49 protein-coding genes (1 of these 49 cut by a window edge) are annotated in these 50,398 nt (G+C 71.8%); 32 read left to right on the forward strand and 17 right to left on the reverse strand.

Annotated elements, in window-relative coordinates; all coding sequences use genetic code 11:
* From PV342_RS27440 to PV342_RS27545, 22 genes are all read left to right on the forward strand, one after another.
* Positions 1–278: the end of a homoserine dehydrogenase gene (locus PV342_RS27440; RefSeq protein ID WP_500319014.1), read on the forward strand. 1,069 nt of this gene lie to the left of the window's left edge; the window shows 278 of its 1,347 coding nt (coding positions 1,070–1,347); its start codon lies off the left edge, out of view; the stop codon is at positions 276–278.
* Positions 279–285: 7 nt separating this feature from the next.
* Entirely contained in the window at positions 286–1,374 is a 1,089-nt protein-coding gene (gene thrC / locus PV342_RS27445; RefSeq protein ID WP_500319016.1) for a threonine synthase, read from the forward strand.
* A gap of 261 nt (positions 1,375–1,635) precedes the next feature.
* Entirely contained in the window at positions 1,636–2,559 is a 924-nt protein-coding gene (thrB, locus tag PV342_RS27450) for a homoserine kinase (RefSeq protein WP_329185695.1), read from the forward strand.
* Positions 2,560–2,957: 398 nt separating this feature from the next.
* Positions 2,958–4,895 carry a transcription termination factor Rho gene (gene rho / locus PV342_RS27455; RefSeq protein ID WP_386995062.1) on the forward strand — a complete coding sequence of 646 codons (1,938 nt, stop codon included), beginning with the start codon at positions 2,958–2,960 and terminating at the stop codon, positions 4,893–4,895.
* Between the two features lie 258 nt (positions 4,896–5,153).
* Positions 5,154–6,278, forward strand: a complete 1,125-nt coding sequence (locus PV342_RS27460; RefSeq protein WP_500319018.1) for an LCP family protein — start codon at positions 5,154–5,156, stop codon at positions 6,276–6,278.
* 123 nt (positions 6,279–6,401) lie between these two features.
* Positions 6,402–6,626: a 50S ribosomal protein L31 gene (gene rpmE, locus PV342_RS27465; protein ID WP_018563536.1), complete on the forward strand. Its 225-nt coding sequence runs from the start codon at positions 6,402–6,404 to the stop codon at positions 6,624–6,626.
* 114 nt (positions 6,627–6,740) lie between these two features.
* Positions 6,741–7,829 carry a peptide chain release factor 1 gene (gene prfA / locus PV342_RS27470; protein WP_400805683.1) on the forward strand — a complete coding sequence of 363 codons (1,089 nt, stop codon included), beginning with the start codon at positions 6,741–6,743 and terminating at the stop codon, positions 7,827–7,829.
* A gap of 16 nt (positions 7,830–7,845) precedes the next feature.
* Positions 7,846–8,691 carry a peptide chain release factor N(5)-glutamine methyltransferase gene (gene prmC / locus PV342_RS27475; RefSeq protein WP_018563534.1) on the forward strand — a complete coding sequence of 282 codons (846 nt, stop codon included), beginning with the start codon at positions 7,846–7,848 and terminating at the stop codon, positions 8,689–8,691.
* 31 nt (positions 8,692–8,722) lie between these two features.
* Entirely contained in the window at positions 8,723–9,370 is a 648-nt protein-coding gene (locus PV342_RS27480) for an L-threonylcarbamoyladenylate synthase (RefSeq protein WP_329185691.1), read from the forward strand.
* Positions 9,367–9,999 carry an arsenate reductase/protein-tyrosine-phosphatase family protein gene (locus PV342_RS27485; RefSeq protein WP_354797540.1) on the forward strand — a complete coding sequence of 211 codons (633 nt, stop codon included), beginning with the start codon at positions 9,367–9,369 and terminating at the stop codon, positions 9,997–9,999. The genes PV342_RS27480 and PV342_RS27485 overlap by 4 nt, the downstream gene beginning before the upstream one ends.
* A gap of 180 nt (positions 10,000–10,179) precedes the next feature.
* Positions 10,180–11,481 carry a serine hydroxymethyltransferase gene (gene glyA, locus PV342_RS27490; protein ID WP_386995065.1) on the forward strand — a complete coding sequence of 434 codons (1,302 nt, stop codon included), beginning with the start codon at positions 10,180–10,182 and terminating at the stop codon, positions 11,479–11,481.
* Positions 11,482–11,599: 118 nt separating this feature from the next.
* Positions 11,600–12,907: an MraY family glycosyltransferase gene (locus PV342_RS27495; protein ID WP_386995067.1), complete on the forward strand. Its 1,308-nt coding sequence runs from the start codon at positions 11,600–11,602 to the stop codon at positions 12,905–12,907.
* A 255-nt stretch (positions 12,908–13,162) separates the two neighbouring features.
* Positions 13,163–13,576, forward strand: a complete 414-nt coding sequence (locus PV342_RS27500) for a Cg1360 family ATP-synthase-associated protein (RefSeq protein ID WP_326572402.1) — start codon at positions 13,163–13,165, stop codon at positions 13,574–13,576.
* 210 nt (positions 13,577–13,786) lie between these two features.
* Complete coding sequence (gene atpB / locus PV342_RS27505) at positions 13,787–14,617, forward strand: F0F1 ATP synthase subunit A (protein ID WP_026251816.1); 831 nt, start codon at positions 13,787–13,789, stop codon at positions 14,615–14,617.
* 78 nt (positions 14,618–14,695) lie between these two features.
* A complete protein-coding gene (atpE, locus tag PV342_RS27510; RefSeq protein WP_018563527.1) occupies positions 14,696–14,938 on the forward strand; it encodes an ATP synthase F0 subunit C in 243 nt (80 codons plus the stop codon).
* A gap of 44 nt (positions 14,939–14,982) precedes the next feature.
* Positions 14,983–15,528 carry a F0F1 ATP synthase subunit B gene (locus tag PV342_RS27515; RefSeq protein WP_018563526.1) on the forward strand — a complete coding sequence of 182 codons (546 nt, stop codon included), beginning with the start codon at positions 14,983–14,985 and terminating at the stop codon, positions 15,526–15,528.
* Positions 15,525–16,340 carry a F0F1 ATP synthase subunit delta gene (locus PV342_RS27520; RefSeq protein ID WP_018563525.1) on the forward strand — a complete coding sequence of 272 codons (816 nt, stop codon included), beginning with the start codon at positions 15,525–15,527 and terminating at the stop codon, positions 16,338–16,340. Before PV342_RS27515 ends, PV342_RS27520 begins: the two co-directional genes overlap by 4 nt.
* An 89-nt stretch (positions 16,341–16,429) precedes the next feature.
* Entirely contained in the window at positions 16,430–18,001 is a 1,572-nt protein-coding gene (gene atpA, locus PV342_RS27525) for a F0F1 ATP synthase subunit alpha (RefSeq protein WP_018563524.1), read from the forward strand.
* Positions 18,002–18,003: 2 nt separating this feature from the next.
* Positions 18,004–18,921, forward strand: coding sequence for a F0F1 ATP synthase subunit gamma (locus PV342_RS27530; RefSeq protein WP_386995070.1), 918 nt, complete (start codon positions 18,004–18,006; stop codon positions 18,919–18,921).
* A gap of 2 nt (positions 18,922–18,923) precedes the next feature.
* Positions 18,924–20,366, forward strand: a complete 1,443-nt coding sequence (atpD, locus tag PV342_RS27535; RefSeq protein WP_018563522.1) for a F0F1 ATP synthase subunit beta — start codon at positions 18,924–18,926, stop codon at positions 20,364–20,366.
* A gap of 123 nt (positions 20,367–20,489) precedes the next feature.
* Entirely contained in the window at positions 20,490–20,870 is a 381-nt protein-coding gene (locus PV342_RS27540; RefSeq protein WP_026251815.1) for a F0F1 ATP synthase subunit epsilon, read from the forward strand.
* 99 nt (positions 20,871–20,969) lie between these two features.
* A complete protein-coding gene (locus tag PV342_RS27545) occupies positions 20,970–21,416 on the forward strand; it encodes a DUF2550 domain-containing protein (RefSeq protein ID WP_026251814.1) in 447 nt (148 codons plus the stop codon).
* A 177-nt stretch (positions 21,417–21,593) separates the two neighbouring features.
* Here the strand turns inward: PV342_RS27545 and PV342_RS27550 are convergent, their stop codons facing one another.
* The 3 genes from PV342_RS27550 to PV342_RS27560 all read right to left on the reverse strand — a co-directional run bounded on the left by PV342_RS27550 (position 21,594) and on the right by PV342_RS27560 (position 24,712).
* Positions 21,594–22,244, reverse strand: a complete 651-nt coding sequence (locus PV342_RS27550) for a response regulator (RefSeq protein ID WP_400805689.1) — start codon at positions 22,242–22,244, stop codon at positions 21,594–21,596.
* A complete protein-coding gene (locus PV342_RS27555; RefSeq protein WP_500319024.1) occupies positions 22,241–23,443 on the reverse strand; it encodes a sensor histidine kinase in 1,203 nt (400 codons plus the stop codon). The genes PV342_RS27550 and PV342_RS27555 overlap by 4 nt, the downstream gene beginning before the upstream one ends.
* Before the next feature lie 696 nt (positions 23,444–24,139).
* The gene (locus PV342_RS27560) at positions 24,140–24,712 is read right to left on the reverse strand and encodes a cob(I)yrinic acid a,c-diamide adenosyltransferase (RefSeq protein ID WP_386995076.1); all 573 of its coding nucleotides are present in this window, start codon (positions 24,710–24,712) and stop codon (positions 24,140–24,142) included.
* 241 nt (positions 24,713–24,953) lie between these two features.
* On the opposite strand from PV342_RS27560, the gene PV342_RS27565 reads away from it, so the two are divergent.
* From PV342_RS27565 to PV342_RS27575, 3 genes are all read left to right on the forward strand, one after another.
* Positions 24,954–25,802: a 3-hydroxyacyl-CoA dehydrogenase family protein gene (locus PV342_RS27565; RefSeq protein ID WP_500319026.1), complete on the forward strand. Its 849-nt coding sequence runs from the start codon at positions 24,954–24,956 to the stop codon at positions 25,800–25,802.
* A gap of 189 nt (positions 25,803–25,991) precedes the next feature.
* Positions 25,992–26,315: an STAS domain-containing protein gene (locus PV342_RS27570; protein ID WP_018563514.1), complete on the forward strand. Its 324-nt coding sequence runs from the start codon at positions 25,992–25,994 to the stop codon at positions 26,313–26,315.
* Positions 26,316–26,536: 221 nt separating this feature from the next.
* Positions 26,537–29,140 carry an ATP-binding protein gene (locus PV342_RS27575; protein ID WP_500319028.1) on the forward strand — a complete coding sequence of 868 codons (2,604 nt, stop codon included), beginning with the start codon at positions 26,537–26,539 and terminating at the stop codon, positions 29,138–29,140.
* A gap of 95 nt (positions 29,141–29,235) precedes the next feature.
* Here PV342_RS27575 and nucS read toward each other — a convergent pair whose 3' ends face one another.
* Positions 29,236–29,898 carry an endonuclease NucS gene (gene nucS, locus PV342_RS27580; protein ID WP_018563512.1) on the reverse strand — a complete coding sequence of 221 codons (663 nt, stop codon included), beginning with the start codon at positions 29,896–29,898 and terminating at the stop codon, positions 29,236–29,238.
* A 186-nt stretch (positions 29,899–30,084) separates the two neighbouring features.
* Between nucS and PV342_RS27585 the strand changes: the two genes are divergently transcribed.
* Positions 30,085–30,477 carry an SCO5389 family protein gene (locus tag PV342_RS27585; protein ID WP_018563511.1) on the forward strand — a complete coding sequence of 131 codons (393 nt, stop codon included), beginning with the start codon at positions 30,085–30,087 and terminating at the stop codon, positions 30,475–30,477.
* A gap of 53 nt (positions 30,478–30,530) precedes the next feature.
* Here PV342_RS27585 and PV342_RS27590 read toward each other — a convergent pair whose 3' ends face one another.
* Positions 30,531–31,556, reverse strand: coding sequence for an LLM class flavin-dependent oxidoreductase (locus PV342_RS27590; RefSeq protein ID WP_386995079.1), 1,026 nt, complete (start codon positions 31,554–31,556; stop codon positions 30,531–30,533).
* Between the two features lie 212 nt (positions 31,557–31,768).
* On the opposite strand from PV342_RS27590, the gene PV342_RS27595 reads away from it, so the two are divergent.
* Positions 31,769–32,092: an Rv1322 family protein gene (locus PV342_RS27595; protein WP_386995081.1), complete on the forward strand. Its 324-nt coding sequence runs from the start codon at positions 31,769–31,771 to the stop codon at positions 32,090–32,092.
* 28 nt (positions 32,093–32,120) lie between these two features.
* On the opposite strand, the gene PV342_RS27600 is transcribed toward PV342_RS27595, so the two are convergent.
* The 7 genes from PV342_RS27600 to mce all read right to left on the reverse strand — a co-directional run bounded on the left by PV342_RS27600 (position 32,121) and on the right by mce (position 41,707).
* Complete coding sequence (locus PV342_RS27600) at positions 32,121–32,990, reverse strand: ABC transporter permease (protein ID WP_500319032.1); 870 nt, start codon at positions 32,988–32,990, stop codon at positions 32,121–32,123.
* Entirely contained in the window at positions 32,987–34,156 is a 1,170-nt protein-coding gene (locus tag PV342_RS27605; protein WP_500319034.1) for an ABC transporter ATP-binding protein, read from the reverse strand. Before PV342_RS27605 ends, PV342_RS27600 begins: the two co-directional genes overlap by 4 nt.
* A gap of 113 nt (positions 34,157–34,269) precedes the next feature.
* The gene (locus PV342_RS27610; protein WP_018563506.1) at positions 34,270–35,046 is read right to left on the reverse strand and encodes an ABC transporter permease; all 777 of its coding nucleotides are present in this window, start codon (positions 35,044–35,046) and stop codon (positions 34,270–34,272) included.
* 1 nt (position 35,047) lies between these two features.
* Positions 35,048–36,034 carry an ABC transporter ATP-binding protein gene (locus tag PV342_RS27615; RefSeq protein ID WP_500319036.1) on the reverse strand — a complete coding sequence of 329 codons (987 nt, stop codon included), beginning with the start codon at positions 36,032–36,034 and terminating at the stop codon, positions 35,048–35,050.
* A 133-nt stretch (positions 36,035–36,167) separates the two neighbouring features.
* The gene (locus tag PV342_RS27620) at positions 36,168–37,100 is read right to left on the reverse strand and encodes a coiled-coil domain-containing protein (RefSeq protein WP_018563504.1); all 933 of its coding nucleotides are present in this window, start codon (positions 37,098–37,100) and stop codon (positions 36,168–36,170) included.
* A 103-nt stretch (positions 37,101–37,203) separates the two neighbouring features.
* The gene (scy, locus tag PV342_RS27625; protein WP_500319056.1) at positions 37,204–41,100 is read right to left on the reverse strand and encodes a polarized growth protein Scy; all 3,897 of its coding nucleotides are present in this window, start codon (positions 41,098–41,100) and stop codon (positions 37,204–37,206) included.
* Positions 41,101–41,278: 178 nt separating this feature from the next.
* A complete protein-coding gene (gene mce / locus PV342_RS27630; RefSeq protein WP_018563502.1) occupies positions 41,279–41,707 on the reverse strand; it encodes a methylmalonyl-CoA epimerase in 429 nt (142 codons plus the stop codon).
* A 172-nt stretch (positions 41,708–41,879) separates the two neighbouring features.
* On the opposite strand from mce, the gene PV342_RS27635 reads away from it, so the two are divergent.
* Positions 41,880–43,055 (forward strand): acetyl-CoA C-acetyltransferase, encoded by a 1,176-nt coding sequence (locus PV342_RS27635; RefSeq protein WP_386995185.1) that lies wholly within the window; start codon positions 41,880–41,882, stop codon positions 43,053–43,055.
* A 194-nt stretch (positions 43,056–43,249) separates the two neighbouring features.
* Positions 43,250–44,206, forward strand: coding sequence for a methylmalonyl Co-A mutase-associated GTPase MeaB (meaB, locus tag PV342_RS27640; RefSeq protein WP_018563500.1), 957 nt, complete (start codon positions 43,250–43,252; stop codon positions 44,204–44,206).
* A gap of 35 nt (positions 44,207–44,241) precedes the next feature.
* Here meaB and PV342_RS27645 read toward each other — a convergent pair whose 3' ends face one another.
* The 4 genes from PV342_RS27645 to PV342_RS27660 form a co-directional block, all read right to left on the reverse strand.
* Positions 44,242–44,718: a MarR family winged helix-turn-helix transcriptional regulator gene (locus PV342_RS27645; RefSeq protein ID WP_018563499.1), complete on the reverse strand. Its 477-nt coding sequence runs from the start codon at positions 44,716–44,718 to the stop codon at positions 44,242–44,244.
* Between the two features lie 65 nt (positions 44,719–44,783).
* Positions 44,784–45,560, reverse strand: a complete 777-nt coding sequence (locus PV342_RS27650; RefSeq protein WP_018563498.1) for an AIM24 family protein — start codon at positions 45,558–45,560, stop codon at positions 44,784–44,786.
* Positions 45,557–46,207 carry an AIM24 family protein gene (locus PV342_RS27655; RefSeq protein WP_400805708.1) on the reverse strand — a complete coding sequence of 217 codons (651 nt, stop codon included), beginning with the start codon at positions 46,205–46,207 and terminating at the stop codon, positions 45,557–45,559. Before PV342_RS27655 ends, PV342_RS27650 begins: the two co-directional genes overlap by 4 nt.
* Positions 46,207–46,845, reverse strand: a complete 639-nt coding sequence (locus PV342_RS27660; protein WP_400805709.1) for an AIM24 family protein — start codon at positions 46,843–46,845, stop codon at positions 46,207–46,209. Before PV342_RS27660 ends, PV342_RS27655 begins: the two co-directional genes overlap by 1 nt.
* A gap of 317 nt (positions 46,846–47,162) precedes the next feature.
* On the opposite strand from PV342_RS27660, the gene PV342_RS27665 reads away from it, so the two are divergent.
* Together PV342_RS27665 and PV342_RS27670 are read left to right on the forward strand one after the other, a co-directional pair.
* A complete protein-coding gene (locus PV342_RS27665; RefSeq protein WP_386995091.1) occupies positions 47,163–47,516 on the forward strand; it encodes a DUF3817 domain-containing protein in 354 nt (117 codons plus the stop codon).
* Complete coding sequence (locus PV342_RS27670) at positions 47,513–47,806, forward strand: MTH1187 family thiamine-binding protein (RefSeq protein ID WP_329185671.1); 294 nt, start codon at positions 47,513–47,515, stop codon at positions 47,804–47,806. The genes PV342_RS27665 and PV342_RS27670 overlap by 4 nt, the downstream gene beginning before the upstream one ends.
* A gap of 33 nt (positions 47,807–47,839) precedes the next feature.
* Here the strand turns inward: PV342_RS27670 and PV342_RS27675 are convergent, their stop codons facing one another.
* Positions 47,840–48,814, reverse strand: a complete 975-nt coding sequence (locus PV342_RS27675) for an ArsR/SmtB family transcription factor (protein WP_500319040.1) — start codon at positions 48,812–48,814, stop codon at positions 47,840–47,842.
* Positions 48,815–48,907: 93 nt separating this feature from the next.
* Here PV342_RS27675 and PV342_RS27680 point away from each other — a divergent pair, with 93 nt between their 5' ends.
* Complete coding sequence (locus tag PV342_RS27680) at positions 48,908–50,134, forward strand: MFS transporter (protein ID WP_500319042.1); 1,227 nt, start codon at positions 48,908–48,910, stop codon at positions 50,132–50,134.
* The last annotated feature ends 264 nt before the right edge of the window (positions 50,135–50,398 follow it).

The raw sequence follows: 50,398 nt of genomic DNA on the forward strand, positions 1-50,398 counted from the left end.
ACGTGGCGGACAAACCGGGCGTCCTGGCCCAGGTGGCCACGGTCTTCGCCGAGCACCAGGTGTCGATCGACACGGTTCGTCAGCAGGGCAGGAATCCGGTCGGCGACGGAGTCGCCGCCGAACAGGGTGGCGGCGGGCGACGGGAGGGCGGGGAGGCGTCGCTCGTCGTCGTCACCCACCGGGCACCGGACGCGGCGCTCGGGGCGACCGTCGAGGCGCTGCGCAGGCTCGACACCGTCCGGGGCGTCGCGAGCATCATGCGTGTGGAAGGGGAGTAACCCAGCGATGAACGCAGTCTCGGCCGGCCGTGTGCCGGCCACCCACCAGTGGCGCGGCCTCATCGAGGAGTACCGGGACCGGCTCCCGGTCGGCCCGGCGACCCCCGTGGTCACGCTGCTCGAGGGCGGTACCCCGCTGGTCCCCGCCCAGGTGCTGTCCGAGCGCACGGGCTGCGACGTCTTCCTGAAGGTGGAGGGCGCCAACCCCACCGGCTCCTTCAAGGACCGCGGCATGACGATGGCGATCTCCAAGGCCAAGGAGGAGGGCGCGCAGGCGGTCATCTGCGCCTCCACGGGCAACACCTCCGCCTCGGCCGCCGCCTATGCGGTGCGGGCCGGGATGGTCTGCGCCGTCCTGGTGCCGCAGGGCAAGATCGCGCTGGGCAAGATGGGCCAGGCGCTGGTGCACGGCGCGCGCATCCTGCAGGTCGAGGGCAACTTCGACGACTGCCTGGACCTCGCCCGCGGCCTGTCCGACAAGTACCCGGTGGCGCTGGTCAATTCGGTGAACCCGGTACGGATCGAGGGGCAGAAGACCGCCGCCTTCGAGATCGTGGACGCGCTCGGCGACGCGCCGGACGTCCATGTGCTGCCGGTCGGCAACGCCGGGAACATCACGGCGTACTGGAGGGGCTACCGCGAATACTCCGCGGACGGCGTGTCGACGCGCAATCCGCGGATGTGGGGCTTCCAGGCCTCCGGCGCCGCGCCGATCGTGCTGGGCCACCCGGTGCGGCAGCCGCAGACGATCGCCACCGCGATCCGCATCGGCAACCCGGCGTCCTGGCAGTTCGCCGAGGAGGCGCGGGACGAATCCGGCGGCCTGATCGACTCGGTGACCGACCGTCAGATCCTCGCGGCGTACCGGCTGCTCGCCGCGCAGGAGGGCGTCTTCGTCGAGCCGGCCTCGGCCGCGAGCGTCGCCGGACTGCTGCAGGCCGCCGAGCAGGGCAAGGTCGACCCGGGCCAGCGGATCGTCTGCACGGTCACCGGCAACGGCCTGAAGGACCCCGACTGGGCGGTGGCAGGCGCGCCGCAGCCCGTCACCGTTCCGGTGGACGCCGACGCCGCCGCGGAGCGGCTCGGGCTGCTCTGACCCCCGAGGGACAACAGGGGCGCACGGATTCGCACGCGACACGCATCACGCGCTGTCCGTGCGCCCTATGTCGCAGGAGAACCTTCCTTCGATAGGCTGACCCCACACCGGCGCCGCCGCACGCCGTTCTGGCCCATGCCATTGGCATCCTCCTCGCGGGATCCCCTTGGTACGGTCCCCCAAGTCCTCGCCGCCGTACGGCAACGATGCCGCGGCATCGCGAGGCAGAAACGCCCGTGAAACAAGGAGAGTCATCGAACGATGGCCGGACCAGCCTTCCGCGCCGCCGCCGTCCGAGTGCGCGTCCCCGCGACCAGCGCCAATCTCGGACCGGGCTTCGACGCCTTCGGCCTGGCGCTCGGACTCTACGACGACGTCGTGGTCCGGGTGGCCGACTCCGGTCTGCACGTCGACATCGCCGGCGAAGGCGCCGACTCGCTCTCCCGCGACGAGAACCACCTGGTCGTACGGTCCCTGCGGACCGCCTTCGACCTGCTCGGCGGACAGCCGCGCGGCCTCGAGGTGGTGTGCGCCAACCGCATTCCGCACGGCCGCGGCCTGGGCTCCTCCTCCGCCGCCATCTGCGCCGGCATCATGGCCGCCCGCGCGGTGACGATAGGCGGGCAGGACAAGCTCGACGACGCCGCGCTGCTGGAGCTGGCGAACGAGATCGAGGGCCACCCGGACAACGTCGCCGCCTGTCTGCTCGGCGGCTTCACGCTGGCCTGGACCGAGGGCGGCGCCGCCCACGCGGTCCGGATGGACCCCGCCGGGTCGGTCGTTCCGGTGGTCTTCGTGCCGGGCAGGCCGCTGCTGACCGAGACCGCCCGGGGGTTGCTGCCGCGCACCGTCCCGCACGTGGACGCGGCGGTCAACGCGGGACGTGCCGCGCTCCTCGTCGAGGCCCTCACCCGGCGGCCCGACCTGCTGCTGCCCGCCACCGAGGACCGGTTGCACCAGGAGTACCGGGCGCCCGCGATGCCGGAGAGCACGGCACTGGTGAACCGACTGCGCGCCGAAGGCGTCCCCGCTGTCATCTCGGGTGCGGGACCCACGGTGCTCGCGCTGGCGGACGAGGAAACCGCCGACAAGGTCTCCCGGCTGGCGGGCGAGGGGTGGGCGGCGAACCGTCTGGCCCTCGACGCGGCGGGGGCGAGTGTGCTGCCGCTCGCTGTGGGGCAGTGACACGATTGCCGGTCGTAGAGAGGGGGAATGTTTGTTGGATCCGGTAGTGTTAATCTCATTGCTGCACCCGTGGACTCAGGCACCCGCCTGTTGTACCTGTTGTCCCGGTGCCTTGTGTCCCGCATCGGGACCGCCCATTCTTCCGGGAGCCTCCCACACCGCATAGGCAGCCTGCCTGGGCAGTGCCGAGCACGCTCCGGAGACGGCGCGGGTGACATTTCACCCGAGAGTGAACTCTCACCTCGCCGGTAACTGTGTTTTTTTGTTCCACATCATCTCCTCCGCCATCAGGCGGACCACCGCCCCGGGTCCGGCGCAAGTGATAAGGACCGGATCCGGACAGCACGACCGGTCGCCGAGCCAGACAGGCCGACGTCCGCTCCAGGGAAGGACCCTTCGTGAGCGACACCACCGATCTGATGGGCGTACGCGCAGACAGCCCTGTCGCCGCGTCCGATGCTGCCGCGCCTGCCACCGGTGCTGCCACTGCCCCCGCCGCGCGGCGCCGTCGCGCGGGTACCGGTCTTGAGGGCATGGTCCTGGCCGAGCTGCAGCAGCTCGCCTCCGGTCTCGGCATCAAGGGCACCGCTCGGATGCGCAAGAGCCAGCTCATCGAGACCATCAAGGCCGCGCAGTCCGGCGGCGGCGCCAAGGCCTCCGCCGCCGAGGGCGCGCCCGCCGCCGAGAAGCCGAAGCGCCGGGCCACCTCGCGTACCCGTACGGGTGAATCCGCCGAGGCCGGCGGCCAGGCCGCCGAGCAGCAGCAGAAGCAGATCGAGATCCCCGGCCAGCCGGCCGGCGAGAAGGCCGCACCCGCGGCCAAGGGCAAGGCGGAGTCCGCCAGGTCCGAGCAGTCCGCCGAGGGCCGTGCCGAGGCCGCCGTGGACAGCGCCGAGGGCAAGTCCGGTGACGGCAAGGGCGGCGACGACCGCCGCGAGAGCCGCCGCGACCGTCAGCGGGACCGGCAGCGCGACCGCCGCAAGGGCGGCGAGGACGGCGGCCAGCAGCGTCAGCAGCAGGACGGCGGCCAGCAGCGTCAGCAGCAGGGCGGCGGCCCGCAGGGCGGCCAGGGTGGCCAGGACGACTACGACGACGGCGAGGGCGGCGGCCGCCGCCGCAGGGGCCGTTACCGCGACCGCCGCGGCCGGGGCGGCAACCGCCGCGAGGACTTCGCGGGCGAGCCGCAGGTCGCCGACGACGACGTCCTGATCCCGGTCGCTGGCATCCTGGACATCCTCGACAACTACGCGTTCATCCGGACCTCCGGCTACCTGCCCGGTCCGAACGACGTGTACGTCTCGCTCGCCCAGGTCCGCAAGAACGGCCTGCGCAAGGGCGACCACGTCACGGGTGCCGTCCGCCAGCCGAAGGACGGCGAGCGCCGCGAGAAGTTCAACGCGCTGGTGCGCCTGGACTCCGTCAACGGCATGGCGCCGGAGAGCGGCCGCGGCCGCCCGGAGTTCAACAAGCTCACCCCGCTGTACCCGCAGGAGCGGCTGCGGCTGGAGAACGAGCCCGGCCAGCTGATCACCCGGATCATCGACCTGGTCGCCCCGATCGGAAAGGGCCAGCGCGGCCTGATCGTGGCCCCGCCGAAGACCGGTAAGACGATCATCATGCAGGCGATCGCCAACGCGATCACCCGCAACAACCCCGAGTGCCACCTGATGGTCGTCCTCGTCGACGAGCGTCCGGAAGAGGTCACCGACATGCAGCGGTCGGTGAAGGGCGAGGTCATCTCCTCGACCTTCGACCGTCCGGCCGAGGACCACACCACCGTCGCGGAGCTCGCCATCGAGCGCGCCAAGCGGCTGGTGGAGCTGGGCCACGACGTCGTCGTCCTGCTGGACTCCATCACCCGTCTGGGCCGCGCGTACAACCTCGCGGCGCCCGCCTCCGGCCGCATCCTGTCCGGTGGTGTCGACTCGACCGCGCTGTACCCGCCGAAGCGCTTCTTCGGTGCCGCGCGCAACATCGAGGACGGCGGCTCGCTGACCATCCTGGCCACCGCGCTGGTCGAGACCGGCTCGCGCATGGACGAGGTGATCTTCGAGGAGTTCAAGGGCACCGGCAACATGGAGCTCAAGCTCGACCGGAAGCTCGCGGACAAGCGGATCTTCCCGGCGGTGGACGTCGACCCGTCCGGTACCCGCAAGGAGGAGATCCTGCTGGCCCCGGACGAGCTGAACATCACCTGGAAGCTGCGCCGGGTGCTGCACGCGCTCGACTCGCAGCAGGCGATCGAGCTGCTGCTGGACAAGATGAAGCAGACCAAGTCCAACGCCGAGTTCCTGATGCAGATCGCCAAGACCACCCCGGGTGGCAACAACGACTGACGCCCCGGCGTCGGCACGGCCCAGAAGGCCGGTCCGGTCACTTCGGTGACGGGACCGGCCTTCCGTCGTACGCGGCGGCCGTCCGAGCCCGCCGCGGCACCGACCGGATGGCTCTCACCTGCGGCGGTGTCCGGCGCGTCCCGCGGCGGGGCGGCCCCGGACCCGCTGTCATTGCCCTGCGGGCACCCCCTCGCGTGGCTGATCGGGCACGGGAGCGGGTACCCCCATCATGGGGAGCCGATCAGAACAGAGGAGCCGATGCCCGAGCACGCGGACGAGGGACGAGCCGCCCGGCGGCGCCTGCGCGGCCCGCGCCGGCGGGCCCTGCGGATCACCGCCTGGGTCGTGGCGACGTTCCTGCTGCTGACCACCACCGCCGTCGGATGCCTCTACCTCAAGCTCAACGGCAACATCAGGGGCATCGACATCAACGCCCTCCTCGGGCGCGACCGGCCGGCCGACGTCGACAACGGCTCGATGGACATCCTCGTCCTCGGTTCCGACTCCCGTTCGGGCAGCAACCAGAAGGCCGGCGGCGGTACGGACGACGGCACCGCCCGCTCCGACACCGCGATGATCGTCCACGTCTACCAGGGGCACGACCGGGCGAGCGTGGTCAGCATCCCCCGCGACACCCTCGTCGACCGGCCCGCCTGCGCCGAGCCCGGCGGCGGCACCGCCCCGCCCCGCAGCGGCGAGATGTTCAACGAGGCGTACGCGATCGGCGGCCCGGCCTGTGCCGTCAAGACGGCCGAGACGATGACCGGCATCCGCATGGACCACTACATCGAGATCGACTTCTCCGGCTTCCAGCACCTGATCGACGCCCTCGGCGGGGTCACCGTCACCACCAGCCAGGCCATCAGCGACGACCGCAGCCACCTGCACCTGCCCGCCGGCACCCACCACCTCGACGGCAAGCAGGCCCTCGGCCTGGTGCGCACCCGGCACGGGGTGGGGGACGGCAGCGACCTGGGCCGGATAAAGCTGCAGCAGGCCTTCCTGAAGGCCCTGGTGGACCGGGTGAACGGCATCGGGCTGCTGAGCTCGCCGACCCGGCTCTACGAGATCGCCGACACCGCAACCGGCGCCATCACCACCGACTCGGAGCTGGCGTCCGTCAAGAAGCTGGTCGGCCTCGGGGAGAGCCTGAAGGGGCTGGGGTCCAAGGACATCGGCATGGTCACCATGCCGGTGCGCTACGACCCCGCGGACCCCAACCGCGTCCTGCCGATCACCGACCAGGCGGAGCAGGTCTGGTCGGCGCTGCGGGCCGACAAACCGATCCCCAGGTCCGCCACCAAGGGCTCGGCGGGTGACGACGTCGACACGAACGGCGTGGTCAGGGGCTCCTCGCAGCCGTCCGGCGGCGGACCGGAATAGATCACCGCGGCCCCCGGTTTGGGCAGATGCGGCCAGTGCTGGCAGACTGGTACGTCGGCCCCGGTTCACGTGACGCAAGCCCGCGGCACGACCCGGGACCCTCCCGAACACTAGGAGAACCCCTTGAAGCGCGACATCCACCCGGAGTACGTGGAGACCCAGGTCAGCTGCACCTGCGGCGCCTCGTTCACCACCCGCAGCACCGTGAAGGACGGCGTCATCCGTGCCGACGTCTGCTCCGCGTGCCACCCGTTCTACACGGGCAAGCAGAAGATCCTCGACACCGGTGGCCGTGTGGCCCGCTTCGAGGCCCGCTTCGGCAAGGCGGCCGGGTCCGCCAAGAAGTAGCGACCCGAAAGCGCCGGTCCACGGCCGTCCGGATATCCTCCGGCGGCCGGACCGGCGCTTTGTCGTCCCAGGCTGGTCCACCGGCGTCCACCCCTTCCAGAAGCAGGGATCCTGATGTTCGAGGCGGTCGAGGAACTGATCGGCGAGTACGCCGACCTCGAGAAGAAGCTTGCCGACCCGGCGGTCTTCGCCGACCAGGCCAACGCGCGCAAGCTCAACAAGCGCTACGCGGAGCTGACCCCCATCATCGGCACCTACCGCGGCTGGAAGCAGACCGGCGACGACATCGGCACCGCGCGCGAACTGGCCGCGGACGACCCCGACTTCGCCGCCGAGGTGAAGGAGCTGGAGAAGCAGCGCGAGGAGTTCACCGAGCGCCTGCGGCTGCTGCTCGTCCCGCGCGACCCCAGCGACGACAAGGACGTGATCCTGGAGGTCAAGGCGGGTGAGGGCGGCGAGGAGTCCGCGCTGTTCGCCGGCGACCTCCTGCGCATGTACCTGCGCTACGCCGAGCGCCAGGGCTGGAAGACCGAGATCATCGACGCCAACGCCTCCGACCTCGGCGGCTACAAGGACGTCCAGGTCGCGGTGAAGACCAAGGGCGGCAACGGCGCCACCGAGCCCGGTCAGGGCGTCTGGGCACGGCTGAAGTACGAGGGGGGCGTGCACCGCGTCCAGCGCGTGCCGGCCACCGAGTCCCAGGGCCGCATCCACACCTCCGCCGCCGGTGTGCTGGTGACCCCCGAGGCCGACGAGGTCGAGGTCGAGATCGGCCCCAACGACCTGCGGATCGACGTCTACCGCTCCTCGGGCCCCGGCGGCCAGTCGGTCAACACCACCGACTCCGCGGTGCGCATCACCCACCTGCCCTCCGGGCTGGTCGTCTCCTGCCAGAACGAGAAGAGCCAGCTGCAGAACAAGGAGTCGGCGATGCGCATCCTGCGCTCCCGGCTGCTGGCCGCCGCGCAGGAGGAGGCCGAGCGCGAGGCCTCCGACGCCCGCCGCAGCCAGGTGCGGACGGTGGACCGCAGCGAGCGCATCCGCACCTACAACTTCCCGGAGAACCGCATCTCGGACCACCGCGTCGGCTTCAAGGCGTACAACTTGGACCAGGTCCTCGACGGCGAACTGGACGCGGTCATCCAGGCGTGTGTCGACGCCGACTCGGCGGCCAAGCTGGCCGCCGCGGGCGACGGAAGCTGAACCGGAGGCGGAGAACGTGAACCTGCTGCTCGCCGAGGTCGCCCAGGCGACCCAGCGGCTGGCCGACGCCGGCGTTCCCTCGCCGCGGTTCGACGCCGAGGAGCTCGCGGCGTATGTGCACGGGGTGAAGCGCGGCGCGCTGCACACCGTCGCCGACGCCGACTTCGACGCGCGCTACTGGGAGGCCGTGGCCCGCCGCGAGGCCCGCGAGCCGCTGCAGCACATCACGGGCCGGGCGTTCTTCCGGTACCTGGAGCTCCAGGTCGGCCCCGGGGTCTTCGTGCCCCGCCCGGAGACCGAGTCGGTCGTCGGGTGGGCCATAGACGCGGTACGCGCCATGGACGTCGCCGAGCCGCTCATCGTCGACCTGTGCACCGGTTCGGGCGCCATCGCGCTCGCCCTGGCGCAGGAGGTGCCGCGCAGCCGGGTGCACGCGGTGGAGCTGTCCGACGAGGCGCTGGTGTGGGCCCGCAAGAACGTCGAGGGCAGCAAGGTCGACCTGCGGCAGGGCGATGCCCTGGAGGCCTTCCAGGACCTCGACGGCCAGGTCGACCTGGTGATCTCCAACCCGCCCTACATCCCGCTCACCGAATGGGAGTACGTGGCGCCGGAGGCCCGCGACCACGACCCCGGGATGGCGCTGTTCTCCGGCGAGGACGGCCTCGACACCATCCGCGGCATCGAGCGCACCGCGCACCGGCTGCTGCGCCCGGGCGGGGTCGTCGTCATCGAGCACGCCGACACCCAGGGCGGCCAGGTGCCCTGGATCTTCACCGAGGAGGCCGGCTGGGCGGACGCCGCCGACCACCCCGACCTCAACAACCGTCCCCGGTTCACCACTGCCCGCAAGGCGACGCCGTGACCACGGCGCCGCACGTCATGGAGGTCTGCTGATGGCACGGCGTTACGACTGCTCGGACGCGACGGACCGGATCGCCGGACTGCGCGAGGCCGCGTCCGCCGTACGCCGCGGCGAGCTCGTGGTGCTGCCCACCGACACCGTCTACGGGATCGGCGCGGACGCGTTCAACACCGAGGCCGTCGGCGACCTGCTGGAGGCCAAGGGCCGGGGCCGCAACATGCCCTCGCCCGTCCTGGTCGGCTCCCCGAACACCCTGCACGGCCTGGTCACCGACTTCAGCGAGCAGGCCTGGGAGCTGGTCGACGCGTTCTGGCCGGGCGCGCTCACCCTCGTCGCCCGTCACCAGCCGTCGCTCCAGTGGGACCTGGGGGACACCCGCGGCACCGTCGCCGTCCGCATGCCGCTGCACCCGGTCGCCATCGAGCTGCTGACCGAGACCGGCCCCATGGCCGTCTCCAGCGCCAACCTGACCGGTCACCCCTCGCCGCAGGACTGCGACGCGGCGCAGGAGATGCTCGGCGACTCCGTCGCGATCTACCTCGACGGCGGCCCGACGCCCGCGGCCGTTCCGTCCTCCATCGTGGACGTCACCGGCAAGGTGCCCGTCCTGCTGCGGGCGGGCGCGATCAGCGCGGAGCAGCTCCGTGAGGTCGTACCCGACCTGGAGGTCGGCAATTGACACCGCCCATACCCGGGCAGTGGGATCACGGCGAGCGCCCGTTCCGCATCCTCCACGTCTGCACCGGCAACGTCTGCCGCTCGCCGATGGCCGAGCGGCTGACCCGGCACGAGCTGACGCTGCGGCTCGGTGACGGCGCCGCCGGGATCATCGTGGAGAGCGCCGGCACCTGGGGACACGAGGGCGCGCCGATGGAGGCGCACGCGGCGACGGTGCTCGCCGAGTACTCCGCCGACCCGGTCGGCTTCCTCGGGCGCGAGCTCCTCGACGACCACGTGATCGACGCCGACCTCGTGCTGACCGCGACCCGCGACCACCGCGCCCAGGTGATCTCCATGGGGCACGCGGCGGGTCTGCGCACCTTCACGCTGAAGGAGTTCACCCGGCTGGTGAAGGCGATAGACCCGGCGACGCTGCCGGAGGGCAGCGTGACCGAGCGCGCGCGGTCCCTGGTGCGCGCCGCCGCGGCCCTGCGCGGGTGGCTGCTGGCGCCCACCGCCGACGCGGACGAGGTGTACGACCCGTACGGCGCCCCGCTGACGTTCTTCCGCAGCATCGGCGAGGAGATCCACGACGCGCTGGACCCGGTCCTGACGGCGCTCACCGGGGTTCCGGCGCCCACCGCCTGACCCCGGGGGCGGAAGGTCTCCCCGAGTCGCGGACGGCCCTTCGGGCGGGCTCCCGGGGCACGGTGGCGCGGCCCGCGGCGACCACCCGGCCCCCGGTGGAGCACAACGCGGCGCGAAATGTCCGGAAGGATGCAACAGTGGCAGGTGAGAACCTTCCCAGCCGCCCCCGGGAGCGCCGCCATGCCCACCGCGGAAGCGTCTTCACCCCACATAGTCACCCCCACGCTCCCGGCCGGGGGCCCCGGCCTCGACGAGCTGCGCGCCCATGACCCGGAGCTGGCCGACATCCTCCTCGGGGAAGCCCAGCGGCAGGCCTCGTGCCTGCAGTTGATCGCGGGTGAGAACTTCACCTCCCCGGCCGTCCTGACGGCGCTCGGCTCACCGCTGGCCAACAAGTACGCCGAGGGATACCCCGGCCACCGCCACCACGCCGGGTGCGAGCTGGTGGACCTGGCCGAGCGGCTGGCCGTGGAAAGGGCCACACGGCTGTTCGGAGCCGCGCACGCGAACGTGCAGCCCTACTCCGGCTCCTCGGCCGTGCTGGCCGCCTACGCGGCCCTCCTGGTCCCAGGGGACACCGTCCTGGCGATGTCGCTGGCCCACGGCGGCCACCTCACCCACGGGTCCGAGTCGAACTTCTCCGGCCGCTGGTTCCGCATCGTCGGATACGGGGTGACGCGGGGCGAGACCTTCGAGGAGGGCGGCCTGATCGACTACGCGCAGGTGCGGGACCTGGCCCACCGGCACCGCCCGAAGGCGATCGTCTGCGGCGGGATCGCCTATCCCCGGCACATCGACTACGCCGCCTTCAGGGAGATCGCCGACGACGTCGGCGCGTACCTGATCGTGGACGCCGCGCACACGCTGGGCCTGGTCGCCGGCGGCGCCGCGCCCAACCCGGTGCCGTACGCGGACGTGGTGTGCGCGACCACGCACAAGACGCTGCGCGGACCGCGCGGCGGGCTCGTCCTGTGCGGCGCGGACCTGGCCCAGCGCATCGACCGGGCGGTCTTCCCCTTCTCGCAGGGCGGTCCGCACATGCACGCCGTCGCCGCGAAGGCGGCGGCCCTCGCCGAGGCGGCGCGGCCGGAGTTCGCGCTCTACGCGCACCAGGTCGTCGCCAACGCCCGCACGCTCGCCGGCGCGCTCGCCGCGCAGGGCCCGCGCATCGCCACCGGCGGCACGGACACCCATCTGATCGCCGCGGACGTGTCGGCCCTGGGCGTCACCGGTATGCGCGCCCGCGGACTGTGCGCGGCCGCCGGGATCGTGCTGGACAAGTACACGCTGCCGTACGACACGGAGCCCTGCACCGCCGGTTCCGGAATCCGCCTGGGCACCGCGTCGGTGACCACCCAGGGGATGCGCGAGGAGCAGATGCCGCAGGTCGCGGACCTGATCGTGCGCGCGCTGCGGGAGGAGCGGGGACTGGCCGGCGAGGTCGCCGAACTGGTGGAGGGCTTCCCCCCGTACCCCGGCTGAGACGCGCTTCACAGGGGGGCCGGGCCACCCCGGTGGGTGGCATGTGCAACCCTGGGTACCCGCTGTGAGTCTTCGTCTGTGTTTACAGTCGACACCCGGACGCGAATAGGGTGTGCCCGTGCGCGAGTACCTCTTGACCCTGTGTGTCGCAGCAGCCGTGACCTACCTCCTCACGGGGCCGGTGCGGAAGTTCGCCATCGCGGCAGGGGCCATGCCCGAGATCCGCGACCGCGACGTCCATCGCGAACCCACGCCGCGCCTCGGCGGCATCGCCATGTTCGGCGGCCTGTGCGCGGGCCTGCTGGTGGCGGCCCACCTGACCAACCTCAAGAGCGTCTTCGAGCTCTCCAACGAGCCCCGGGCGCTGCTCTCGGGCGCCGGGCTCATCTGGCTGCTGGGCGTGCTGGACGACAAGTGGGGCGTGGACGCCCTGATCAAGCTGGGCGCGCAGATGATCGCGGCCGGTGTGATGGTGCTGCAGGGCCTCACCGTGCTGTGGCTGCCGATCCCGGGCAAGGGCATCGTCGCGCTCACACCGGTGCAGTCGACCCTGCTGACCGTGGCGCTGGTCGTGATCACGATCAACGCGGTCAACTTCGTCGACGGACTCGACGGACTCGCGTCCGGAATGGTGTGCATCGCCGCGATCGCCTTCTTCATGTACGCGTACCGCATCTGGTACGGCTACGGCATCGAGGCGGCCGCCCCGGCGACGCTGTTCAGCGCCATCCTCATCGGGATGTGCCTGGGCTTCCTGCCGCACAACCTGCATCCCGCGCGGATCTTCATGGGCGACTCGGGCTCGATGCTGATCGGCCTGGTGCTGGCCTCCGGCGCCATCTCGATCACCGGTCAGACCGACCCCGACGCCATCACCAACCTCACCGGTTCGACCCGGGACACCACGCACTTCATGGTGCCGTTCTACCTCCCCCTGCTGCTGCCGCTGACGCTCATCGCGATCCCGGCGGCCGACCTGGTGCTGGCCATCGTGCGCCGCACCTGGAACGGGCAGTCGCCGTTCGCCGCCGACCGCGGACACCTCCACCACCGGCTGCTGGACATCGGCCACTCGCACAGCCGGGCCGTGTGGATCATGTACTTCTGGTCCGCGCTGATCTCCTTCGGCGCCGTCGCCTTCTCGGTCAACTCCTCCAGCCTGCTGATCGTCCTGAGCATCGTCGTGCTGAGCGCCATGGGGCTGCTCGCGCTGCTCATGCCGCGTTTCCGCCCCCGGGCCCCGCGCTGGGCCGAGGCGTTCGTCCCGCCGCGGTACCGCCGTACCCGGGCGGAGGCCGCGCGAGAGGCCCACGACGCCGCCGCGGCCACCATCGCCGCGGGGGAGGCCCCCGGCGTCAACGGCGCTACGGCGCTCAGCGCGCGGTCCCTGGTGGACGCCGGCCGCGGTTCGGGCAGCCATCCGTAGGCCGAACGCTCTTTAGCACAGCCGTCGAGAGGCGTCCGGAAGACTCCGCGAGAGGTACTTCTTCCGTGTGACAGGTCACACACGAACCGGGTAAAGACCTCATCAAATAGTTTGTGATACCGTTCACGAGAACCCGGAATCAAGCCGAAAGACCCTAGTGCGATGGTCTTCCGGCGTGAGGCATGTCCTCGCCGCCGGGCTACCCTCGTCCTCGACGACCCCTGTACTCCCAACCTCGCCGGAGGAGCTGCCGCCATGCAGTCCAACGACGTCCGAACGCTTCTGAACTGCGCCGTGCCCGCCGTAGCCGCGGGGGTGATCGCGGTCGCTGTCTCCAGCGTGCTCGCGGGCGGCAAGGGCGCGATCGGCGCGGGCTTCGGCGCGGTGGTGGTGATCGCGTTCATGGGAATCGGTCTGACGGTGCTTCAGCGCACCGCCCGTTCCTATCCCACGCTGTTCCAGGCGATGGGCCTGATGCTCTACACCGTGCAGCTGCTGCTGCTCGCCATCGTGCTGGCCGTGTTCAAGAACACGACGCTCTTCGACACCCAGGTGTTCGCCTTCACCCTGCTCGGCACGACCCTGGTGTGGATCGCCGCCCAGGCACGTGCTCATATGAAGACCAAGATGCTGTACGTGGAGCCCGGCTCCGCCGGAACTTCACCGTGAAAAGCAGGGCCGGTGCAGGCGGACTTCCGCTCGTTTGCTATCGTCCGGTCTCAACTGCGGCAGAGCTGGCGCGGGTGGCAGTCATGCCTTCGCAACAGCCCTTCGGCTCAGCGCCCACCCGCCGCCCCCACATCCGTCAGACCAGTCCAGTGCCGTTCCGTGGCCGTGTGCCGCGCCGACACGTAGAGGTTGCCGTACCTATGCGCCACGCTGAAGGAGCTCTCGGTGAGTGATGTAACGACGCTCGCCTTCGAGACGAACTGCCACATCTTCGACGGGTGCGGCTTCCCGGCCCCCGGCCTGCACTCCTTCCTCTTCAAGCCGCTGATCGGCGACGGGGACAGCAGCGTCTACTTCAACAAGACGATGCTGCTGGCGCTGCTCGGCAGCATCGTGATCGTCGGTTTCTTCTGGGCTGCGTTCGCCAAGCCGAAGATCGTGCCGGGCAAGCTGCAGATGGTCGCCGAGGCCGGCTACGACTTCGTCCGCCGCGGCATCGTCTACGAGACGATCGGCAAGCGGGACGGCGAGAAGTACGTGCCCTTCATGGTCGCGTTGTTCTTCTTCGTCTGGATCATGAACCTGTGGTCGATCGTGCCGATCGCCCAGTTCCCCGTGACGGCGATCATCAGCTACCCGGCCGCGCTCGCCGCGATCGTGTACATCACGTGGATGTCGCTGACCTTCAAGAAGCACGGCTTCGTCGGCGGCTGGAAGAACATCACCGGCTACGACAAGAACCTCGGCGCGGTGCTGCCGATGGTCGTCGGCCTGGAGTTCCTCTCCAACGTCATCGTGCGGCCGTTCACGCACGCCGTGCGACTCTTCGCGAACATGTTCGCCGGGCACGTCCTGCTGCTGCTGTTCACCATCGCCAGCTGGTACCTGCTCAACGGGATCGGCATCGCCTACGCCAGCGTCTCGTTCGTGATGGTCATCGTCATGACCGCCTTCGAGCTCTTCATCCAGGCCGTCCAGGCGTACGTCTTCGTGCTGCTGGCCTGCTCCTACGTGCAGGGCGCGCTCGCCGAGCACCACTGAGCAGCCGCACGACGCACAGCCCCCCGATTGTCCGGTGGCCAACCCCCACCGGTCCGTGAAAGAGAAGGAAGAAACAGCATGTCCGCTGTGAACCTCGCCGCCACCCAGATCCTCGGCAACCTGGGCTCCATCGGCTACGGCCTCGCGGCCATCGGCCCCGGCGTCGGCATCGGCATCATCTTCGGCAACGGTACGCAGGCGCTCGCCCGTCAGCCCGAGGCCGCCGGCCTGATCCGTGCCAACCAGATCCTCGGCTTCGCCTTCTGTGAGGCGCTCGCGCTGATCGGTCTGGTCATGCCGTTCGTCTACCCGACCTCCTGAGTCCGGGCTGACGAGACCAACCCCTTTCGACGGAAGGCACTGATGTGAACGCCCTGGCACAGCTGGCGGCCGAGGAGGCGGAGAACCCCCTCATCCCGCCGATCCCAGAGCTCGTCATCGGTCTCATCGCCTTCGCCATCGTCTTCTTCTTCCTCGCCAAGAAGCTCCTCCCGAACATCAACAAGGTTCTGGACGAGCGCCGCGAGGCCATCGAGGGCGGCATGGAGAAGGCCGAGGCCGCACAGGCCGAGGCTCAGCGGACCCTCGAGGAGTACAAGCAGTCGCTCTCCGAGGCCCGCCACGAGGCCGCGCGTCTGCGCCAGGAGGCGCAGGAGCAGGGCGCCGCGCTCATCGCCGAGATGCGTGCGGAAGGCCAGCGGCAGCGCGAGGAGATCATCGCCGCCGGTCACGCCCAGATCGAGGCCGACCGCCGGTCCGCCGCGCACGCGCTGCGCCAGGACGTCGGCAAGCTCGCCACCGACCTGGCCGGCAAGATCGTCGGTGAGTCCCTCGAGGACACCGCCCGCCAGAGTCGCGTGATCGACCGCTTCCTCGACGAGCTCGAGGAGAAGGCCGAGGCCGCGCGATGAACGGAGCGAGCCGCGAGGCACTGGCCACCGCGCGCGAGCGCCTCGACGCGGTGACGGACAGCACGTCCGTCGACGCGGCGAAGCTCGCCGAGGAGCTGGCCGCCGTCACGGGGCTGCTCGACCGCGAGGGTTCGCTGCGCCGCGCCTTGACCGACCCGGCCCAGCCGGGGGAGGCCAAGGCGGGCCTGGCGCAGGCGGTCCTCGGCGGGCAGATCGGCGGCGAGACGTCCGATCTGGTCTCGGGCATGGTCCGCAGCCGCTGGTCGCAGTCGCGTGACCTGGTCGACGCGCTGGAGGAGCTGTCCTACGGCGCCGACCTGATCGCCGCGGAGCGGGCGGGCCACCTCGACGACGTCGAGGACGAGCTGTTCCGCTTCGGCCGCATCGTCTCCGGCAGCAGCGAGCTGCGGGCGGCGCTGACCGACCGCGCCGCGGGCGGCCAGGCCAAGGCGGCCCTGCTGCACTCGCTGCTGGGCGGCCGTGCCAACCCGGTCACGGAGCGGATCGTCGTCCGTCTCGTGACCCACCCGCGAGGCCGTAGCCTGGAGGCAGGGATCGACGCCCTGTCCAAGCTGGCGGCCACGCGCCGTAACCGCACGGTTGCGGTCGTGGTGTCGGCGGTACCGCTGAACGACCGGCAGAAGCAGCGCCTCGGCGCCGCGCTGGCCACGATCTACGGCCGGCAGGTGCACCTGAACCTCGACGTGGACCCCGCGGTCCGCGGCGGCATCTCGGTTCGGGTCGGCGACGAGGTCATCGACGGGACCATCGCGGACCGCCTCGAAGAGGCGAGCCGCCGGATGGCCGGCTGAACCAGCCACCAACTCAAAGAGCAGTACCAGCGGCCCGAGTTGGGCCGTAGCGAATACTTCGGGCCCAACAAGGAGAGCAGGGAACCCAGATGGCGGAGCTCACGATCCGGCCGGAGGAGATCCGGGACGCGCTGGAGAACTTTGTCCAGTCGTACCAGCCGGACGCGGCCTCGCGCGAGGAGGTCGGAACGGTCAGCCTGGCCGGCGACGGTATCGCCAAGGTCGAGGGTCTCCCCTCGGCGATGGCGAACGAACTGCTGAAGTTCGAGGACGGCACCCTCGGTCTCGCCCTCAACCTGGAGGAGCGCGAGATCGGCGCGATCGTCCTCGGCGAGTTCAGCGGCATCGAAGAGGGCCAGCCGGTGCAGCGCACCGGTGAGGTGCTCTCGGTCGCCGTCGGCGAGGGATACCTGGGTCGCGTCGTCGACCCGCTCGGCAACCCGATCGACGGCCTCGGCGAGATCGAGACCGAGGGCCGCCGCGCCCTGGAGCTGCAGGCTCCCGGCGTCATGGCCCGTAAGTCCGTCCACGAGCCGATGCAGACCGGCCTCAAGGCGGTCGACGCGATGACCCCGATCGGCCGCGGCCAGCGTCAGCTGATCATCGGCGACCGTCAGACCGGCAAGACGGCCCTGGCGATCGACACGATCATCAACCAGCGTGACAACTGGCGTTCCGGCGACCCGAAGAAGCAGGTCCGCTGCATCTACGTCGCCATCGGTCAGAAGGGCTCCACCATCGCGGGCGTGCGCGCCTCGCTGGAGGAGGCCGGCGCCCTGGAGTACACCACGATCGTGGCGGCCCCGGCGTCCGACCCGGCCGGCTTCAAGTACCTCGCCCCGTACACCGGCTCGGCCATCGGCCAGCACTGGATGTACCAGGGCAAGCACGTCCTGATCGTCTTCGACGACCTGTCCAAGCAGGCCGACGCCTACCGTGCCGTCTCCCTCCTGCTGCGCCGCCCGCCGGGCCGTGAGGCCTACCCGGGTGACGTCTTCTACCTGCACTCCCGTCTGCTGGAGCGTTGCGCCAAGCTCTCCGACGAGCTGGGTGCCGGCTCGATGACCGGTCTGCCGGTCGTCGAGACCAAGGCCAACGACGTGTCGGCGTTCATCCCGACCAACGTCATCTCCATCACCGACGGCCAGTGCTTCCTGGAGTCCGACCTGTTCAACGCGGGCCAGCGCCCGGCGCTGAACGTCGGTATCTCGGTCTCCCGAGTCGGTGGCTCGGCGCAGATCAAGGCCATGAAGTCGGTCGCCGGCCGCCTGCGCGTGGACCTCGCCCAGTACCGCGAGCTGGAGGCGTTCGCCGCCTTCGGTTCCGACCTGGACGCGGCCTCCAAGGCGCAGCTGGAGCGCGGCAAGCGCATGGTCGAGCTGCTCAAGCAGGGCCAGTACGCGCCGTTCCCGATCGAGGACCAGGTCGTCTCCATCTGGGCCGGCACCACCGGCAAGCTGGACGACGTCCCGGTCGAGGACATCCGCCGCTTCGAGCGCGAGCTGCTGGACTACCTCCGCCGTGAGAAGAAGGACCTGCTGCTGAGCATCGCCGAGACCGGCAAGCTCGGCGACGACACGGTCGAGGCCCTGACCGACGCGGTCGTGGAGTTCAAGAAGCAGTTCGAGACCTCGGACGGCAAGCTGCTGGGTGAGGGCTGAGCATGGGCGCCCAGCTTCGGGTATACAAGCGCCGCATCAAGACAGTCACCGCGACCAAGAAGATCACGAAGGCGATGGAGATGATCTCCGCGTCCCGGATCGTCAAGGCCCAGCGCCAGGTCGCGGCATCGTCCCCGTACGCCGATGAGCTCACCCGCGCGGTGGCGGCGGTCGCGACCGGTTCCAACACGAACCACCCGCTGACCACCGAGGCCGAGAACCCGACCCGCGCCGCGGTGCTGCTCGTCACGAGCGACCGCGGTCTGGCCGGCGGCTACTCGTCCAACGCGATCAAGGCTGCCGACCGGCTCACCGAGCGGCTGCGCGCGGAGGGCAAGGAGGTCGTGCACTACCTCATCGGCCGCAAGGGCGTGGCGTACTACGGCTTCCGCGAGCGCCCGATCGCCGGCTCGTGGACCGGGTTCACCGACAAGCCGGTGTACGCGGACGCCAAGTCGGTGGCCGACCCGCTGATCGACCAGGTCCTCAAGGACACGGCCGAGGGCGGCGTCGACGAACTGCACATCGTCTTCACGGAGTTCGTGTCGATGCTGACGCAGGCGCCGGTGGAGAAGCGGCTGTTGCCGCTGTCCCTGGACGACGCCACCGGTGGCGAGGCCCGCAAGGAGGGGGAGATCCTCCCCCTGTACGACTTCGAGCCGTCGGCGGAGGGCGTCCTGGACGCGCTGCTGCCGCGGTACGTCGAGAGCCGGATCTTCAACGCGCTGCTGCAGGGTGCCGCTTCCGAGCACGCTGCCCGCCGCCGGGCGATGAAGTCGGCGACCGACAACGCCGAGGAGCTCATCAAGACGCTCACGCGGCTTGCCAACCAGGCCCGCCAGGCCGAAATCACCCAGGAAATCAGCGAGATCGTCGGTGGCTCCAGCGCCCTGGCCGACGCGTCTGCGGGGAGTGACTAAACATGACCACCACTGTTGAGACGGCCGCTGCCACGGGCCGCGTCGCCCGGGTCATCGGCCCGGTCGTCGACGTGGAGTTCCCCGTCGACGCGATGCCGGAGATCTACAACGCCCTCACCGTCGAGGTCGCCGACCCGGCCGAGGACGGCAAGAAGAAGACGCTGACCCTCGAGGTCGCCCAGCACCTGGGTGACGGCCTGGTCCGCGCCATCTCCATGCAGCCCACCGACGGTCTGGTCCGCCAGGCCGTGGTGACCGACACGGGCACGGGCATCACCGTCCCGGTCGGCGACTTCACCAAGGGCAAGGTGTTCAACACCCTCGGTGAGGTGCTGAACGTCCCCGAGGAGAACGCCAACGTCGGCGAGCGCTGGACGATCCACCGCAAGGCGCCGAAGTTCGAGGACCTCGAGTCCAAGACCGAGATGTTCGAGACCGGCCTGAAGGTCGTCGACCTGCTGACCCCTTACGTCAAGGGCGGCAAGATCGGTCTGTTCGGTGGCGCCGGTGTCGGCAAGACCGTCCTCATCCAGGAAATGATCATGCGTGTGGCGAAGCTGCACGAGGGCGTTTCCGTGTTCGCCGGCGTCGGCGAGCGCACCCGTGAGGGCAACGACCTCATCCAGGAGATGGAGGAGTCCGGCGTTCTGGACAAGACCGCCCTGGTCTTCGGCCAGATGGACGAGCCCCCGGGCACCCGTCTGCGCGTGGCCCTGGCCGGTCTGACCATGGCGGAGTACTTCCGCGATGTGCAGAAGCAGGACGTGCTGTTCTTCATCGACAACATCTTCCGCTTCACGCAGGCCGGCTCCGAGGTCTCCACGCTGCTCGGCCGCATGCCCTCCGCGGTGGGTTACCAGCCGAACCTCGCGGACGAGATGGGCCTCCTCCAGGAGCGCATCACCTCGACCCGTGGTCACTCGATCACCTCGATGCAGGCGATCTACGTCCCCGCGGACGACCTGACCGACCCGGCCCCGGCGACCACCTTCGCCCACCTGGACGCGACGACCGTTCTGTCGCGTCCGATCTCGGAGAAGGGCATCTACCCGGCGGTCGACCCGCTGGACTCGACGTCCCGCATCCTGGACCCCCGCTACATCGCGGCGGACCACTACGAGTGCGCCATGCGCGTCAAGGGGATCCTGCAGAAGTACAAGGACCTCCAGGACATCATCGCGATCCTCGGTATCGACGAGCTGGGCGAGGAGGACAAGCTCACCGTCCACCGCGCCCGCCGTATCGAGCGCTTCCTGTCGCAGAACACCCACGCGGCGAAGCAGTTCACCGGTATCGACGGCTCCGACGTCCCGCTGGACGAGTCGATCTCCGCGTTCAACGCCATCGCCGACGGTAAGTACGACCACTTCCCTGAGCAGGCGTTCTTCATGTGCGGCGGCATCGAGGACCTCGAGCGCAACGCCCGCGAGCTCGGCGTCAGCTGACGCCCGTCGCCTGACGGCTCACCGTGGCAGGGGGCGGACCCTGTGTCCGCCCCCTTGCCGCACCCCCGTTATCCTTTGTTTTATGCACCCGCCGGACGGCGGTGGGTGCCGACCCGAGGAGCCATCTTGGCTGAGCTGCACGTCGAGCTGGTCGCAGCGGACCGCCGTGTCTGGTCCGGCGAGGCCACACTTGTCGTCGCACGCACCGAGTCCGGCGACATCGGCGTCATGCCGAACCACGAGCCGCTGCTGGGCGTGCTCCAGTCCGGTCCGGTGACGATCCGCACCAGCGAGGGCGGCACCGTCGTCGCGGCGGTGCACGGAGGCTTCATCTCCTTCGCGGACAACAAGCTCTCGGTGCTGGCGGAGATCGCCGAGCTCGCCGAGGAGATCGACGTCCAGCGTGCGGAGCGGGCTCTGGAGCGCGCGAAGGCCGACGCCGACGCCGCCGGTGAGCGCCGGGCCGAGGTCCGGCTGATCGCCGCGACCAGCGGGTCGCGCTGAGCGCCCGGCCCACTGGGCCATGAGCCGCGGGAGGCCCGTGAGGGTGTCCCGCGGCTGCAGTATCCCTATTCGTGACATGGAGCGAGGAGGTCGGTGGGCGTGATCCTCGCTTTTCAGGTGTGCGGGGCCCTGGTGGCGGTGGCGCTGCTGGGGCTGTTCGTCTTCGGGCTGCGGCGCCGGCTGATCCAGCGGCCCGGCGGCACGTTCGACTGCAGCCTGCGGATGCCGCCCACCGGCGCCGACGAACCCTCCGGCAAGGGCTGGGCGTACGGCGTGGCCCGCTACAGCGGTGACCGGATCGAATGGTTCCGGGTCTTCTCCTACGCGCCCCGGCCGCGCCGGGTGCTGGAGCGCTCCGCCATCGAGGTGCTGCACCGCCGCGCCCCCGAGGGCCAGGAGGAACTGGCGCTCCTGTCCGACGCCGTCATCCTGGTGTGCGAGCACCGCGGTACCCGCCTGGAACTCGCCATGAGCGACGACGCCCTCACCGGCTTCCTCGCCTGGCTCGAGGCCGCCCCTCCGGGCCAGCGGGTGAACGTGGCCTAGCAGGCTGTTCGGGCCTTCCCGCTGGTTGGGGGTCCCCCCGGACGGAGTCTGGGGGAGGGTGAACGTGGCCTAGCAGGCTGTTCGGGCCTTCCCGCTGGGTTGGGGGTCCCCCGGAGGGAGTCTGGGGGAGGGTGAATGTGGGCTACCAGCCGGAGGTCCGGCCTCTCCCGCCCGGCCCTACGACTGCTTCGGGAGCCCCAGTTCCTGCGCGAGCACCGCTGCCTGCACGCGGCTGCGCAGCCCCAGCTTGGCCAGCATGCGGCTGACGTGCGTCTTCGCCGTGGCCTCCGCCATCTCCAGACGTGCCGCGATCTCCGCGTTGGACAGCCCCTCGCCCACACAGACCAGCACCTCCCGCTCCCGCGGTGTCAGCGGGCCGAGGACGGCGCGGTCGGCGGCCGGGCGCGGCCGCGGGCGGGCGAACTCGCCGATCAGCCGGCGGGTCACCGCGGGCGCGATCATTCCCTCGCCGCGCGCCACCAGCCGTACGCCCTCGATCAGCAGATCCGCCTCGGTGTCCTTCAGCAGGAATCCGGCGGCGCCCGCGCGCAGCGCCCCGAAGACGTACTCGTCCAGATCGAACGTGGTGAGGACGAGCACGTCGCCCAGCCCTTCCGCGACGATCTCGCGGGTCGCGGAAACCCCGTCCAGCCGGGGCATCTGGAGGTCCATGAGGATCACGTCCGGGAGCAGCTCACGGGCGAGGCGGACCGCCGCCTCCCCGTCGGCCGCCTCGGCGACCACCTCGATGTCGGGCACCGAGCGCAGTATCAGCACCAGACCCGCCCGTACCGCGGACTGGTCCTCGGCGACGACCACCCGGATCATGCGTTCCCCTCCATGGGCAGTACCGCCCGCACCCGCCACGTCGCGCCCTCACTGCCCGCCTCGAAGGTGCCGCCCAGCAGTTCGGTGCGCTCCCGCATCCCGATGAGGCCGCTGCCCGAGCCGGGGGCCCGGGGACCGGAGCGGTGGGCCGTGCCGCCGCTGCGGCAGGGGCTCGCCACGGTCACCGTCAGCGCTCTGCCGTCCTGTTCCAGCATGACGGGCACCTCGCCCGGCGACGCGTGCTTCAGGACGTTGGTCAAGGACTCCTGCACGATCCGGTACGCCGCGAGTTCCACCGGCGCGGGCAGCGGGGCGGCACCCTCGGGGCGTTCGTCGCGCAGCACGAAGGCCGAGTGCGGGGCCGCGGCGCGCATCTGCTCCACGAGCGTGTCCAGACCGGCCAGCCGCGGAACGGGGGCCGGCACCCCGTCCTCGCCCGCCGAGTCGCGCAGCAGCCCGATCAGCCGGCGCATCTCGGACAGGCCCGCGACGCTGTTCTCGCGGATCACCGCCAGCGCCTCGCGGGCCGGTCCCTCGTGGCGGTCCAGGGACAGCGCGGCGGTGGAGTGGACGGCGATCGCGGAGAGATGGCCCGCCACCATGTCGTGCAGTTCGCGGGCCATCCGGGCCCGTTCGCGGCCCACCGCCTCCCGGCGGTCCAGCTCGGCGAGGAGCGCGGTCTGCTCCGCGCGGAGCCGTTCATGGGCGGCCTCGTCGCGGTGCCGCCGTACGACCACGCCCGTCGAGGCGGGTGCCACCGAGACGAGCGCACCGACCACGCCGATCAGCAGGGACTCGGCGACCGGGTGCACCGCCACCGCGGTGGCCGTGAGCGCGGCCGTGCCGAGCACGCTGCCGACCGGGACGACCCGGGTCAGCCGCTTGGGTCCGTACAGGACGGCGGCGTACACGAGGTCGGTGAACATCAGCACGGTCACCAGCAGGGAACCGATCACGAAGTCCGCGCAGAGGGTGAGCACAGCGACGACGATCGCCACGCGGGGCGCGGTCCGGCGCAGCAGTTCACATCCGGCCATGACCACCAGCGGGAGCAGCGGCAGCCAGGCACGGTCGCCCGCCGGATGGTTCCCCGAGTAGGTGTACAGCCCGAACGCCCACATCGTGAGGCCTCCCGCGAGCCCCGCGACGGCGATCAGCACGTCGTCGCGGTGCGGGCGTCGGGCGGCGGCGGTCGTCATGGGCCCATCCCAGCACGCGGCGCGGACGACGCGCGTCCACCGGGGGTCGGAGCCGGTACGTACGCCGAAGGATGCAGCCGGGTCTCATCAGCGCCGACGACGCGCCCCGCGACGGCGGCGGGGGAGCCTTGCGGCATGCTCGTGACGCTGATCATCGGGTGCGAGATCGCCTTCTGGGTGCTGCTGGGCGCCGGGCTCGCCGTGCGCTACCTGCTGCGCCGGCCCCGGGCGGGGGCGGCCCTGCTGGTGTGCGTGCCCCTGGTGGACCTGGTGCTGCTGGCGGCCGCCGTGGCCGACCTGCGCGACGGCGGCACGGCCGCCGCGCGTCACGGTCTCGCCGCCGCCTACGTCGGCTTCTCGGCCGGCTACGGCCACTGCGTCGTCCGCTGGGCCGACGCCCGCTTCGCGCACCGCTTCGCGGGGGGCCCGAAGCCCCCTCCGGCGCCGAGGTACGGCAGGGCCCGGGCGGTGCACGAGTGGCGGCTGTTCGGCCGTACCGCGGTCTCCACGGCCGTCGCCGCCGCCCTGCTGGAACTGGCCGTCCGGCTCGTGGCGGACGGCGGACGCACGGCGGCCCTGGGGGAGGGCAGGTGCGGATGGGGGCGGCGGCCGGGATCCACGCCGTCGTGGCGGCGAGCTACACGCTCTGGCCCAGACGGGAGCCGGCCGCCTCGCCGCGCGGCTGAGCGCGCCGGGTCAGCGGTTCTCGCCGGGTACCCACAGCACGTCGCCGACCTCCTTGTTGGCCGTGCGGGCCAGGATGAACAGCAGGTCGGAGAGCCGGTTGAGGTAGGTGGCGGTGAGCGGGTTCATCGTGTCGCCGTGCTCCTCCAGCGCGGCCCACGTGGAGCGCTCGGCGCGGCGGACGACCGTGCACGCCTGGTGGAGCAGCGCGGCGCCCGGGGTGCCGCCGGGGAGGATGAAGCTGCGCAGCTTCTCCAAGTCCTCCAGGAAGCGGTCGCAGTCCGCCTCCAGCCGGTCCACGTACGACTGCTCGACGCGCAGCGGCGGGTACTTGGGGTCCGGGGCGACGGGCGTCGCGAGGTCGGCGCCGACGTCGAAGAGGTCGTTCTGGACCCGTACGAGGACGGTCGCGACCTCCTGCGGAAGCGCGCCGAGGGCGAGCGCCACACCGATCACGGCGTTCGCCTCGTTGGCGTCCGCGTAGGCCGAGATACGGCTGTCGGTCTTGGCCGTACGGCTCATGTCGCCGAGGGCGGTGGTGCCGTCGTCCCCGGTCCGCGTGTAGATGCGCGTCAGATTGACCATGTGTCGAGCGTAGTCAGGCCGCGCCCCGGGCGCGCTCCGTGGCGGGACCGCGGCGGGGGAGGCGGATGCGGACTCCGGGGGCGGTCCCGGTCAAACTGGACGCGGTGCGGCAGCAACTGGGCGCCGGGGCTCTCAACTGTGCGACGAAGGACACAGGGTGACCCGCCTCTCTTCCTGCTGCGCTCCTCCGCGGCGCGACGTTAAGGTCCCGGCAACAGCATCGAGAAGATAGGTGTGTGCCGTGGCGAAGAAGCTCGCCGTCATCGGAGCCGGCCTGATGGGCTCCGGTATCGCGCAGGTGTCCGCACAGGCGGGTTACGAGGTCGTCCTGCGTGACATCACGGACGAGGCGCTGGCCCGCGGCAAGGGCGGGATCGAGGCGTCCTACGAGAAGTTCGTCGCCAAGGGCAGGCTCGCCGCCGAGGACGCGGCCGCCGCGCTCGCACGCATCACCACCACCACCGACCTGGACGCGGCCGCCGACGCCGACATCGTCGTTGAGGCCGCCTTCGAGAAGATCGAGGTCAAGCAGGAGATCTTCCGCGCCCTCGACAAGATCGCCAAGGCGGACGCGGTGCTGGCGTCCAACACCTCTGCCATCCCGATCACCAAGATCGCCGCGGTGACGGAGCGCCCCGAGAGCGTGGTCGGAACCCACTTCTTCTCCCCGGTGCCGCTCATGCAGCTGTGCGAGCTGGTGCGCGGTTACAAGACCAGTGACGAGACCCTGGCGCGCGCCAAGGCCTTCGCCGAGGAGGTCGGCAAGACGACCATCGTCGTCAACCGGGACGTGGCCGGGTTCGTCACCACCCGGCTGATCGCGGCGCTGGTCGTCGAGGCCACCAAGCTCTACGAGTCGGGCGTCGCCACGGCCGAGGACATCGACGTCGCCTGCAAGCTCGGCTTCGGCCACGCGATGGGCCCGCTGGCGACCGCCGACCTCACCGGCGTCGACATCCTGCTGCACGCCGCCGACAACATCTACACCGAGTCCCAGGACGAGAAGTTCGCCCCGCCGGAGCTCATGCGGCGCATGGTGGACGCGGGCGCGCTCGGCCGCAAGAGCGGCGAGGGCTTCTACCGGTACTGACGGAGCGTCAACCCGAAGGGCCCGGCCCGGTGCGGATGCCCGGTGGGCTGGGCCCCTCGGACCTCTCCTGTCACTCGCAAGGGTGAATTCGGTATCGGTTCGCTCACAGACGGCAACCTCTTCGTACGACGGACCGTCAGTTACGTAGAACCACGGCAGTTTCCACCCATTCACTCACGGGGAGGCGTAATGCACATCAGGGGCGATCACGCCGAGCTGGTCGTCGGGGGCCGCCTCGACGTCCGCACCGCGGCGGACGCCCGCAAGGTCCTGCACAGCGCGGTGGACGGGGGTCACGGCGACCTCGTGCTCGACCTGACCGAACTCGACTCGTGGGACGCGACGGGCCTGGGGGTCATCATGGGGGCGCACCGACGCTGCGGCCGGGCGGACCGCCGTCTCGTCCTGAGGGGCGTACCCGCGCAGATGCAGCGGCTGCTGGTCGCCACAAGGCTGCACCGCATCCTGGTCATCGAGGGGGGAATCGCGGCAGAAGCACTGCCGCGGACCTAGGGCACCCAGCGGGCGTGCCCGCACGGAAGCGGCAACCCAGGACAGATTCGGACGCAAGGGCGGCATGGCCGCCCTGGGCTTCGCACATACTGTGGGAAGGTTTAGGGTTCGGTTCCGGCGTGCCTCAACCCCGTACGCCGAGGAGGGGAGCCGGACCGGTCCAACGGCGGAACCGCGGGCCCGGTGGGGCCCCGCTGCGACGCACATGGGGGCGGAGACTAATGGACCCACACGGACCCGACATGACCGGTGACGAGTACGGCGCACAACAGGACTCCACGAGCTTTGCCGACGCGACGCCCGCCGGGGGCGCGGAGGACGGCACCGCGCCGGCCCCGCGCGTCGCCCGGTCGCCGCGCGACCCGCTCGCCCTCGAACTCGGGGCGGGCACGGCGGACGGCGACGCGCCACGCGTCGTCGAACTCGTCGTGGGTGACTACAGGCTGACCCTCAACCCCGTCGACGGCAGCGAGGTCAGTTCCCTCGCCCCCGGCGGCCTGCCCGCGCCCGTGCGGCGCGCGGCGGAGGAGCGCGCCGCGCTCACCGCGGCCACCCGCCCGACGGTGCCGCCGGGGCCCCGGGCCCCCGAGCTCCCGCTGCTGGAGCGCGGTGAGGAGCGCGAGCGCCTGGTGCGGCTGCTCTCCCGGGGCCGCTCGGTGCGCGTGACCGGGCCGTCCGGCGCGGGCCGCAGCGTGCTGCTCGACGCGGTCGCCGAGGCCTGCGCGGGCCTCGCCCCCGACGGCGTGATCCGGCTCTCCGGCTACCGCCGGACCCCCAGCGACCTGCTGCAGGAGCTCTTCGGCACCATCTACGACGCAGAGGACTACCGCCCCGACCGCGGCCGACTGCTGGAACTGCTGCGCGAGGTCGGCGCGGTCGTCGTCCTGGACGACCTGGAGTTCGGCGGTGCCTCGCTGGAGGAACTGCTCGCGGCGGCGCCCGAGTGCGCCTTCGTGATGTCCGCGACCCCCGACGTGCCCGCCCCCTCCACCGACTCCCTGGTCGAGGAGGTCTTCCTCCCCGGACTGACCCGGGTCGCCTGCCTGGAACTGCTGGAGTCCTCCGCGGGCCGCCCCCTGGAGGAGGAGGAGACCGCCTGGGCGGCCGACCTGTGGTTCGAGTCGGAGGGCCTGCCGCTGCGCTTCGTCCAGGCCGGTGCGCTGCTGCGGCAGCGCGACGCCCTCGGGGCGGAGATCCTCGCGGCCGACGAGTCGGTGTGGGGCGACGTGGAGGCCGCCGACGGGCTCCCCGTCGACGCGCCCTTCGACGCCCAGCCGGGCGCGTCGGCCTCGCACGTGCCGCTGCCCTCGCTCGCCGAGAGCGCCGCCCCCGCCGTCCTGCTCGCCTCCCGGCTCGGCGGCTCGGCGCAGGAGGCGCTGCGCTTCGCCGTGGCCCTGGGCGGCGAGTGCCCGCACCCGTCGCACCTGCCGGCGCTCATCGGCGACACCCACGGCGACGCCGCGCTCGGCGAGATCGCGGCCGTCGGGCTGGCCGTTCCCGTCGCCGCGCACCACCGCCTCGCGGCGGGCGTGAGCCGGCAACTGGCGCTCGTGGACGGACTGGCGGCCGAGGCCGCCGCCGAGGGCTCCCCGCAGGCGCTGGCGGCCGCCCAGCACTACGCCTGGTGGGCCGGGCACCCCTCGGTCGCCCCGCGGCGCGTCGCCGCCGAGGCGGAGGCCATCCTGGCCGCCCTGGGCGCCGCCCGCGACGGCGGCCACACGAGCGCCGCCGTGCTCCTGGCCCGTACGGTGGCGCCCGTCCTCGCCGCGGCCATGTACTGGAGCGCGTGGGAGCGGGCGCTGCGCGTCGGCCAGGAGGCCGCCCGGCTGGCCGGGGAGGTGGCCGAGGAGGCGTACTTCCTCCACGAACTCGGCGTCCTGGCGCTGTGCCTGGGCAGCCTGGACCGGGCCCGCAGCGAACTGGAGGCCTCGATAGCCCTGCGCGGCGCTCTCGCGGACCGCCAGGGCACCACGGTGGGCCGCCGTACCCTGGCGCTCGTCGCGGACCGCGAGGGCGGCCCTGTGCCCGGCACGGGCCTCGCAGGCGTCGAGACCCCGGCGACCGGCACCGACATGTCCGAGGCGCCCACGACGATCATCGGCAAGCGCCTGGCCGCGGCGGCCGCCGCCCCGCGCCGGATCGCCCTCACCGGTTCCCGCCGCAACCTCGTCGCCGCCGGCGCGGGCGCCCTGCTGGCGGCGGTGCTCGGCACCGTCGTCACCCTCGGTACGACGGCCTCCGGCGGCGACCAGAACACCCCCATGAACGTGAAGCCGGTCGAGTCCGCCCAGGAAGACGGCGCGGACGACGGCCTCCCGGCCGAGGACCTCCCGACCCCCGGCTCCACCCAGCGCCCCAGACCCTCCGCGAGCGGCTCCGGCGCCGCGACGGCGCCGGGCGCTCCGGCCGGCGGCACCACGGGCGCCGGCGGTGCCGGGTCCGTGTCCGGTGGTGGCTCCGGCGGCACCGACGGCGGGGCCGGTGGGGCTGACGGCGGCTCCTCGACGGGCGGCGGCTCGCACGGCGGCGGCTCGGGCGGCGGTTCGAACAGCGGAGGCTCGAACAGCGGCGGCTCAGGGGGCGACTCGAGCGGGGGAGGCGACACCGGCGGCGACACCGGCGGCACGGGCGACCCGACCGACGGCGGCCCGTCCGGCTCCCCGTCGACTTCGCCGAGCACCCCGGACACCGGCTCTCCCAGCCCGACCGGCTCCGACGGTGGCACCGGCGACGCCGGCACCTCCGCCAGCGCGAGCGCGCCCGAGAGTTCCGCCTCCGTCACCGGTCTGCCCGGCGCACCCGACACCTTCGGCGCGATCGCCTGACCTGCGCCCGTCAACGGCGCGGCCCGGCGGTCTGCCGACCGCCGGGCCGCGCCGTACCGCTCACCGCCGACGGGCGGGGGAGCGGGCGGTGTCCGTCAGAAGAGGCGGAGCTTGTCGTCCTCGATGCCGCGCAGCGCGTCGTAGTCCAGGACGACGCAGTCGATGCCGCGGTCCGTGGCGAGGACCCGCGCCTGCGGCTTGATCTCCTGCGCCGCGAAGATGCCCTTCACGGGCGCCAGCAGGGGGTCCCGGTTGAGGAGTTCGAGGTAGCGGGTGAGCTGTTCGACGCCGTCGATCTCGCCGCGGCGCTTGATCTCGACCGCGACGGTCGTGCCGGACGCGTCCCGGCACAGGATGTCCACGGGGCCGATGGCGGTCGGGTACTCGCGGCGGACGAGGCTCCAGCCCTCGCCGAGCACCTCCATGCGGTCGGCCAGCAGCTCCTGCAGGTGGGCCTCGACGCCGTCCTTGATCAGGCCGGGGTCGACGCCGAGTTCGTGCGTGGAGTCGTGCAGCACGTCCTCGATGGTGATGATGAGCTGCTCGCCGGCCTTGTTGGTGACCGTCCAGACCCCGTCCTCACCCTCCTTGAGCGTGCAGGGCGGCGACATCCAGTTCAGCGGCTTGTAGGCACGGTCGTCGGCGTGGACGGAGACACTGCCGTCGGCCTTGACCAGGAGCAGCCTGGTCGCCGACGGCAGATGGGCGGAGAGCCGGCCCGCGTAGTCCACGGAGCAACGGGCGATGACGAGACGCATGGTCGGCAACGTTACTCGCTACCGGGCGCGTCCGGAAAATGGCCTGTTGTGAACACTCCCGCCTAGTGTCATGGGACCTCTCCGCCTACGGTTGTGCGTGGAGGCCGTCGTGCGGGAGAACTCTGGGCGGCTTCTCTCCGTAGTCCGTCTGACTCCTCGGACAGGGGGGTCACGAGAGGAGTACTCATGTCGCTCGACGTCTCACCGGCCCTCCTCGAACAGGCCGAGCGAGGCGAGGTCGACGAACGGGAATTCGTCGACTGCGTCCGGACCTCCCTGCCTTACGCATGGGACATGATCAGCTCTCTGGCGGCACAACTCAAGGTGGACGGCGGCGAGTTCGCCGACAACCAGGTACCCCCGCCGGACGAGCACGCACGCGGGCAGCTGCTCCGCGCCCTGGCGAGTGACGCGATACGGGGGGCCCTGCAGCGGCACTTCGGGGTCCGGCTGGCGTTCCAGAACTGCCACCGGGTCGCGGTGTTCCCGCTGGACCCGGCGGTCGACGGGCGTTACGCCACCTTCACCTCCGTACGCGCACAACTGCTGAACCAGTCCCCGGAACTGCGGGACTGCTGAATTGGGCAGGGTGCTCCCGCCATTGGTCGCACCACTGCTCTTTCAGGTTTCAATCAGGCCAATTGCGGGAGCACTTCGCTGCCGAGCCGCGCCACGTTCTCCTCGGTGGCCGCGAGATCGCCCGAGCCCTCGACGAGCAGGGCGAAGCGGCGGATGCCCGTCCGCTCGGCGGTGGCGGCCAGTCGGTCGGCGCACACCGCCGGCGGGCCGACGGGGTGGAGGTCGCAGAGGAGTTCGGTGTAGGCGAGCGGATCGCGCATCGCCCGGGGCCGGCCGTCGACGGTGCGGTGCGCGGCGAGGCCCCGCTGGAGCCAGCCCGGCATCGCCTTGGTGAGGGATTCCACGGCGTCGGCGCGGCGGTCCGCGATCTGTACGACGCCCGCGGAGACATGTTCCGCCGTTGCCACCAATTCGGGTGAAAGCCCCGCATCGCGCGCCTCCGCCTGCCACATTGCGACCATGGCAGCTTTGTCCTCGTCGCCGCAGTGCATGCCGAGCAGCATCGGCAGACCCCTGCGCGCCGCGAGCCGGACACTGCCCGGCGAGGTGCAGGCGACGACGACCGGCGGCCCGGCCGGCGCCTCGAACTCGTCCGCCCGCGGCACGACGTCGACCTCGCGGAAGGCGAATCGTTCACCCGAGGCCCCCACGCGGGGCTCGCGCAGCCAGCGCAGCAGCAGGTCCAGCGACTCGGGGAAACCGCTCTCGAAGGCGGGGAGTCCGGCGCCGAAGACCTCCAGGTCCACCCACGGGCCGCCGCGGCCCACGCCCAGCGTGAAACGGCCGCCCGAGGTGATGTGCAGCAGCGCCGCCTGCTCGCCGAGCGCCACGGGGTGCGCGGTCGGCAGTACGCTCACGGCCGTCCCGATCCCGATCCGGCGCGTCCTGCCCAGCAGCAGCGCGGCGAGCGTCACGGCCGACGGGCACACGCCGTACGGCACGAAGTGGTGCTCCGCCAGCCATACGGAGTCCAGCCCGGCCTTCTCCGCCGCCTCTGCGGACCGCACCGCGCGGTGCAGCGCCTCCCCCGGTCCCTGCCCCGGGAACTGGGCGGCGAGGACGAAAGTACCGACACGCATCGTGCTTCACACCTTCCTCGGTGGCCGACACGGCTCCCCTACTCGCACTAACGCCTGACACGTGCCAAAGGCACGGTCCGGCCACCGCGATTTCATGATTTTCCAGCTGATGGCCGAAATGGGGGACACCAGGACGGGTACCCGGCGGGGTACGCGCTACGCGTAGGCTGGGAGCGGTCCCGAGTCCCCCGAACCGCATGAGGTGTGTGCCCGTGTCTCCGCGCCGAAACCGCCCGCGAGGCGCCGCCGGCAGAGCCGAGGAGCGTCCGGAGGCCGGTCCGGCCCGAGGCCCGGAGCGTGTGGAGAGCTGGCGGGGAGAGCAGTGGACCGTCCGCCAGCTGGCCGGGAGCACGGGCGGCAAGCACTACCGCTGCCCCGGCTGCGACCAGGAGATCCCGCCGGGCGTGGGCCACTTGGTGGCCTGGCCGGAGCACGGCGGCGTGGAGGACCGGCGCCACTGGCACACCGCCTGCTGGAACGCGAGGGACCGCCGGGGCGTACGCCTCCAGCGGTCCCGCAACGCCCCCCGGTACTGACCGGGGGACGGAAGCCCGGTGCCCCGGGTCAGACGTCGCGTGTGGAGAGCGTCGCGCAGGCCGCGCCCAGGGCGCCGGCGGTGATGATCGCGAGCACGACCAACTGGCGCACCCCGTCGGCGTCTCCGTTCTCCAGCATCGGCATCTGGTAGAGCGACGCGATGGCGTTGGGGGAGGAGTACTCGATCAGCTTCTCCTGCACCGTGTGCAGGCTGTCCGACTGCATGAAGATCGCGACGATCAGCGGCAGCAGGACCACGCCCATCATCGTGGTGATCGCGCCCGCGGAGTGCCGCAGCAGCGCGCCCACGGCCAGGGAGAGCAGCCCGAGCAGGGCCACGTAGAGGCCGACGCCGACGGTGGCGCCGAGCCACTGGGTGCCGCTGGCGGTGGTGAGGCCGTCCTCGACGACCAGGCGGGGGCCCAGGAAGGAGCCCTCGCCCACCGGCTTGCCGCCGAAGGCGGCGTAGTTCATCAGCGCGGTGAGCGCGCAGGCCACGGTGGTGACGCTGAAGGTCAGCGCGAAGAAGACGATCGCCTTCGCGGCGAGCACCCGGCCGCGCTGCGGGCAGGCGGTCAGGGTCGTGCGGATCATGCCGGTGCCGTACTCGGAGCTGATCACCAGCACGCCGAGCGTCATCACGCAGAGCTGGCCGAGCAGCACCCCGAACAGGCCGAAGCCGAGGACCGGGTCGGAGACGATCTCGGACGAGTCCAGGCCGACGATCAGCAGGTTGATGCCGAGGATCAGCACCAGCATGACGCCGAGCGTCCAGATCGTGGAACGCACCGTACGGATCTTGGTCCACTCGGACTTCAGCGCGTGGCCGAGGTGGGTCCTCTGCACCGGGAAGGCGGAGGAGAACTGCGGGGCCGGGCTGTGGACGGGGGCGGTCATCGGGCGTCCTCGACGGGCTGGGTCGGCTGCGGGGCGGCGGACGGGGTGGCGGGCGCCGCGGGCACGGCCGGCTGCGTGTAGGGGTTCACCGGCGGGGCGTACGGCTGCGCCGGGGGCTGCTGCGGATGCCCGTAGCCGTACCCGTACGGCGGTTGCTGCGGCGCGGGCTGCGGCCAGGGTGCCTGCGGCGGCATGCCCCAGCCGCCGGGCGCCGGCGCGCCGGAGGGCTGCTGCAGACCCTGACGCGGGTCGGCCGTGGAGCGGTAGTCGACGGCGCCGTTGGTGAGGCGCATGTAGGCCTCCTCCAGCGAGGCCTGGTGCGGGGAGAGTTCCCACAGCCGCACCGCGGCCTCGTGCGCGAGGTCGCTGATCCGCGGCAGCTCCAGACCGGTCACGCGCAGCGCGCCGTCCTGCTCCTGCTGCACCTGCGCACCCGCGTCGGTCAGTGCCTTCGTCAGCTTCTTGCGGTCCGCGGCCACGTCCGGGGTGCGGACCATCGCGAAGCCGGTGGAGTTGCGGGCGATGAAGTCCTTGACGCTCATGTCGGCGAGCAACTGGCCGCGTCCGATCACGATCAGGTGGTCCGCGGTCAGCGCCATCTCGCTCATCAGGTGCGAGGAGACGAAGACGGTACGGCCCTCCGAGGCGAGCTTGCGCATCAGGTGGCGCACCCAGTGAATGCCCTCCGGGTCCAGGCCGTTGACCGGTTCGTCGAACAGCAGCACCTCGGGGTCGCCCAGCAGCGCCGCGGCGATGCCGAGGCGCTGCCCCATGCCGAGCGAGAAGCCCTTGGAGCGCCTGCCCGCGACCTCCTGCAGGCCCACCACGCCCAGCACCTCGTCCACCCGGCGGGCGGGGATCCCGGACAACTGCGCCAGGCACAGCAGGTGGTGGCGCGCACTGCGCCCGCCGTGCACGGCCTTGGCGTCCAGCAGCGCGCCCACCCGGCGCGGGGCGTTGGGCAGCTGCCGGAACGGCTGCCCGCCGACGGTCACCCGTCCCGCGGTGGGGGTGTCCAGGCCCAGGATCATCCGCATCGTGGTCGACTTCCCGGAGCCGTTGGGCCCCAGGAAGCCGGTCACCATGCCGGGCCGCACCTGGAACGACAGGTTGTAGACGGCCGTCTTGCTGCCGTAGGTCTTGGTGAGGCCGACTGCCTCGATCATGCTCCGCCCCTCGACGAACAGTCCGCGGGACGGTGCTCGCCCCCGTGAGGATTAGGAGGCTAGCGGGGGTGGATCGGTTCCCGCCCCGTGAGGCCCGAATCGTCCCGGTGCGGTCAGGCGTCCCGCTTCTTCAGCAGCGCGTAGCCGCCGATCAGCGCCACGATCACCCACAGCGCCATGATGCCGAGTCCGCCCCACGCGCTGTAGGGGGCGGGGTCGTCCGGGGCGATCGTGGCCCGCATGATCTTGCTGCCTGCCTGGTCCGGGAAGTACCGCGCCACCTCCTTGGCGCCCGGTACGGCCGAGAGGATCCCGGAGATCAGGAAGAAGAAGGGGATGAGGATGCCCAGTGAGACCAGCGGGCTGCGCAGCATCGTCGCGACGCCGACCGCGAAGAGCACCATCAGTGTCATGTAGAGGCCGGCTCCGAAGACCGCGCGCAGGACCCCCGGATCGCTGATCGAGGTGTCGAGGTCACCGCCGAGGATGGCCTGGCCGATGAAGAAGGAGACGAAGCTGACGATCACTCCGAGGACGAAGGTGATGCCGGCGGCGACGGCGACCTTGGAGAGGTAGAAGGTCGCGCGCTGCGGCACCGCCGAGAGCGAGGCCCGGATCATGCCCGTGCTGTACTCGCTGGAGATGATCAGCACGCCGAAGGTGATCAGCGCGAGCTGGCCGAGGAAGAGACCGGACAGGCTCTGGGCGGTGGCGTCGAACTGGGCGCGGGCGCCCTCTTCGATGGTGTCCCACTGGGTGCGGAAGAGCAGGCAGAACAGACCGCTGATGACGATGGTCAGGACGGCGGCGGACGCCAGCGTCCACACGGTCGACCGGACGGTCCTGACCTTGGTCCACTCCGACTGCAGAACAGCGGTGGTCGCTGCCATGTCAGGCTTCCTTTCCGGTGTTCGTGTTCCAGGCGGCGCCCCACGGGGGCGCGGGAGCCGCGGCCTCGCCGGCCTCCGCCGCCGCCCCACCGGCGTGGTACTCCACCGACTCGGCGGTGAGTTGCATGAACGCCTGCTCCAGGGAGGCCTGCTGGGGGCTGAGCTCGTGCAGCACCAGCTGGTTCCGGGCGGCGAGTTCACCGATCTTGGCGGATTCCGCGCCCTCGATCTCGAAGGCGCCCTCGTCGCCGATCACCGCGGTGATCGACGCGGCCGCCAGCGCGTCCTTGAACTTCTCCGGCTCCGGGGTGCGGACGCGGACGTAGGAGCGGGAGTTCTCGGCGATGAAGTCCGCCATCGTCGTGTCCGCCATCAGCTTTCCGCGACCGATCACGATCAGGTGCTCGGCGGTCAGCGCCATCTCGCTCATGAGGTGGCTGGAGACGAAGATCGTGCGGCCCTGGGCGGCCAGCCCCTTCATCAGATTGCGGATCCAGTGGATGCCCTCCGGGTCCAGGCCGTTGACCGGTTCGTCGAACATCAGGATCTCGGGGTCGCCGAGCAGCGCCGCGGCGATGCCGAGACGCTGTCCCATGCCGAGGGAGAACCCCTTGGAACGCTTCTTGGCGACGGGCGCCAGACCGACGATCTCCAGCACCTCGTCGACCCGGCGGGCCGGGATACGGTTGGACTGGGCCAGGCACAGCAGGTGGTTGTACGCCGTGCGACCACCGTGGATGGCCTTGGCCTCGAGCAACGCACCGATGTGCTTCAGCGGTTCGTGCAACTCGCGATAGTGCTTGCCGTCGATGCGGATGCTGCCGCTGGTCGGATTGTCCAGGTCCAGCATCATGCGCATCGTCGTCGACTTGCCCGCCCCGTTGGGGCCGAGGAAGCCGGTGACCACCCCCGGACGCACCGTGAAGGTGAGGTCATCCACCGCGGTCTTGTCCCCGTACCGCTTGGTCAGCCCCTGCAGCTCGATCATGCCGCATACACTATTTGGCCGCGGCGCGCGATGCACGCGGAATTCGGGCCCCCGTTTGTGCCCCCCCGGACACGACCGAGCCCCCGGCCGGGAAGGCGGGGGGCTCGATGTGCGCCAGGGGCTCCGCGGAGCGTCAGCGCTGGGCCGGGACGCCGCGCGAGACGGGCTCGTCGTCGGCGGGGGCGCCGGCCGCGGCGACCGCCGCACCGGTCAGCGTGGCCAGCATCTCGCGGACGTTGGTCAGCTGGGCGTTGATGCTGTCGCGGCGGTTGGTGAGCGCCGCCAGCTCGCGCTCGGACTCGCTGCGGATGCGGTCCGCCTTGGCGTTCGCGTCGGCCACGATGTCCTCGGCCTGGCGCTGAGCGGTCTCCACCGTCTGGCGGGCGCGGCGCTCGGCGTCGGTGCGCAGCTTCTCGGCCTCCAGGCGCAGCTGCTCGGCGCGGTGCTCGATCTCGGCGAGGCGCTTCTCGGCCTTGGCCTGACGCGACGCCAGGTCGCGCTCGGACTGCTCGCGGCGCTTGGCCAGGTTGGTCTCGAAGTCGGCCGCGGCCTGGGCCGCCTTGGCGCGGGTCTCCTCGAAGAGGGCGTCCGCCTCCTCGCGCTTGGCCTGCGCGTCCTTCTGCGCGTCGGCGCGCAGCTGGCCTGCCTCACCCTTGGCCTTCTCGACGATGCGCTCGCCCTCGTCCTCGGCCTTCGTCTTGCGCTCGGCCGCGTAGGACTCGGCGTCGTTGCGCACCTGGGTGGCGGCGGACTCGGCCAGCTCGCGGTGCTGCTCGGCGGCGCGGCGGGCCTCCTCGCGCAGGTCCTTCGCCTCCTCCTCCGCGAGGCGGAGGATCTTCTCGACGCGCGCGCCGAGACCGGCGTAGGACGGTTCGGCGTCGTTGACCTGGGCCTGCGCGTTCTGGGTCTCGAGGTGGAGTTCCTCGATGCGCTTCTCCAGCGCGTTGATCCGGGCCAGCGCGCTGTCACGGTCGGCGACGAGTTTGGTGATGCGGTCGTCCACCTGACCGCGGTCGTATCCACGCCGCACGAGCTCGAAGCCGAAGGGGGAGGAAGTGTCGCTCATGGGGTTCCTGTCAATTCAGACCGGGTGGGGTGATAGGGGGAATCCTAGGGGCCGAAGCGGCGTGTCTTACAGTCACTGTCCAGTAACTGTGCACATTGTCCGCTCAATCGAGTGGCGCATCGTCGGACCGCTTGCTCCCTGTCCGGGGCGTACCGGCCGTTGCACCAGCGGTGACCGCGTTCTTACCGTTCTGTGTGGCGTTCTGACTGTTGCCCTTCCCCCCGTCGGCCGGCTGCTGGAATGACTCCAGTGCCTCGAGGACATCCTGCACGCGGGTGATCTCCGCGTTGATGTCCTGACGGCGCCGGCTGAGCACCTCGAGCTCCTTCTTGCCCTCGGTCACGATGCGCTCGGCCTCGACGCGGGCCTCGCTGCGCACCCGCTCCGCGTCGCGCTCCGTGTCGTTCTTCTTCTGCTCGGCCCCCTTGAGCAGCTCCTCCGCCTTCTTCACCGCGGCGATGCGGACCTTGCTCGCCTCCGCGCTCGCGTTGGACCGCGTCTCCTCGGCCCTGGCCTCGGCCTCCGAGACCAGCTCGCGGGCCTTGGCCTCGGCCTTCTCCAACTGCTCCGTGGCGGCCTCGACGAGCTTGTCGACCCGCTCGCCCGCCGACTTCATGGTGGCGGCCGACTCCGTACGGGCCCGCTGGTGCAGCTCCTCGACCTCGGCCTCGACGCGCTGCCGCAGCTCCGTCGCGCGCTCCCGGATGGCGGTGGCGTCCCTGCGGGCCTCTTCGAGCAGCGTGTCGGCGTCCGTACGGGCCCGCTCCACCATGCCGTTGCTCTCCGAGGTGGCCCCGGCGACGATCCGGTCGGCCTCCTTGCGGGCGGCGCCGACCATCGTGTCGGCCTGCTCCTCCGCGGCGGTGCCGATCTTGAGGGCCTCACCCTGTGCCTGCGAGATGAGCTCGTCCGCCTGCGCCGCGGCTTCGGCGCGGCGCTTGTTGGCGTCCTCGCGGGCCTCGTCCCGGATCCGGTCGGACTCCGCGCGGGCGGCCTCGGCGTCGCGCTCGGCGGACTGCAGCGCGTCCTTGGCGAGGATGCCCAGCCGCTCCGCCTCCGCACGGGCCTTGGTGATCAGCTGGTCCGCCTGCTGGGCCGCGTCCGTGCGGCGCTTGTTGGCCTCGTCGCGCGCCTCGTCCATGATGCGGCGGGCCTCCGCCTCGGCGCTGCCCAGCGTCTCCTCGGCCGCGCGCCGGCGCTCCTCGGCGTCCCGCTCCGCGGATTCGAGGGCGTCCTTGGCGAGGATGCCCAGCCGCTCGGCGTCGCGCTGCGCCTTGCCCACGGTCTCCTCGGCCCGGGCGGCGGCGTCGGCGCGGAGCCGGTCGGCCTCCTCGATGGCCCCGGTGAGCAGCCGGTCGGCCTGCTCCGCGGCCTCCACCCGCTGCCGGTTGGCCTCGTCGCGGGTCTCCGTCCGCAGCCGGTCGGCCTCCTCGATCGCCTCGCCGACCGTGCGGTCGGCCAGCTGCCGGGCCTCCTCGGCCTCCTCCTGCGCCTCGCGGCGCATCCGCTGGGCGTCCTCGGTGGCGCGCTCGCGCTCGGCGTTGGCGTCCGCGTGCAGTCGGTCCGCGGCCTCCTGGGCCTCGGACCGCAGGCGCTCCGCGGCGTGCTCGGCCGCCGAGCGCAGCCCGGTGATCTCCTCCTCGGCCTGCTCGTGCATGCCGTTGACCGAGTCCCGCACCTGCTGGGCGGTCTGCTCGGCCGCGCCGACCAGCTCGGCCGCGTGCCGCTCGGCCTCGGCGACCAGCCGCTCCGCCTCAGCGCCGGCCTCCTCCACCCGCTTGCGGGCGGCGGCCAGCAACTCCTCGCCCTCGCGGCCGGCCTGCGCGCGCTCCTGCTCCGCCTCGCCGCGGGCCGCGGCCAGCAGCTCCTCGGCCTCCCGGCGGCGGCGCACGGCCTCCTCCTGTGCGGCGGACAGCGCCTCGGCCGCCTCGGCCCGCAGCCGTCCGGCGGTCTCCTGAGCCTCGGCCCGGACCCGGTCGGCGGTCTCCTGGGCCTCGGCGCGCAGCGTCTCGGCCTCGGCGGCGGCGTCGCCGCGCAGGCGTACGGCGAGCTGCTCGGCCTCGGCCCGGGTCTGCGAGGCGTCGGCGGCGGCCTCGTCGCGCAGCCGTACCGTCTCCTGCTCGGCCTGCTCCTGCAGCCCGCGGACCCGCTCGGCGACCTCTGTGCGCAGCGTGGCCGCCTCCTCGGCGGTCTCGCGGCGCAGTCGCTCCGCCTCGGTGCGGGCCTCGCGCAGCGCCTCCTCGGCCGCGGCGATGCGGTGCTCGGCCTCCTCGCGCAGCCGGACCAGATCGGCCTCGGCCTCGTCGCGCAGCCGCTGGGCGGCCCGCTCGGCCTCCTCGCGCAGCAGTACGCCGGCGCTCTCGGCGTCCTCCTTGACCTGCTCCGCCTGCTGCTCGGCCTCGGCGCGGACCTGCTCGGCCTCGCCCCGCGCGCGCTCCAGCAGTTCGTCTGCCTGCCGGCGCAGGCCACCGGCACGCTCGATCGCCTCGGTGCGGAGCTTCTCGGAGTCGGCGGTCGCCTTCTGCCGGTGTTCCGCGGCATCGGCCTTCGCCTTGGTCAGCAGCTCCTCGGCGGACCGGGCCGCCTCCTCGATCTGCTGCACCGCCTCGCGCCGCGCCTCGCCGCGGATGCGCTCGCCCTCGGCGACCGCCTCGGCGCGCAGCTGCTCGGCCTCGCCGCGCAGCCTGCGGGCCTCCTCCTGCAGCTCGACCGTCTTGGCGCGGTACTCCTTGGTGTCGTCCTTGGCGGTGCCGAGCAGTTCCTCGGCCGACTCCTCGGCCTGGCTGCGGAGGCGGTCCGCCTCGGCCTCCGCCTCGCGGCGGATGCGCTCGGCCTCCTCGCTCGCCGCGCCGGTGGTGGCACGGGCGTCCTCGGTGGCCTTGTTGAGCACCTCCTCGGCGGTGCGGGCCGCCTTGGCCAGTGCCGCCGCGGCGTCCTCGGCCGCCTCGGACTTGGCGGTCTCCTGGGCCTGGCTGCGCAGCCGCTCGGCCTCGTTGGTGGCGTCGGCGAGGATCTGCTCGGCCTCGGCCTTGGCGGCCTCCGCCTCCTTGGTCGCCTCGGCGACCAGCCGGGCCACCTCGGCCTTGGCCGTACGGGTGCGCTGCTCGATGTCGGCGTCGACGGTGGCCAGCCGCTTGGCGGCGTTGGCCGAGGCCTCCTCGCGGAGCCGGTCGGCCTCGCTCTGCGCCTCGCGCAGCTTCTCCTGTGCCTCGCGCAGCTTCTCCTCGGCGGAGCGGGAGAGTTCGCCGGCCTGGGTGCGGGCGTTGTCGGTGTCGCTCTGGGTGGAGGCACGCAGCTGCTCGGCCTGTGTGGTGGCCTCCTGGGCCTGGCTGGCCGCGGCGTTCAGCAGCCGATCGGCGTCCGCGCGGGCCCGGCGCAGCAGTTGGTCGGCCTCGGCGCGCGCGGTCGAGGACTCGGACTCCAGCCGGTCGCGGGCGCCCTCGGCGATCCGCTGCGCCTCGGCGCGTGCTGCGGCCAGCGCGGCCTCCGACTCGGCGCGGGTCTCCTCCATGAGCCGGCGGGCCTGCGACTCGGCGCGGGCCCGCAACTGCTCGGCCCAGGCCACGTTCTCGTTGACGTGGCTCTCGACGTTGGTGCGGCGCTCGGCCAGCTCCTCGTCGAGCCGGCGGCGCCGGCTGACGGCCTCGGCGTGCCACTCGGCCTCCACGCGGGCCTGGTGCTCGGCCTGCTCCTGGAGGAGGCGCTGGGTGGCCGCGCGGGCCTCGCGCAGCTCCCGCTCCGCGTCGGCGCGCAGTTGGTCGGCCTGGATCTGGGCATTGCGCAGCAACTGGTCGGCCTGGTGGCCGAGGTTGTCGTAGGCAGGGCGGCTCGCGAGGTTGCGGCGCGCCTCGTGCAGCTTGGCGCGCAGCACCTCGACCTGGTAGCCGAGGTCGTCGGCATGCTGGACGACCTTGTCCCGCTCCTTACGAAGCCGCTCCATCTCGGCCTCGAACTGCGAGAGGTGGTCGTCCTCAACCTCGTAGCGGTCGTAGCCCCGCACTCCGCGGTCCCATCCGTCTCCTGGTGTACCCACCCGCCAACCGAGTGAGATTCCCCGGGGCCCCGTTTACCGCGGAGCCTTGCGGAGAATTGTGTCCGATCCCACGCCGAGGCGCGGGCAGGTACCCCAGCCCACCCCGGGGTCGCCAGGCCACTCTACCGGGGCGAGTCGTCTCCGGTCAGTGGTCCTTGGCCGAGGTGACGAGCTCGGTGAGCACACCATGGCAGTCCTTGGGGTGCAGGAAGGTGATCCGCGACCCCATGGAACCCTTGCGCGGGCTGTCGTAGAGCACCCGCACGCCCTTGTCGCGGACGGAAGCCGCGTCCGCGTCGACGTCCTCGGTGCCGAAGGCGATGTGGTGCACCCCCTCGCCGTTCTTGGCCAGCCACTTGGCGACGGTGGAGTCCTCGCGGGTGGGCTCCAGCAGCTGCAGGTAGGAGGCCCCGCCGTCGGAGGTCTCGTTGATCTTGAGCATGGCCTCGCGCACCCCCTGCTCCTCGTTGACCTCGGTGTGGAACACCTCGAAGCCGTAGGTGGCACGGTAGAACTCGACGGTCTTGTCGAGGTCGAAGCAGGCGATGCCGATGTGGTCGATTCGCGTCAGCATGACTCCAGTGGACCGCCGGTCCGCATGGTCACGCAACGTGCGCGCGATCACACCGTCTGCCGGGTGACCGTCGGCTCCACCCCTCAGTACATTGAGAGCACCCTCGAAAACCATCGTTAACATTCCCTCCGTGCAAAGGGGCCGCGTCATGACCAGCCAGGCACGAACGTCCGTGATCGTCGCGGGTGCGCGCACCCCCATGGGCCGGCTCCTCGGCTCGCTGCGCACCTTCTCCGGGGCCGAACTCGGCGCCGTGGCCATCAAGGCCGCGCTGGACCGCGCCGGGATCGGCGGCGACCAGGTGCAGTACGTGATCATGGGCCAGGTGCTCCAGGCGGGTGCCGGGCAGATCCCCGCCCGCCAGGCCGCGGTCAAGGCCGGCATCCCGATGAACGTCCCGGCGCTGACGATCAACAAGGTCTGCCTGTCCGGACTGGACGCCATCGCTCTGGCGGACCAGTTGATCCGGGCGGGTGAGTTCGACGTCGTCGTGGCCGGCGGCCAGGAGTCGATGACCAACGCCCCGCACCTGCTGCCCAAGTCCCGCGAGGGCTTCAAGTACGGCGCCGTCCAGATGCTGGACGCCATGGCGCACGACGGCCTGACCGACGCCTTCGAGGACATCGCGATGGGCGAGTCGACCGAGAAGCACAACACGCGGCTGGGCATCGGCCGCGCCGAACAGGACGAGATCGCCGCGCTCTCCCACCAGCGGGCGGCCGCCGCGCAGAAGAACGGCTTGTTCGAGGCCGAGATCACCCCGGTGGAGATCCCGCAGCGCAGGGGCGAGCCGGTGGTGTTCGCCAAGGACGAGGGCATCCGCGCCGAGACCACGGCCGAGTCGCTCGCCAAGCTGCGCCCGGCCTTCAGCAAGGACGGCACGATCACCGCGGGCACCTCCTCGCAGATCTCCGACGGCGCCGCCGCGGTGGTCGTGATGAGCAAGGCCAGGGCCGAGGAGCTGGGCCTGGAGTGGATCGCCGAGATCGGCGCCCACGGCAACGTGGCCGGCCCGGACAACTCGCTGCAGTCGCAGCCGTCCAACGCCATCGCGCACGCCCTGAAGAAGGACGGCCTGTCGGTCGGGGACCTGGACCTGATCGAGATCAACGAGGCGTTCGCCGCGGTGTCGGTGCAGTCCATGAAGGACCTGGGCGTGACACCTGAAAAGGTGAACGTTAACGGCGGTGCGATCGCCCTCGGCCACCCGATCGGCATGTCCGGCGCCCGCATCGTCCTGCACCTGGCCCTGGAGCTCAAGCGCCGCGGCGGCGGTGTGGGCGCGGCGGCCCTGTGCGGTGGCGGCGGCCAGGGCGACGCCCTGATCATCCGCGTACCCGGCAAGTAGCCGCATACCGGCAAGCAACGGCACAAACGGCGAGTGAGCCGAAGGGGAGCGGCCGTTGCCGAAAGGGAGAGCGCGCGGAGTCTGCGAGGAACGAGCAGGCGAGCACGGTCGACCTCCCCCAGCTACCGCTGGGAGGGGCCCCCGGCAACGGCTGAGCGAACCGGAGGCGAACCGAGCCCGAGAAATGAGGAGCGATGGACGTCCCCACCCTGGTGGAGCAGGCGCGGCAGGGCCGCCCGAGGGCGGTTGCCCGGCTGATCTCACTGGTGGAGGGGGCGTCCCCGCAGTTGCGCGAGGTGATGGCCGCGCTCGCGCCGCTGACCGGTGGCGCCTACGTGGTCGGGCTGACCGGCTCGCCCGGCGTCGGCAAGTCCACGTCGACGTCGGCGCTGGTCTCGGCCTACCGGCGGGCTGGCAGGCGGGTCGGGGTGCTGGCCGTGGACCCCTCCTCGCCGTTCAGCGGTGGCGCCCTGCTCGGCGACCGGGTCCGGATGAGCGACCACGCGTCCGACCCCGGCGTCTACATCCGCTCCATGGCCACCCGCGGCCACCTGGGCGGCCTGGCCTGGGCCGCGCCGCAGGCGATCCGCGTGCTCGACGCGGCCGGCTGTGAGGTGGTCCTGGTGGAGACCGTCGGCGTCGGCCAGTCCGAGGTGGAGATCGCCGCCCAGGCCGACACCTCCGTGGTGCTGCTCGCGCCGGGCATGGGCGACGGTATCCAGGCGGCGAAGGCGGGCATCCTGGAGATCGGCGACGTGTACGTCGTCAACAAGGCCGACCGGGACGGCGCCGACGCGACCGCCCGCGAGCTCAACCACATGCTGGGCCTGGGCGAGACCCGCCGGCCGGGCGACTGGCGCCCACCGATCGTCAAGACGGTCGCCGCCCGCGGCGAGGGCATCGACGAGGTGGTCGAGGCCCTGGAGAAGCACCGCGCGTGGATGGAGGAGCACGGGGTGCTCGCGGAGCGCCGGCTGCGCCGCGCGGCCCTGGAGGTCGAGCACATCGCCGTCACCACGCTGCGCGAGCGCATCGGCGACCTCCACGGCGACCGCCGCCTCGGCGCGCTCGCCGAACGGATCGTCGCCGGAGGTCTGGACCCGTACGCCGCCGCCGACGAGCTCGTCGCGGGCCTCACCGAGCAGGCCTGAGGCCCGCGCCCTCGGGCGCGGGCCCTCGCGGCGGGTCAGGCCTTGCCGCGCACCGCGCGCAGGTGGTCCGCGACCGGGTTGAGGGCCCTGCGGAGGGCCGCCAGGTCCTCGGCGGGGAGCAGGTCGATGAAGTGCTCCCGTACGGCGGCGACGTGGTGCGGGGCGACCTTGCGCATGGTCTCCCAGCCGTCCTCGGTCAGGACGGCGAACAGCCCGCGCCGGTCGGACTCGCAGTTCTCGCGGCGGACCAGGCCCGCGGTCTCCATGCGGCTGATCTGGTGCGACAGCCGGCTCTTGGACTGCAGGGTGGCGCGGGCCAGGTCACTCATCCGCATGCGGTGCTCGCTCGACTCCGAGAGGTTCACCAGGATCTCGTAGTCGTTGTAGGTCAGACCGAACGGCTGCAGATCCCGTTCGAGCTGGTGCGTCAGCAGCTTGCTGACCTCCAGGTGGATGCGCCAGGTGCGCTGCTCGTCGGCGGTCAGCCAAAGGGTGCCGGTCTCTGTCTCCATGATGGAATTATACCCAGAAAGTTGAAATCCGGATTATTTGGGGGTCCCGGTACGTGTCGGTAGGTTCACAGCCCGAAGCGGCGCTGCAGGTCCCCGAGCTGTCCGGGGAGCCTCGGCACGCCCTGGGGCGCGCCCGGGGTGCCCGTTCCGCCGCCGGGGACACCGGCCTCGTGCGGGACCGCGCCCGTCGCCTGCTCGGGCATGAGCACCTCGCTCGACTGGAGCAGCACCTGCCCCGCGCCCACGAACTCGAACTGGTGCTCCTCGCCCGAGGTGCCGCCGACGCCGGTCAGCGCCCGCAGCCCGCCCAGGACGCCGCGCATGTACCCGTGGTCGTAATGGTGGCAGGGGGAGGGGCAGTCCGCCCATCCCACCAGGGCCTGCGGGTCGACGCGGACCGGCGGCTCGACGAAGTGCACGGCGCCGTTGGAGGCGGCCACGAACTTCCCCGTGCCGATCAGGGTGAGGAAACCGGGGATGATCGACTGCTTGAGCGACAGGCCCGGCTGGAAGGCCAGCAGGTTGCCCGACCGGATGGTCAGGTTGCCGTCCTCCAGGTCGAAGGAGTTCACGTCGAACGCCCGGTCGGCGAGGATCATCTTGCCCTGGCCCTCGGCGACCACCCAGTCCGCGGCGTGCAGCGGGGAGTGGAAGTTGCTGCGGATCAGCCCGTCGAGGGCGCCGTGGCCGATGCCGTGGAAGCTGATCTGCCCGTAGTAGGCGATCATCTTCCCCTTCTGCAGGAACCACTGGCCCTTCAGGTCGACGCTGAAGGCGTACGGGTTGACGTTGTCGTCGACCGGCAGGGTGTACGGGTCGTGGACGACCGGTCCGGTGCTCACAGCTTCTCCTCACTCGCCTGGACGTAGACCGTTCCCTGACCCGACAGCTCCAGCTGGAACGCCTCGCCGGAGCCGCGGCCCACCATGTCGCGCCAGCCGAGCGCGGTGGACAGCTTGTTGCGCACGTCTCCGCGGTGGGCGACATACGCCTGGGGGTCGACGTGCACCGGGCGCTGCGGGGTGATCGGCAGCTCGATGACACCGCCGTGCGCCATCACCGCGACGGCGCCGTGCCCCTGCAGGGTGGTGGTGAACAGCCCCTGCCCGGTGACCTGGCCGCGGATGACGCCCATGACGCCGCCCTGGGATCCCATGAACATCGTGCCCTGCCGCAGCGAGCCGTCGAAGGCCAGCAGCCGGTCCGCCTCGACGTACAGGGTGTCGCCGCTCAGGTCCACGCAGTGCACGTGGTGGCCGCCGTGGCCGAACATCACCGAGCCGTGGCCCTCGACGGTCATCAGCGGCGTCGCCTCGTTGGCCAGCCGGCGGCCGATCATGGAGCCGATGCCGCCCTGGCCGCCCTGCATGTTCGGGGTGAAGCTCACGTTCCCCTTGTAGGCCAGCATCGCGCCGCGCTGGCTGAACAGCCGCTGGCCCGGCAGCACCTGGGCCTCGACCATCTTGGAGTTGATGCGGGTGAACGGCATCAGACCTGCCCCCCGACGGTGTTGCGCTCGCTCGGCTGCACGTACACCAGGCCGTCGCCCTCGAAGCGGATCTGGAAGGACTCGCCGCCCGACTCGCCGATCACCGTCCGCCAGCCGATGCCCGCCTGGAAGTGCTGCTGGAGGTTGCCGGTGTGCGCCACGTACGCGCCCGGGTCCACCTGCAGCGGCATCCCGGGGGTGACGCGGAGCACCACCGCCGGGCCGTCGGAGGTGATCGCGGCCTGGCCGGCGCCCTCCACCGTGGTGGTGAACAGGCCGTTGCCCTGCGAGGCGCCGCGCAGCCCGGTGAAGGTGGTCCCGGTCCGCAGCGTCGCCTCGGTGGCGAGCAGATTGCTGGCCTCGACGTAGAGCTTCTCGCCGTTCAGCCGCACGAGGTTGATCTCGCTCGCGCGGTCGGCGAAGTAGCAGGTGCCCTGCCCTCGTACCTCCATGACCTCCATGGACTCGCCGGTCAGCCGTCGGGTCACCATGCCGCGCAGACCCTCGCCGCCCCCGGACATCTTCTTGAAGCTCATCTGGCCGTCGTACGCGACCATCGAGCCGTTCTTCGCCTTCACGGCGTCGCCGGCCATGTCCACGGCGAGCACCTTGCTGCCCTGCAATCGAAACTGAGCCACGGGTCAGACCGTATCCGTCCGGGAGGAACCCGTCACCAGGGTCCTCGTCACATGATGTGCACCGGTTTCGCGCGGCGCTCCCGCCGGCCCGGGTGGAACGTCCATCCCGCTTCCGCCTCCTTCAGGGGCCGCTCGTCGCGTGTCGTGGAGGGGGACGCCGTGCGCGCGCCGGCGGTTCACCGGCGCCCCGCGACCCCGGGGGAGGGGCGGCCCGGGAGCCGGGTCATAATGGACGGAGCGTTTGTGATCGCGTTCACAAACAATCCGATCGCCAGCCCCGGCGCCCGCCGCAGTCCCTGTCCCGATAGTGAGGTCCCGTGGACACCAAGACCGCCTCCGCACTCAACCGGCTCCGCCTGGTCTCCGCCCCGGAAGGGGTCTCCTTCCTGCTCCTGCTGATCTGCTCGGTGCTCAAGCGCACCACGGACTTCAACGCGGTTCCGGTGATGGGGATGATCCACGGCATCCTCTTCGTCCTCTACGTCGTGTTCTGGCTGGACGCCTGGAACCGCGCCAAGTGGCCGCTCGGCCGCGCCGCGCTCTACTTCGTGTTCTCCGTGCTCCCCACCGGCGGCTTCTTCGCCGAGCGCAGGCTGCGCCGCGAGGCCGAGGACAGCGTCATCGCCGCCCGGGCGCGCAAGGAGCTCAAGGAAGGCGTGGTCGAGGCATGATCGTCGCCTTCTCCGTCACCCCGCTCGGTGTCGGCGAGGAGGTCGGTGCGTACGTGGCCGACGCGGTCCGCGTCGTCCGCGAGTCGGGCCTGCCCCACCGCACCGACGCGATGTTCACCTCCATAGAAGGTGAGTGGGACGAGGTCATGGACGTCGTCAAGCGCGCCGTGGCCGCGGTCGAGGCCCGGGCGCCGCGCGTCTCGGTGGTTCTCAAGGCCGACATCCGGCCCGGCGTCACCGACGGGCTCACCTCCAAGGTGGAGACCGTCGAGCGGTACCTCGCGCAGTAGGCGTGCACCCCGCGGGGTACCGCGCACCGGCGGTCAGTCGCCGGCCAGCGCGCCGCCCAGCGGGGTGCGTTCGTACAGCACCTGGTGGCCGTAGCGGCGTGAGGTGAGCAGGCCCGCGTCCCGCAGGACCGCCAGGTGCGCCGACACCGACGACAGCGCGAGGCCGTGCCGGTGGGCGAGCGCGGTCGTGGTCGCGGGCTCGCCCAGCCCGCCGAGGATGGCGGCGCGGTTGGCGCCGAGCAGCCGCACCAGGGCTTCGGAGGCGGCCTGCGGCGCCTGCCACAGCCCGCCGATGCCGCGGGCCGGATAGACGACGGTGCCCTGCCAGGGCGGGTCGAAGCCCGCCGCGAGGTCCGGCCACACGAAGACGCTGGGCGCCAGGACGAGGCCGTCGCCGCCCAGGTCCCGCTCGTGCTCCGTCGGCTTGTGCAGCGTGAGGGTGTCGTCGGCCCAGCTCAGCGACGGGTGGAGGTCGGCGAAGAGCCCGCTCAGCCCGCCGTCCGCGAGCCGGCGCGCGCGGAAGGCGATGTCCGCCTCCAGTACGGCCCGCAGCCGGGGCCAGTACGGTGCGACCAACGCCTGCCAGGCCCGCTCGTACAGGTCCGCCAGTTGCCGTACCGCGCGCGCCGGATCGGCCAGCATCGCGCGGCCCTGAGGAGTGGCGGCGGCGCCGGGGGTGTCCGCCAGCGAACGGGCCAGGTCCTGCCGGGCGACCTCCGGGTCGGTGGCACGCACCCGGGCGAGTTCGTCCTCGATGACCGCCGACGGGCCCAGCGGCGGCGGGCAGAGGAAGTCCGGGCTGTGACCGGGGCGGGGCATCAGCAGCCACAGCGGGGTCAGGTCCAGCGCGCGGGCCGCCTCACGGGTCTGCCGCAGCCAGGGCATGTGGTAGGCCTGCAGCCCCGGCTCCTTCAGGGTGCGGACCGCGCCCTCGGTCTCCCACAGCGGGGAGACCGCGAACCGGCAACGCAGCAGGTCGTCGGGTCCGAAGCGCATGCGGAACGGCACGGCACGCCCTCCGCTCATCTGGGGTGGGACCCGTTACTTTCGGCTGGAGCCGAAACACTACGCCGTGCCCCCTCCCGCCGCCAGGCTGCGCCCATGACGCTGAACACCGACTCCACCGCGGCCGGCCCGGCCGCCGGGCGCGGCTACCGCGCGGTCTTCGCCGTACGGGAGTTCCGGGCCGTCTTCGCGGCGCACGTGCTGTCGCTCCAGGGCACCGTGGTCGCCGAGATCGCGCTGTCCGTGCTGGTGTTCCGGCTCACCGGGTCGCCGCTGCTGACCGCGCTCACCTTCGCGCTCGGCTTCGTGCCGTACGCGCTGAGCGGCACCCTGCTCGGCGGGATCGCCGACCGCTTCCCGCCGCGCCGGGTGCTCGTCGTCTGCGACCTGCTGTGCGCACTGTGCGCGGCCGGGATGGTGCTGCCCGGGACGCCGATCGCGGTCCTTCTGGGCCTGCGCTGCGTGATGGCGATGATCGCGCCGGTGTTCACCGGCACCCGGGCCGCGAGCCTGGCCGACATCCTGCCGGGCGACACCTTTGTGCTGGGCCGGTCCCTGATCCGTATGGTCGCGCAGGGCGCGCAGATCGTGGGTTTCGGCGTCGGCGGGTTCCTGCTGGTCGTCCTCCCGCCCCGGGCCGCGCTGGCGATCACCGCGGCGGCCTTCCTCGGTTCCGCCGTGCTGCTGCGCCTCGGCACCGCACGGCGTCCGGCTCGCGGCGCCGGCGCGGCGCGTTCCGCGGGCGGCACCGGCCGCCTGATGCGGGACCCCCGGGTGCGGTACCTGCTGCTGCTCTGCTGGATCCAGCCGTTCTTCGTGGTGTTCCCCGAGGCGCTCGCGGCCCCCTACACCGACTCCATCGGCGCGGGCACCCCGGGCCTCGGCCTCTTCATGGCGGCGATGCCCGTCGGCACCGTCCTCGGCGAACTCCTCGCGGGCGCCTTCCTGCCGCCGGCCGCCCGGGCCCGGCTGACCGTCCCGCTCGCCGCGTGCTCGCTCCTGCCGTACGCACTCTTCGCCCTGCGCCCCTCGCTGCCGCTGGCCGTCGCCGCGATGTTCGTCACGGGCCTGACGGCCGCCTACACCCTCGGGCTCGACCAGTGGTTCGTGGCGGCGGTGCCGGAGGCGTTGCGGGGGCGGGCGATGACGTTGCAGTCGGCGGGTCTGATGACGTTCCAGGGGCTGGGGATGGCGGTGGCGGGTGCGGCGGCGGAGTTCGTCGCGCCGCACGTGGTGGCGGCGGGTGCGGCCGGTGCGGGGACGGTGTGCGTGCTGGCGGTGCTGGCGCGGGTGCGGGGGAGTGCGGGCGGCGGCGGGAAGTGAGTGGGTCGGGCGGAGCCCGGCGCAGGCGCCCGAAGCCCGTGAGGCCCCCAGGGCCGAGCGGTGCGAGGGCGGCCGGGGGAGGTTCAGCCCAGTGGTTCGTGGCGGCGGTGCCGGAGGCGTTGCGGGGGCGGGCGATGACGTTGCAGTCGGCGGGTCTGATGACGATCCAGGGGCTGGGGATGGCGGTGGCGGGTGCGGCGGCGGAGTTCGTCGCGCCGCACGTGGTGGCGGCGGGTGCGGCCGGTGCGGGGACGGTGTGCGTGC

The organism is Streptomyces sp. PA03-3a (assembly GCF_033792735.1).
GTDB lineage: Bacteria > Actinomycetota > Actinomycetes > Streptomycetales > Streptomycetaceae > Actinacidiphila.

What these genes read in the sequence shown, in the direction of transcription:
- thrC (WP_500319016.1), top strand. Translation starts at nt 286, where the DNA reads ATGAACGCAGTCTCGGCCGGCCGTGTGCCGGCCACCCACCAGTGGCGC.
- thrB (WP_329185695.1), top strand. Translation starts at nt 1,636, where the DNA reads ATGGCCGGACCAGCCTTCCGCGCCGCCGCCGTCCGAGTGCGCGTCCCC.
- PV342_RS27460 (WP_500319018.1), top strand. Translation starts at nt 5,154, where the DNA reads ATGCCCGAGCACGCGGACGAGGGACGAGCCGCCCGGCGGCGCCTGCGC.
- prfA (WP_400805683.1), top strand. Translation starts at nt 6,741, where the DNA reads ATGTTCGAGGCGGTCGAGGAACTGATCGGCGAGTACGCCGACCTCGAG.
- PV342_RS27480 (WP_329185691.1), top strand. Translation starts at nt 8,723, where the DNA reads ATGGCACGGCGTTACGACTGCTCGGACGCGACGGACCGGATCGCCGGA.
- glyA (WP_386995065.1), top strand. Translation starts at nt 10,180, where the DNA reads ATGCCCACCGCGGAAGCGTCTTCACCCCACATAGTCACCCCCACGCTC.
- PV342_RS27500 (WP_326572402.1), top strand. Translation starts at nt 13,163, where the DNA reads ATGCAGTCCAACGACGTCCGAACGCTTCTGAACTGCGCCGTGCCCGCC.
- atpE (WP_018563527.1), top strand. Translation starts at nt 14,696, where the DNA reads ATGTCCGCTGTGAACCTCGCCGCCACCCAGATCCTCGGCAACCTGGGC.
- PV342_RS27520 (WP_018563525.1), top strand. Translation starts at nt 15,525, where the DNA reads ATGAACGGAGCGAGCCGCGAGGCACTGGCCACCGCGCGCGAGCGCCTC.
- atpA (WP_018563524.1), top strand. Translation starts at nt 16,430, where the DNA reads ATGGCGGAGCTCACGATCCGGCCGGAGGAGATCCGGGACGCGCTGGAG.
- PV342_RS27530 (WP_386995070.1), top strand. Translation starts at nt 18,004, where the DNA reads ATGGGCGCCCAGCTTCGGGTATACAAGCGCCGCATCAAGACAGTCACC.
- atpD (WP_018563522.1), top strand. Translation starts at nt 18,924, where the DNA reads ATGACCACCACTGTTGAGACGGCCGCTGCCACGGGCCGCGTCGCCCGG.
- PV342_RS27550 (WP_400805689.1), bottom strand. Translation starts at nt 22,244, where the DNA reads ATGATCCGGGTGGTCGTCGCCGAGGACCAGTCCGCGGTACGGGCGGGT.
- PV342_RS27555 (WP_500319024.1), bottom strand. Translation starts at nt 23,443, where the DNA reads ATGACGACCGCCGCCGCCCGACGCCCGCACCGCGACGACGTGCTGATC.
- PV342_RS27560 (WP_386995076.1), bottom strand. Translation starts at nt 24,712, where the DNA reads ATGGTCAATCTGACGCGCATCTACACGCGGACCGGGGACGACGGCACC.
- PV342_RS27570 (WP_018563514.1), top strand. Translation starts at nt 25,992, where the DNA reads ATGCACATCAGGGGCGATCACGCCGAGCTGGTCGTCGGGGGCCGCCTC.
- PV342_RS27575 (WP_500319028.1), top strand. Translation starts at nt 26,537, where the DNA reads ATGGACCCACACGGACCCGACATGACCGGTGACGAGTACGGCGCACAA.
- nucS (WP_018563512.1), bottom strand. Translation starts at nt 29,898, where the DNA reads ATGCGTCTCGTCATCGCCCGTTGCTCCGTGGACTACGCGGGCCGGCTC.
- PV342_RS27585 (WP_018563511.1), top strand. Translation starts at nt 30,085, where the DNA reads ATGTCGCTCGACGTCTCACCGGCCCTCCTCGAACAGGCCGAGCGAGGC.
- PV342_RS27590 (WP_386995079.1), bottom strand. Translation starts at nt 31,556, where the DNA reads ATGCGTGTCGGTACTTTCGTCCTCGCCGCCCAGTTCCCGGGGCAGGGA.
- PV342_RS27600 (WP_500319032.1), bottom strand. Translation starts at nt 32,990, where the DNA reads ATGACCGCCCCCGTCCACAGCCCGGCCCCGCAGTTCTCCTCCGCCTTC.
- PV342_RS27605 (WP_500319034.1), bottom strand. Translation starts at nt 34,156, where the DNA reads ATGATCGAGGCAGTCGGCCTCACCAAGACCTACGGCAGCAAGACGGCC.
- PV342_RS27610 (WP_018563506.1), bottom strand. Translation starts at nt 35,046, where the DNA reads ATGGCAGCGACCACCGCTGTTCTGCAGTCGGAGTGGACCAAGGTCAGG.
- PV342_RS27615 (WP_500319036.1), bottom strand. Translation starts at nt 36,034, where the DNA reads ATGATCGAGCTGCAGGGGCTGACCAAGCGGTACGGGGACAAGACCGCG.
- PV342_RS27620 (WP_018563504.1), bottom strand. Translation starts at nt 37,100, where the DNA reads ATGAGCGACACTTCCTCCCCCTTCGGCTTCGAGCTCGTGCGGCGTGGA.
- mce (WP_018563502.1), bottom strand. Translation starts at nt 41,707, where the DNA reads ATGCTGACGCGAATCGACCACATCGGCATCGCCTGCTTCGACCTCGAC.
- meaB (WP_018563500.1), top strand. Translation starts at nt 43,250, where the DNA reads ATGGACGTCCCCACCCTGGTGGAGCAGGCGCGGCAGGGCCGCCCGAGG.
- PV342_RS27645 (WP_018563499.1), bottom strand. Translation starts at nt 44,718, where the DNA reads ATGGAGACAGAGACCGGCACCCTTTGGCTGACCGCCGACGAGCAGCGC.
- PV342_RS27655 (WP_400805708.1), bottom strand. Translation starts at nt 46,207, where the DNA reads ATGCCGTTCACCCGCATCAACTCCAAGATGGTCGAGGCCCAGGTGCTG.
- PV342_RS27670 (WP_329185671.1), top strand. Translation starts at nt 47,513, where the DNA reads ATGATCGTCGCCTTCTCCGTCACCCCGCTCGGTGTCGGCGAGGAGGTC.
- PV342_RS27680 (WP_500319042.1), top strand. Translation starts at nt 48,908, where the DNA reads ATGACGCTGAACACCGACTCCACCGCGGCCGGCCCGGCCGCCGGGCGC.